This is a genomic window from Methylobacterium soli (genome assembly GCF_008806385.1).
GTDB lineage: Bacteria > Pseudomonadota > Alphaproteobacteria > Rhizobiales > Beijerinckiaceae > Methylobacterium > Methylobacterium soli.
This window is the reverse complement of sequence record NZ_VZZK01000021.1, coordinates 40,275-96,439: the sequence shown is the minus strand read 5'-3', so window position 1 is coordinate 96,439 and position 56,165 is coordinate 40,275. Positions and strand designations below refer to the sequence as shown.

Sequence of the window (56,165 nt, the reverse complement as noted above, 5' to 3'; positions counted from 1 at the left end):
GAGAGTGGGTCTATCAGGCGGTCCGCGAGTTGGATGAGCTCGCATCCGAGCGCACCGTGGTGCCACGTTTCATTACGGGTTCGAAAATACCCTACCGCGGTCGCATGGCCTCTTTGACAGTCCTGCGAACAGACGCTTCTCGCATCGAGATTGGCTATCAGAATGGCTTTTCGATCAGGCTCCCGGCTTGGGTCAGCGAAACAAACGCCGATGCTCTCGTAGCCAATGAGCTGAAGCTTTGGCTCAAGCGACGCGTGCGGCGTGATGTGCACGAGATCGTAGCGACCTATCGGAAGAAGTTCGAATTGACGCCCTGTTCTATCCGGGTCGGCGACATGTCAGCAGGTTGGGGCTCCTGCAGTAGCCGAGGCGGCCTCAGCATTAACTGGCTCTTGGTGCTCGCTCCGAAGGCGGTGCTCCGATATGTCGTCGTCCACGAGCTCGCGCATCTCAAGCTCCGGTCACACGGACTTGAGTTCTGGCGCTACCTAGCATCGCTGCTCAGCGACTACGAGCGTGCGAAGGGCTGGCTCGATAGGCATCAGCATAAGCTCGACGACGGGTTCTTGCAGGTGCGTTCAGCCCCTGCCCTGCTTCGCGCCGCTCCCTAGGCCGTCACTCGGCCAACTCACGCGCGAGTTCAACCGCATCGAGCTCAGCTTCCGCTTCCTGATCGAGCGGCGCCTCCAGCACGGCGAGTGGGACGCCGGGCGCCCGATCTTGAACTCGATGCCGATGAGCATCTGGCGTCAGTTGAAAAGTGAAATTCCGGGCGTTTCAGATGGGAATGCGCTTGAGGTCCATTTGACTGGATCCAATCGTCGTATTGCCTTCCACCCTGACGCCCATTGACCGGCGGCATTGACGTCATCGCTCTCGTCGTGGACGTGCTGCAGGATCGCATACGAGGCGCACCAGCTGGATCTGCGAGTAGCGGCGCGGGTTTATGGCTCGCCGTGCTGGCAGCCACCCTGCGCCTTCTGAGAGGCTTGCCACCAGACCCAAGGCAAAGAACGCGGCGGCGCCGAGGAGAAAGCGATCCGGCCGCCGGTGTCGGTATTTCGTAAATTCGCGATCGATCTGTGAGAGCCGGTCCGGCGCGGCAGAGCGCTGCCGCATTCAGCTCCAGGATATAGCGATCTGTCGAATCAGCCACGCCCGAAAGGTCCTATGCCCCTCCTGTTCAACTCGCTTTTGCACCAGGCCGAGATCGCGCCCGAGGACGTGCGGCTGCTCCGCCATCAGGACAATCGGGCGACCAAAGGCCGAACTCCCTATGCGCTATGGCGGAATGATCGATCGGCGTTCGATCTCTACCAATCCATCCACTCGCCCGGGAACCGGCAGGTCCTGAGCTCCCGGCCACTCTGGGCGTCGTTCGTCGGCACACCGGCTCGCGAGACCCTGTTCGTCGGCCTCTATCAGATCCGTAGCGTCGGACCGATGCAGGTCGACACGCCCGAACCGATAAACGACAGGATCCTCAAAGCCGAGGAGCATGACCTCTATGAGCTCGAGCCCGACGAGCGACTATCCGATCTCGTCGGCAAGGTCGTCATCGAGTGGGGCCGGGGCGCACGGTCATGGGCGCAACGTGCTGATCGGCAGAACAAGGACGTCCTCGAGGTGCGCACGGACTTCAAGGAGCCCGCGTTCCCGGGGCATCTGGCCTTCGTGAAGCAGCTCTCGGAGATCGACGTGCTGCCGGAGAGCTGGAAGGTGGCCTTGGGCGCTGCGAAGGGCGTCTACCTGCTGACCTGCCCGAAGACGCACGAGGTCTATGTGGGCTCGGCGACGGGGGCTGGCGGCTTCCTCAACCGGTGGCAGGAGTATGCCCGAACCGGACATGGCGGGAACGTTCGCCCGAAAGCGCGAGACCCCGCGGACTACCAGGTCTGCATCCTTCAGGTGGCGGCTCCGATGCAAGCGACGACGAGATCATCGGTATGGAGACCCAGTGGAAGCTCAAGCTCCAGAGCCGAGAGATGGGCCTCAACGCGAACTAGCGATCTCGCGAAATCGCCTATGCCTGGCTGAGCTCGGACGGGTCCAAGGACGTGATCCAGATCGTGCTCGACCCAGGGTCCGAGGTCCTCCAGGAGCACGTGGTCCTCTGGGACTTCGTGTTCCTGTGGGCTCACGTAGCGAAAAAACGAAATCGCCCTCGCACTCATGAATCATCAGGCGTTGGCATCGTTCATCTGGTCGGTCGCCGATCTGCCGAGGGGCGCCTACAGGCAGCGCGGGTCAGCAGCGTGAACTTCATCAGCTTCTCGCAGACATCAACAACGCGGTCGTCGAGCAGCCTCGGCTTCATCCGGCCGGCCTCGTCTACTCGGGCAGACCCGCTTTGCGAAGGCCTTCCACAATCCGCTGATACTCGCGCAGGAAGACGGGATCGTCAGACCATCCCTCTCGTCGCCAATGACCAACCGTGTAGCCTGGCTTGAGCTTGAGAAGGCCCTCAACGGCAGATCGCGCCTCTTCCTGACGCCCAAGCCAAGCGTAGGACGAACTGAGATCGACATAGTTCAACCAGTAGGGTGTCGCCGAGGCCGCGACCGATTTCAGGCACCATTCGATCGCTTCTTCATCCCGCGTGAGGTGGGCGTAGGCGTGCCCTTTGACGTAGAGCCAGAACCCGAGCTGCGGGTCGCGCGGGCTTAGGCGGACTGCGCGGTCAATCTGCGGTATCGCATCGGCGGAACGGCCAGCCCGCAACAGGGCGCTGGCCATTGCGCCGTAGGCCGGGGCGAAGTTGCGGTTGAGGGCAATAGCCGTCTCGTAGGCTGCGATCGCGCTGGTGAACTGCTTGCGCCCTCTCAAGATGTCGGCCTTCACGAAGTGCGCCATGGCGTCGCCCGGGTGCGAAGCAAGCACCTCGTTGTTCAGGGCTTCGGCACGGGCTAAGTCCGCCTCCTGGGAGGTTGACCAGCGCACGTTGACCTTAGCAGCTAGGGTCCGGGCCAGTCCGATCTGCGCATGGGCAAGGCGCGGATCGAGGCGCAGGGATTGCTCGAAGAGATCCTGAGCCTCAGCCAGCTGCTGCTGTGTGATCGGACGGTTGAGCACCGACCAGCCGCGCATTGCGATGTCGCTCGCATCGAAGTTGTCGGATCGCTCCTTCTGAGCGCGTCGGCTCTCCGCTTCCGTCAGTTCGAGATCGAGCGTGCGAGCGAGACGCGCGATGAGCTCGTCCTGCAGGTCCGGGAAGGTGCTGCGGTCGCCCTCGAAGCGATCGGACCAGATCTGCACACCGCTCGTCGCATCGGCCAGCTGCGCGTTGACGCGGATGCGTTCGCCTGCCCGGCGGACGCTGCCGGTTAGGACGTAGCGCACGCCGAGATCGCGTCCAGCCTGCCGCAGATCCGTCGTCCGGCCCTTGTAGGACAGCGCCGTGCCGCTCGCGATGACGAAGCTCTCGCGGATGCGGGATAAGTCAGTGGTGAGGTCCGCAGTGATGCTCTCGGCGATGTAATCCTGGCCTGGTTCGTCGCTCAGGTTGACGAAGGGCAGCACCACGATCGAGAGCCGTGGTGCGGTCGGGCCAGGCAATGCTATCGGCGCAGATGCGTTCTGCTCAGGCGCCGTGACTGGCAGCGATGGCGAGACTGGGTGGGTGGCCGACCGTAGCGCGAACCAGAGGCCGGCCACGAGGAGACTGGTCGCGCTAACCGCGAAGAGGGTGACAGTGATCGGCAGGTGGGCGCGCCGGACCTGCACCGGATCGTTTGCGGCCGGCAGGCTGGCGATCACTTCGGGCGTGACCGCGAAAACGCGCACGGGGCGGGCGATGTTCTTGAGCGAGCGCTCGCCCCAGTCCTCGAAAGGGAGCGTGATCCGATCGCGGACTTGGTCGCGGACGGCGCGCGAGAAACACAAGCCGCCGCACGGTGAGAGCGTTTCGAGCCGTTTGGCGAGGTTGACGCTGTCGCCGAAGACGTCCCCATCCTTCTCAGCCATCAGCTCGCCGACATTGATGCCGATGCGGAAGCAGATCCTCTCCGGCTCGGGGAGAGCGGCATTGCGGTCAATCATCGATCGCTGCACGTCGAGCGCGCAGCGGACCGCGCTCACGGCGCTGGGAAACTCGACCAAAACCTCATCGCCCGTCCACTTCACGATGCGGCCTTCGTGCTGCCTGACCGTCTGGTGGATCAATCCGGAGCGCAGAGCCTTGAGGCGTCGTAGCGTTCCTTCCTCGTTGACGCCCATGAGACGGCTGTAGCCGACGATGTCGGCGATCAGGATCGCTGCGAGATGACGCTCTGTGGCTATCCTGTTCATCTCTCGGCCCTTGTTGTCGGTGCCGATGGTCGCGCAATTGGGTGAGGCGATAATACTACCTCATGTGAAAGGAGCCCACGCCCGCCAAGGACCGGTGCCAAGACCTCGTGGGCGCAGAAGGCATCCCCTACAAGGAGCTCGATTTTTTCTAGGACTTCGCGTCCGGCAGGGTCGTTCAGCTCCACATGGCTCGGTTTGGGTTCCGGAGGTTCTCCATTGTCTCCTGCTCGCGGTCGAGCTCAACGACATGTTCGAGAAGGCGCCGCACGTTGCCGGCGTTCTAATCCTAACCACGAGTTGCTCACACGCTCCGCGGGTTCAGGTTCTCAGCATCGCTCTCTCGGTTGGGCACCCAGCAGCACACAGCCCCCAGATGATCAGCGCTAACTCATGCACCCGGCACTAGGTCTCGATCGCTGCGAGGCGTGATCCTAGGCGGTGCGACTGTTCGTGCCAGGTCCGTGCAGGGGACGCTCCTCCAAAAGGCTGAGGCATCCGACGGCCAAGATGAGACCGAGGGAGGCGGCGAGGAACACGAGACGGAAGGTGAGCCCGAGCTGCCCAGCGTCGGCGCCCTGAATCAGCGCCGCCATATCGTGGGCGATGCCCGCACCGTCGTTCCTGCCCGCGCCTCCGAGCACGAGGGTGCCGAAGATCGCCACGATGAGCGCGCCGCCCAGCGAGCGGAAGAAGTTCATCGACGCCGTCGCGATGCCGAGCTGGTGCGGCGCGACGGCGTTCTGGACCACGATCGTCGACAGCGGAAGCACGGTGCCGATCCCCAAGGAGAGCAGCACGAACAGGATTTCAAGAAGCCAGAGCGGCAGTTCCCGGCTTTCAAAGGCGAGCAGACCACAAACCGCAACGCTGAGCGTTAGCGCCGCGAGCGGGATGCGCTTGTAGTGCTGGAAATACAGCATCGACCGGCTCGAGAGCGTGGCGCCCGCGACCGTCCCGACCATCAGCGGCACCATGGCCGCACCCGACTGGCTGGCGCTCAGGCCGACAACGCCTTCGAGGAAGATCGGGACATAGATGCTCAGCCCAATCAGAGTGCCCATAGCAAAACAGGCGGCCAGGGTTGCAGAGTAGACGACCCGGTCCCGCAGCACGCTCGTCGGGATCAGCGGTTCAGGTGCGGTCACTAGCCTGGCCACGAAGCCGACGCCGACGAGGAGGCCAAAGGCGGCGAGCGCAAGCACAGGGACCGATCCCCAGTGATAGCGCACGCCGCCCCAGCTCAGAGCCAGCATAAGGCTCGTTGAGCTGAGGATCAGCAGACCCGCTCCCGGATAGTCCACGCTGTGGTGCCGCTCGTTGCGGGGCAGGAGCCTGAGTTTGTCGTTCGTCAGTGCGAAGGCGAGGAGCCCGATTGGTAGATTGATCCAGAAGATCGCCGACCAGTGCAGATGCTGGGCAAAGAAGCCGCCGAGCAGGGGGCCTGCCACCGAGGCCAGGGCGAAGACCCCCGCGATGTAGACCTGGTAGCGGGCCCGCTCCTTAGGAGAGAGGATGTCCGCGAGGATCGTCTGCGCCAGCGCGATCAGGCCGCCCCCGCCAATGCCCTGAAGTCCGCGCGCCAGCGCGAGCGCCACCATCGTCGGCGCCAGCGCGCAGAGCAAGGATCCGAGGCTGAAGATCGCAATGGCGACCAGCAGCACGATCCGACGGCCGTGGATGTCGGAGAGCTTGCCGTAGAGCGGCGTCACGGCCGTGGACGCGAGGAGGTAAGCCGTGACAATCCAGGGCAAGTTCTCGGCATTACCGAGTTCGAGCCCGATCGTTGGCATGGCGGTCGCCACGATGGTCTGATCAAGGGCGGCGAGCAGCATCGCGGCGACGAGGCCGATGATGATCGAGCGGATCTCGGCCGGGTTGAGGCGCGTCGGCACGTCAGCGCGATGGGGTGCGTTCAAAACGGATTTGCCTTGGATGAGGAAGAGGCGCGTCGTCGTAGCCCGTATCGGTCCTGGCTGAGGGCCCGCGGGGCGGATTGAGGCCAGGGCCGTCCAATTTCTATTGGGCCACACAGAGCTTGATTGGGGCGGGAGGGAGGCGCACGGACGGATTGTCCTGTCACGCCGCCGGCCCCAGGCAGAATTCGCGGGAGATGCATCTTGAGCGGCGAGAGCGCCACCAACGAGGCCCTGTTCGCGCCCGCCGCGGCCCGCAACGGGGCAGTGATTCTCGGCGTCCTGCGGGATGTCCTACCGCGCGGCGGCCATGTTCTGGAGGTGGCTAGCGGGTCGGGCGAGCACGCGGTGCGCTTCGCCACTGCCTTGCCGGACCTGCAATGGCAGCCGAGCGATCCAGACCGAAGAGCACTTGGGAGCATTGCTGCACATGCCCGCGCCGCGGGTCTGCCGAACCTCCTCGCGGCAGTCGAACTCGATGCTCGAGCGCAGGATTGGCCTATGACGCAAGCGGACGCGATCGTCTGCATCAACATGATCCACATCGCGCCCTGGGCAGCAACCGAGGGCCTCATCGCAGGCGCCGGCCGCCTGCTCCGGGATCGCAGCCCGCTCTATCTCTATGGCCCCTTCCGGATTCACGGCGCGCACACGGCCGCGAGCAACGCGGACTTTGACGAAGATCTGCGTGCCCGCGATCCGAACTGGGGCGTGCGCGACCTCGAAGACGTCCTTGCTGTTGCGGCCGAGCACGGCCTGCGCCTCGCCGACCGGATCTCCATGCCAGCAAACAACCTCAGCGTGGTCCTGAGGAAAGCTGGTGCGTGAATCGCCATTGCAAGCATCGGGTCTGATCCTCGGATGTGCCGATTAAAGGACACCGATGCTGGGCCGCAAAAACTTTCCCTACCAGGACGCCCCTTGATCCAAGGGCATGATGCAGTTGGTGGCGAGCCCAGAGTGCAAGGCCCTCGTGAAGAGCGTCGCAGTCTGGGACTTCGTCTCCTGTGGAAGCCACTTGCGCCTCGTATTGAATGCCCCCTGACAAGGCCAGCGTCAGAACACGACAAGCCTTGTCAGGGGGCGTTCACCAATCAGCGCGGCTAGTTGGGTTCTGTCGTGCAGCTTGCCGTGGGGTCGACCTCCTACTCCTACTACGTGCACCCAAATCGACGACTCACTCCGGAGCGCTATGCAGCTGAGGCAGAAGGCCCGTTCGGGAAGTCGAGGTCGGCCCCGATGCAGGTGCCCAGCACAGATAGCTCTTGGTCGAGTGCGACCAGATTGGCGCGATAGCCGGGTGCAAGCCGTCCGATCTGGTTATCAAGACCGAGGAAGCGGGCCGGCGTCAGCGCGGCCATTGCTAGTGCCTCCTCGATGGGTGCACCTCCACGTGTCGTCATATGGCGGACAGCTCCCGCCATCGTCAGCGCCGAACCTGCGAGCGTGCCATCTGAGCCCGTGAGACGGTCACCATCGCGGCGAATCGTGCGCCCAAACAGCGTGAAGGTCGCGAGCGTCTCCGGATCTCCGACCGGCGGCATTGCGTCGGTCACAAGCATCAGGCGCCCTGCTCCCTTCATGCGCCGCGCAACGGCTAGTGCCGTATCGCCAACGTGATGCCCGTCCGCGATGATTCCCGTGAAGGCACGGTCGTCGGTGAGCGCGATGCCGACGGCACCTGCCTCACGAGACGCGAGCTGCGACATCGCGTTGAAGAGGTGCGTCACGCCAGTGAGGCCTTCCTCGAGCGCGGCTCGGATCGCGGCTCCGTCATCCGCTGTGTGTCCCGCGCTTACGAGCGCGCCTCGGGCGACGAGGGCCGCAACAGTGCCAGGCGGCACGACCTCGGGCGCGAGAGTGATGAGCGTAATACCTTGATCGCCCAATTGGGTGAGGAGCTCGAGATCGCTTGGCAGAAATGCTGCGAAGCGCGCAGGATCATGGATGCCCGGGCGGTGTGGACTTAGGAACGGTCCCTCCAAGTGAATGCCCAAAATGCCTGGCACGCCGGCCGCGATGGCCGCAGCTACGCCCTCGATCGCTGCTTGGATCACCGGCCGCGTATCGCTGATCAGCGTCGGCAGGAGAGCAGTCGTTCCGCCGAGGCGGCGGTGGGCTGCCGCAATGCACCCGATGCCAACTGGGCTTGGGTCATCGTTGAGGAGGACGCCGCCGCCTCCGTTCACCTGCACATCGACGAAGCCTGGTGCCAGGAGCGCACCTGGCGGCAAGCGGATGAGGTGAGCTGCAGGCGCTGGATTGGATGTCACGTCCGCAATGCGCCCGTCGCGCACGACAACGAAGCGGTCGCGATAAAGCACCTCGCCATCGAAGACGCGCTCGGCTGCGATCACAAGATCAGGCAGCGACAAGGCATGGGAGACCTTCACAGCGTCTCCGTGACTTTGGTCAATCCAGTGGGTGCATCAGGATCAAGGCCACGGCGGCGCGCCTCGCGCTCGATCGCCCGGTAGGCGGGCAGGAGCATCACAATTGGATCGCAGGCGGGATGACTATCGGACAACCAAGGCAGAGTGCCAGCGGGGCCGCCGCAGGTATGCAACCGGGCGCCGGCCTGCCGGAGATCTTGCACGAGATCGTCGATGCCCTCGGCGACCGAGTCAGCCTGACGCAATGCCAGCACCGGAGTTACGTTCGAGATCGAGGCGCGCGGTCCGTGCCGGAGCTCCGCGGCACTGTAGCCGAGCGCAGGTAGTCGTAAGGTTTCCGAGAGCTTTAGCGCGATCTCACGCACTGTGCCGAGCCCGTGCCCGCGTCCGGTTAAAAAGGCGGCAGGCGCCTGCGAAAGGTCTGAAGTCCATGCGGACCAGTCGAGCGCGAGTGCCCCAGCGAGGCGCGTGGGAAGGGCGGCGAGACTGTCCGCGAGAGCACGGTCTTCCGCCCAACGCGCGACGAGGGCCGCGCTTGCAACGAAGGAGTTCACCACCGTCTTTGTCGCCGCAACCGCATGCTCTGGGCCCGCACAGATGGGTAGCACAAGCTCGGCTGCGCACGCTGCGGGTGAGGCATCGTCATTGACGATCGCGAGCGTCAGCGCACCACCCGCCCTGGCAGCTTGGGTGGCCGCAACAAGGTCGGGAGAGCGGCCGGACTGCGAGATGACGATGAACAGTGCTCCCGCGACCTGTGGCACGCGATCGTAGCTCGTGACAACGGAAGGCGCCGATGCAGACACGGCGAGGCCAAGCCGAGTCTCGATGAGGTAGCGCAGGTAGACACCTGCATGCCCGGAGCTGCCCCGGCCACACACAACAACGAATGGAAAGGTGCGCCGCGACAGCTCGGCGGAGACACGCTCCACCTCGCCTACACCCCTGCATAAGCGCCCCGCTACGTGGGGCACTTCCATGATCTCACGTGCCATGAAGCTCGCTGGCGGGACAGTATCTGGCTCTGCCGGCATCACGCGTTGCGCCCCATTCTACTGAACGCAGCATCGTCTCTGTCCGTCGCCGCGATCGCGCGGCGCAGATCCCCATCGTGATGCGCGAGGAGGTGCTCGGCTTGATCTCGGGCAGCACCTGTCGCGATCAGCACGGCTAGCTTGATGTCACCATCAGCTTCCGCGATTGCGCGGGTTGCGACGTCGCTGCCGCACTCCGCAAGCTGGGCCACCATGGCGACACTTCGGGCGCGCAATTTCTGGTTCGTGGCTCGCATCGCGACCATGCGACCGCGATAGACCCGGCCAAGCCGGATCATGATCAGCGTCGAGAGCAGATTGAGAACAACCTTCTGCGACGTTCCTGCCTTCATCCGCGTGGAGCCGGCGATCACCTCCTGACCCGTGGCCACGAGGATTGGGTAGGCGCAGTCTTGCAGGATCGGCGTGTCGGGATTGTTCGCGACACCCACAGTGATGGCACCGCGCGCGCGGGCGCCCTTCAAAGCAGAGAGCGTGAAAGGTGTGGTCCCGCTGGCGGACAGACCGACGACGATATCGTTCGGTCCGATTTCTGCCGCTGCGATCCATGCCGTTGCGTCCGCTGCCGAGTCTTCAGCGCCTTCCACAGCCTGTAGTATGGCCGTGTCGCCGCCAGCGATGGCAAAGCCGATTCGCTCCTCAGGCCAGTCAAAGGTAGGGGGCAATTCCGCCCCGTCTTGGATGCCGATCCGGCCCGAGGTGCCGGCGCCGACGTAAAACAGGCGCCCCTCGCGGCGAAGACCTGCCTCAGCGGCGTCCGCGGCGGCAGCAATCGCACGGAGTGCTGGGCCAACCGCGGCTACAGCCGCAAGCTGTCCCTCCCAGAGGGTGTGGAGCACATCGAGGCTTCCCCAGGCGTCAAGGTCAACGTAACGGGCACTGGCGTCCTCAGTGTGCATCTGTCCAAATCCTTGCGGCAGCGCGCAGTTCGAAGGCGCGCGCTGGTGCCGTCTTCAACGGCGGCATGACGCGCTGGGTTCGGTAAACGCGGGCGGATGGACAAAGGCTGCTGACGCGGGAGGCTGAAGATTGGCAGCGAGCTTTCTCTCTGGCCTGACCACACCAATCAAGCGTTTGGACTTGTTACAAGGAGAAACCCGCATCTTGTCCGCAGCTATTCGGGTTGACAGGAGAGCGATCAGAGGGACTATCTTAGGGCATCGGGAAGCGATCTCCCGACGAGGCTCCGGCCGAAGAATCGCGTCCACTCTGCATTCGATGCAAGGACGCGTCATGGCTACGCCCAACTCCATCTCCGTAGACAAGCTCGCACGCCTCGTCGGCACGCTCGGCTGCCCAGTCGTCATCGACGTCAGGCCGGACGATGCGTTTAGCGATGATCCCCGCCTGATCCCTGCCAGCGTCCGCCGCTCCCTCACCGACATCGCCGACTGGTCCCGGGACCTCATCGGCCGAAGCGTTGTCGCCGCCTGCCGGCACGGACGGGATCTCAGCCACGGCACCGCCGCCTATCTCCGCCATGTCGGCGTCGATGCCGAGACCCTGGAAGGCGGGGTCGAGGCTTGGGCTGCGGCCAGCCTGCCGATGGTCCCCGAGGCCAAGCTGCCGCATCGCGACTTGAACGGCCGCACGGTCTGGGTGACGCGCTCCCGGCCCAAGGTCGATCGGATCGCCTGCCCCTGGCTGATCCGCCGCTTCATCGATCCCGAAGCGATCATTCTGTTCGTTCCGCCCTTTGAGGTCGGCCGGGTCGCCGAGCGCTTTGGGGGGGCAGCTTTCGACATCGATGATCCTGGTGTGTTCTGGAGCCATCGGGGCGAGCTCTGCACCTTCGACGTCATGGTCGAAGAGCTCGGGCTTTCAACGCCGCCGCTCCTGCACCTCGCCACCCTCGTTCGGGGAGCCGACACCGCACGGCCCGACCTCGCACCCGAGGCCGCTGGGCTCCTCGCGGCCTCGCTCGGCCTATCGCGGATCTACGCCGACGACCTGGAGCAGCTCGAGGCCGGCATGACCCTCTACGACGCCTTCTATCGCTGGTGCCGCGACGCCACCGACGAGACCCACAACTGGCCGACCAACAAGCCCAAGCCGAGGTCCTGATATGGCCGGTGCCGCTCTCAGCAACTCCGTTCCGAGGCAGGAGACGACCCCCCATGCCGCCCCGCAAGCTGTGACGATCGCCCAGGCTCTGCCGATCTGGGCCCGGATCGCGGCGCTCTCGTTCGGCGGCCCCGCCGGGCAGATCGCCGTCATGCACCGCATCCTCGTCGAGGAGCGGCGCTGGATCTCCGAAAACCGCTTCCTGCACGCCCTCAATTTCTGCACGCTCCTGCCAGGGCCAGAGGCGCAGCAGCTCGCCACCTACGTGGGTTGGCTCATGCACGGCACCCGCGGCGGACTTCTGGCTGGGGGCCTGTTCGTGCTGCCGGGCGTCGTCGCCATCATGGCCCTGAGCTGGATCTACGCGCTCTACGGCAATGTCGGTCTCGTCGCCGGCCTGTTCTTCGGCCTCAAAGCCGCGGTGCTGGCGATCGTTGCGCAAGCCGTGCTGCGCATCGGCCGGAAGGCACTCAAAAGCCGGGTCCTGGTCGCGCTCGCGGCCGCGTCCTTCGTGGCGATCTTCTTCCTCGACGTGCCTTTCCCGCTGATCGTTCTAACGGCAGGAGTGATCGGCTACTTCGGTGGCCGGGCCGGGCTGCCGCAGTTCCGGGCGGGCGGCGGGCACGGCACCTCCGGTAAGGACGATGGTGGCCCCTATCTTCTCGGCGACGACGAGCTCCCGCAGGAGCGCCCCTCGCACGGGCACGCCCTGCGCGTCCTGAGCATCTGGGGCGCGATCTGGCTGGTGCCGGTGGCGCTCATCCTCGTCCTGCTCGGGCCCGGCAATGTGTTCGCGCAGGTCGCGCTGTTCTTCTCGCAGATGGCGATGGTGACCTTCGGGGGCGCCTACGCGGTGCTGGCCTACGTCGCCCAGCAGGCGGTGGACCATTACGGCTGGCTCCAGCCAGGTGAGATGCTGGACGGGCTCGGCATGGCCGAGACGACGCCAGGGCCGCTGATCATGGTGACCCAGTTCGTCGGCTTCCTGGCAGCCTATCGGGCACCCGGCGCGCTGCCGCCGCTCGTGGCCGGGACGCTCGGCGGCCTGCTCACCACCTGGGTGACCTTCGCGCCGTGCTTCCTCTGGATTTCCCTCGGCGCGCCCTACGTCGAGCGGCTGCGTGGCAACCGAGCACTGGCAGGGGCACTGGCAGCCATCACAGCGGCAGTCGTTGGCGTCATCCTGAACCTCGCGGTCTGGTTCGCGCTCCACACGATCTTTGCCGAGGTGCGCCCCTTCGCGGCTGGCCCGATCCGGGTTGATCTGCCGGTGCTCGCGAGCCTCAACCCCTACGCCCTGCTGCTCGCGGTGGCAGCGCTCGTTGCCGTGTTCCGCTTCAAGGTCGGCATGATCCTGACCCTCGCAGCATGCTCCGCGACCGGCATGGCCCTGCACCTGACAGGACTGGTCTGACGCGATCCAGGAGACCTACAGCGACAACAACGGAGATGACCATGCGTCTGTCGACCGGCACCATCGCACTCCTCGGCCTCGTGGCCTGCGTGAACGCGGCACCGGCGGCCGAGGAGTGGCAGCAGGCCATCGCCACGGGCCTCGGCAAGCCCGGGACCGCGATGCCGGGCAACGTCTACCGGGTTGGGCTACCTCGCACCGACCTCAAGGTCACGCTCGACGGCGTGCAGCTGAAGCCCGCGTTCGCCTTGGGCTCATGGCTCGCCTTCCAGAAGACGGGTGACAGCGACGTCATGGTCATGGGCGACCTCGTGCTCACGGAGGACGAGGTCAATCCGGTGATGAGGCGCCTGGTCGAGAACGGCGTGGAGATCACGGCCGTGCACAACCACCTCCTGCGCGCCTCGCCGAGCACCCTCTACATGCACGTCTCGGGACACGGGACCCCGAGCAAGCTCTCCGAGACGCTGCGCGAGGCTCTGGGCGCGAGCAGAACTCCCTTCGGCGGTGCGACTGCCGGCGGGACGCCACCGTCGGGCAAAGCTGGCCCAGCCTCGGCAGGAGAAGGGCCTGTGCCAGTGCAGGCTACGGTCCCGGATCAAGCGCTCGACCTCGACACGGGGACCATCGAACGGACCATCGGGCGCAAGGGTAAGGTGAACGGTGGCGTCTATGCCGTTAGCGTGCCCCGGGCAGAGACGCCGAAGGACCACGGCATGGTGGTGCCGGAGGCGATGGGCTCGGCCATCGCCATCAATTTCCAGCCGACCGGCGGCGGCAAGGCCGCCATCATCGGTGACTTCGTGCTCACGGCCGACGAGGTCAACCCGGTGATCAAAGCGCTGCGGGCCAACGACATAGAGGTCACGGCCTTGCACAACCACATGCTCGACGACGAGCCGCGGCTGTTCTTCATGCACTTCTGGGCCAACGACGATGCGGCCAAGCTCGCGAAAGGGCTGCGCGACGCCCTCGACCAAGTGAAAATCGCCAAAACCTGATGCGGCGACTGCGATCCGCAGATGCTCGAGTTGGCGCCGGCGGCGCGAGTGAGCCGCCGGGTGCTAAGGTGCGACATGCCTGATCATACCCACTCTCACATGTGGCCCGGCGTGCCGCTGGCGCTCGCCTCGGCTATCCTGTTCGGGGCTTCGGCACCTTTCGCCAAGCTGCTGCTCGACAGCACGGATCCGCAGCTCCTCGCTGGCTTGCTCTACCTGGGCGCAGGTGTCGGTCTCTCCGCTGTCCACGCCGGACGCGCGGTGCTCGGCATCGTGGCGCCGGAGGCACCCTTACGGCGTTCTGACCTGCCATGGCTGGCAGTCGTGGTGCTGTTCGGCGGCGTCGCCGGTCCGCTGTTCCTGATGCTCGGCCTGTCCCAGACGTCCGCCTCTTCGGGCTCGTTGCTGCTCAACCTCGAAGGGCTGGCGACCATGGGGATCGCCTGGCTGGTGTTCCGCGAGAACGTCGACCAGCGGCTGCTGCTCGGGGCTGCGGCCATCCTCGCAGGAGCCGTCGTGCTGTCCTGGCAGGGACAGGGAGTCCGCTTCGATCGTGGCGCCCTGCTGATCGCAGCGGCTTGCCTTGCTTGGGGGATCGACAACAACCTGACCCGCAAGCTGTCCTCGGCCGACCCGGTGCTGATCTCCCTCATCAAGGGCCTCGCAGCCGGGAGCGTGAACCTCGCGCTGGGCCTGGCGCGAGGCGCAGACCTCCCGTCGATCGGCACGATCAGCGCGGCGGCCATCGTAGGGTTCCTGGGTGTTGGCGTCAGCCTCGTGCTGTTCGTCCTGGCCTTACGTCATCTCGGTGCAGCGCGGACTGGGGCGTATTTCTCTCTCGCGCCCTTCATCGGCGCGGTAGTGGCCTTGGTGCTCTTGCATGAGCCAGTGACGGCGCAACTCGTTGTCGCTGGGCTACTCATGGGCATTGGTCTCTGGTTTCACCTGGCCGAGCGACACGATCATGAACATGAGCATGAGGCGATGGAGCACGAGCACAGCCACGTGCATGACGAGCACCACCAGCACGTTGACGACGGACCAGCGACGGAGCCGCATTCACACTGGCACCGGCACGAGCCGATGCGGCACAAGCACGTCCATTACCCGGATTTGCACCATCGGCACGGGCACCGGCATAGCTAAACGCTTCGAGCGCTTCACGAACGTGATATTGGCCACAACCTCCGATCAGCCAGCACCCTCTCGATCTAGCGTTAGTTGAAAAGTAAAAATCGGGGCGTTCCAGGTGGGAATACGCTTGAGGTCCATTTGACTGGATCCGATTGTCGTATCGCCCTCAGCCCTGACGCCCGTTGACTAACAGCAAGGATGTCCTCGCTCTCGTAAGAATGCGCTGCAGGATCGCCTACCAGGCGCACTGGCTGGATTCGCGAGCATCGATGCGGGTTTAAATGGCTCGCCCTGCCAAAAGCCGCTCTGTGCCTCCTGAGAGGCTTGGTCGCGAGACCCAAGGCAAAGAACGCGGCGGCGTCGAGCAGAGAGCGATGCGGCCGCCGGTGTGGGTTTTTCTCGAAGTCCCACCCGACTCTCAGGGCATTCCGCATCGGCCGGAAATCGTAAGGACGTCCTCCGGAACCCTGGTTGTTGGGAACTCGTGATGGACGTCACAGTGACAGCAGGACAGCGATGGCATTGTCGAGTCCTAGCAATCGAGGTCGGTTGTTCGGCACTTCGATTTGCGCCGCAAGGATGCACTCGATGACTGCCCGCACCGTTGCTTCAAACGCAAAGCCGACATTCGCGGTCTGGCACATCTGCTCACGGCTGGCCTGGTTCGGCTTTCTGGTCATCTATGCCGGCTGGCTGACGTCGGCCCGCGCCGAGACCATTGGCTACCGACTGGAACTGCGCGCCTGTCTGAACGACGAATGCCGGCCGCTTCGCACGTCCCCGGCAACCCATCCCTGGAACGGTCTCTACGCGTGCCAGAGCCGTGCTGCGACGCTGGAACAGCTCGCTGCGGGGCAACCGGTGAAGTGGGCCGGCCTTCCCAGTGGCAAGTGGACTTTCCGGGCGCGCTGCGCACCAATCGTTGGTCTCGCCAGCGCGTGATCGTGCTAGTCGTCATCAGCTCGCACCGGATGCGAGTTGGCTGCGTCAGTGCGCCGTGAGCACCGGCAGGTTCGCGTGATGCAGAATGTGGCTTGTCGCACCACCGAAGAAAAACTGGCGCAAGCGACTCTGCGTGTAAGCACCCTTGATCAAGAGATCGCAGCCGAGCGCTCGAGCTTCCAACAAGAAGACCTCACCTGAGCTGAATTCACTCGCCGGAATGGTGCGACCTCGCGCCGGAATTCCTTCCTCCTTTAGGACACTTGCAAAATCCTGTGCGGAGGGACCGGGAACATTACTGCCTTCGACCTGCAAAACGACCACGTGCTTCGCTTGTCGAAGGAATGGCATGGCAAGCGCAACCGCACGGGCCGCCTCTGTCGAACTGTTCCAGGCGATCAAGATGTTCTCGCCCAGTGATGTAGGAGGAGTAGGCGGACTGATCAGAACCGGGCGACCGCCCTCGAAGAGAAGCGCCTCGAAACTATCCGTGCTGAAACTGGGTTTGGCGTAGGCAGGACGCTTGACCACCGTCACGCTGAACAAGCGCGAATACTGGCTCATGGCGTGATCACCAGCCAGCGGACCGGCATGCCAGCGATAGCACGGACCAGAACCGGGTGTGCCGGCCTCGCGGATCGCCCGCCGCGTCAAGGCTGCTGCGAATGCCTCGTGGAAGGCGAGTTCTTCCGCTTGTAAGCGATCAGCCCACTGTGTTCGGTCGCCACGTGACCACGGCAGTTCGTCAGCGAACTCCAGGTAGTCTGCGAGGGCGGGCAGGATGCAGGACCCTTCGATAACACCAGCGAAGCGCTCGGCGGCAAGGGCAGCCGTTGCGACGACGGTATCGAGTCCATCATGCTCGGTGATTGGGACAAAGAACGTCTTCACCTCGCCCTCCTACACCCTGCAAACGCTGCCCTCGGGCATGAGGGACTTCGGATGGAAACGTCCAACACTCAGGAGCGTGCGTGACGATTGCTGAGCCGACGTCGAAGTTTGCGCTGCAGCACAACATCGACGAAAAGGGCCAGAGGTTGAGGAACGGACGCCGGTCTCGCTCATGGCACCGTTTCTCTGATTGAGCGTAGCATCAACGGACCGAGTCGTGCCCGGTCGGCATCTGTCGGCCTGAGAGCTCTCTGGTGGGCGAGTCGGAAGTCGAACACGGCCGGCTTCGGTGGCTCGGCATGCGCGACCGTTGCGGCGAGGAGCATCAGGCCGATTCCTCCAGGCAGCCCAGGGTTGCCACGAATACGCTTCTCCTTCCCAGATCGTCATTGAGCTTAAAACGCCTGAGTAGCCGATCGGTGGCGCCTAATGGCTCACCGTGCTGGCAGCCGCCCTGGGCCTTCTAGAGGCTTGGCGGCACCGAAGCGCTGCCTGGCGAGGCAGGCGGTGTCGACGATCGCCTTCAGACCATCACGACCCAGGACAGGGACCAGCAGCGTCTTCATCGCAGAAGCCTATTTCTTGGAGTTGCGTTCTGAAATAAAGAGATTTTCGCTACAAAGCTCCGCGGGGATCATCTGGCGTCGAAGAAGGCTGCGAATACACCATCCCCATACGCCATCAAGATAATTCGCTAAGTTTATCCTTCAAACCAGAGGTAAAATCTAACATAGATTCCATTTTAAATCTCTGGCACCCTTTTCAGCTACTGCGCCCAAAGGGCGCAATCTTTGATTAGCTCAGCCTAGATGCGCCCGCAAATTAGAATTCTTCGCTTATGACTTGTGATCAGACAGCGCATTACGACAGGGCTCTGACAGATCTTTCGCATGCGTCCTGAAACACTGAAGGATACGACCACCACCAGGTTGAATACCCGAACAAAGACGCTTGTAGTCGCTATCACAGGCCTGCCGAAGGGCGGGTGTTATCTCTTCTGTTCCTGGTGAACCGCCTGGCTGGGCACTCGCCGCGCTTATTGGAACCAGAGCCAAAGCTATAACAAGAGACAAATATCGCATGGAAGAATCCTCCTTTTTAGAGCTTTCCGTCCGGAATTTGACAAATTTATAAAATCTAAGACTAGTTTTCGAATAGCAACTACGATAGCAAGATCTTGGTCGCACCACTCGCGTCGAAACATAAAAATAGCCATATTGGCATGATAACGCAACTTCCCAAGTAGATACCACCCTATGTGCGGCTGCGCTCATTAAGCCGATTTTTTGTTTTGGGATCCGTGCTCTAGCTTAAGTGGATTGGCTCCAAGGCGCACTCACGTGGAGATGTCGCTGTCCGCGTTGGCCGATAAGCGCAAGCGAACCAACCTGAAAACGGCGACCCTCGTGCTCGCGTTGCGCTCAAGGCATCCTGAGTGTTGCCTACTCCGCCTGGATGGACAACAATCGCAAGCAGGTCGAGCGGCACTGGGCCCACTTGAAAGATTGGCGTGCTACCGCAACGCGCTACGAGCAGACCACCTCAGGCGCCATGGGCGTTCTCTCCCTCGCAGCGGCTCTCGACTGGCTCAAGACCTAATAGACCGTAAGCGGTGCGAGGTGCTATGGACCGGTTTCAATCGGACGGGCGGCTGATCGCGGGCGTTTCCTTCGATATTCCAGGCATGGGCTACAAGAGCCCGCAGACCGGCACCATCACGGGATTCGAGGCGGATCTTGCGAGAGCTGTGGGCGAGAAGATCTTCGGCTCGGCGGACCATGTCGACTTCTTCCAGGTCACGGACGCGGAACGAATCCAGGATCTGCAGAAGGGTCGCGTCGATTTCGTCGTGTCCCAGTTGACGATCACGCCCGATCGCGCCGAGCAGGTGGATTTCTCCGCGCCCTATTGCGTGACGCGGGAGGGGCTTCTCGTTCCGAAGGAGAGCTCCATCACTCGTTTCGAGGACCTGAAGGGCAAGCGCATCGCGGTGACTGACGGCTCGGTTTCGCTGCGCAGGATGCGCGCGGCGCTTCCCTCTCTTCTGGACGCCACGCTCGTCATCACCCCCCTCAGTGCTGGAAACCTCGATGCGATCGACAAGGGTGAAGCCGACGCGGCCTCGAATGACATGATCAACCTGACCATGTTGCGGGCTGGCTCGGCCCATCCAGAGCGCTATTCGATCATCGACATCGGGGACAGGTTCGACCCAAAGCCCTTCGGCATGGCTGTCAAGAAGGGTGATCGCACCCTCCTCTGCTTCCTCGACCAGGCGATCGAGAGCCTCAAGGTCTACGGTAAAATCGACCGCATGCTCGACAACGCTCTCGCAAGCCTCGCTCGCCGCTAAGCGTCGCAAGGCCGCCGCTCGAAGTGGCGTTGACAAGTCTTTTTCAATCAGCCCGTGACCGGGACGGCTCGATCATCCGGCCCATGATGTGAGATACATTGAGCGGCCAGCATGCCTCGCCGGCACTTCGCCAAAATCGCCCATGTCGGTGCTGTCGGGCAGTATCCCAGGGTGTGTTCCGGATCCAAGTGGGCCCAGGGTCCATGCCCTTCACCCACTGTGCGGTTCTCTGGGACTTCGTTGTGCGAGCCGAACTGTGCGTCGAGCGCGATTGTCGGCCGGTGACGCGTCGAACGGTAGAGCATAACGGCTGCCCCCTCTGTCGAGAGGACGCCATGTTGGGATCAGTATTCCGCTGCGGCTCCTGCGCCTAACACCGAGTCTCGTTGCGCTAACCCGTCATTGGCGCATCCCTGCGCCTGCTCTTTAAGATTACCGATAAAGATCCAGGATGCGTCGGCTCAGCAGTAGGCAAACCTGTGCCATTATCTCCCTGGAAACATGGTAGGGACGATATGGGCGTCGACTGGTTCGGACGAGACGGTGCGCAGCCGGTGTTGGAACCGCCAGATGAGCCTCTCGTCCAGTCGAGCTAGAGATCTCTCCGGCTCGGCCTCGCTCTTGGTTCGAGAGCGGCGCGAGGCTGGGCGCATATTGGCGTCCTCCAAGCGCTGCTGGATGCCGGGATTATGCCCGACATCATCGCCGGCTGCTCCGTTGGCGCGGTCGTCGGGGGCTGCCACGCGGCTGGGAAGCTCGACGCGGTCGAGGACTGTGAGGTCTACCGCTTCGCGAACCCGATGTCGGCGGCAACCGCTTTGAGCCGCTGGGGCTCGCGCTCCTTGCGCTCGCTGTAGCGGTCGACGAGGTAGTCGGCCCGCTCGCGCGTCAGCAGCGTGAACTTCATCAGCTCCTCGCACACGTCGACCACGCGGTCGTAGAGCGGCCCCGGCTTCATTCGGCCGGCCTCGTCGAACTCCTTATAGGCCATCGGCACCGAGGATTGGTTCGGGATGGTGATCATCCTCATCCAGCGCCCGAGCACGCGCAGGCTGTTCACGGCGTTGAAGGACTGCGAGCCACCCGAGACCTGCATCACGGCCAGCGTGCGCCCCTGGGTCGGCCGCACCGACCCCTCGCTCAGCGGGAGCCAGTCGATCTGGCTTTTCATCACGCCCGTCAGGTTGCCGTGGCGCTCGGGCGAAACCCAGACCTGACCCTCGGACCAGATTGAGAGGGCGCGCAGCTCCTGCACCTTGGGGTGGTCGGCGGTGGCATCGTCCGGCAGTGGAAGGCCCTGGGCGTCGTAGATGCGCACCTCTCCGCCCATGGCCTCCAGCAACCGCGCGGCCTCGTAGGCCAGGAACCGGCTGAACGAGCGCTCCCGCAGCGAGCCGTAGAGGATCAGGAGACGTGGGGCGTGAGTGAACGGCGTGGCGGTATGAACGCGATCGTGCGTCGGCACCTCGAAGTGTGCCTCGCTCACGTTGGGCATCCCGTCGGAGAACGACTGCTCGGGCTTGTCCAAGACGATGTGTTCCTCTACGCTTCAACAATAGTTGATATATAGGCCTATCGATGGACGAACGACAAGCCCTCGCCGCCTTCGCAGCCCTCGGTCAGGAGCACCGTCTTCGAGTCGTGCGTGCCCTCGTCACAGCTGGCCCCGACGGGCTCGCGGCCGGCGTGCTCGCCGACACGGTCGGCATCGCGAGCACGAACCTATCCTTTCATCTCAAGGAGCTCTCCCATGCCGGGCTGATTACGTCCCGGCGCGAGGGCAAGTCGGTCATCTACAGCGCCGCCTACGCCGGCCTGTCGGACCTCGTCCAGTTCCTCATGCGCGACTGCTGCCAGGGCCATCCGGAGGTCTGCAACCCGGCTGTCGCCGCGCTCGCCGCCTGCAACTGCCCCACCGGAGACACCCTCCATGCCTGAGCGCGTCTACAACGTCCTGTTCCTCTGCACCGGCAACTCGGCCCGCTCGATCCTGGCCGAAGCCATGCTGAACAAGGAGGGCGGCGGTCGCTTCCGCGCGTTCTCGGCCGGTAGCCAGCCGAAGCCAGACGTGAACCCGCTCGCTCTGCAGGTGCTGCGAGAGACCGACTACTCGACCGAGGGGCTGCACTCGAAGAGCTGGGACGAGTTCGCCCGGTCCGACGCGCCGGTCATGGATTCCGTCTTCACGGTCTGTGACGACGCCGCCGGCGAGACCTGCCCCTACTGGCAGGGCCAGCCGGTGACAGCGCACTGGGGCATCGAGGATCCCGCCGCAGCCGAGGGCGCGGACATCGAGCGCAAGACCGCCTTCGTGACGGCCCAGCGCTACCTCAAGAACCGCATCACGACCTTCGTTGCCCTGCCGATCGCCAGCCTCGACCAAGTTGCGCTCACGTCGTGGGTTCGCGAGATCGGCCAGCAGGCGGGCGCCACCTCGCCCCGTCCGGAGGTCGCGTGATGGACGTGGTGATCTACCACAACCCCGCCTGTGGCACGTCCCGCAACACCCTGGCGATGATCCGCAACGCCGGCATCGAGCCGCACGTCATTGAGTATCTGAAAACCCCACCGACCCGGACGCTCCTGCGACAGCTGGTCGACCGAGCCGGGATCTCTGTGCGGGATCTCCTTCGTGAGAAGGGCACGCCCTATGCCGAGCTGAAGCTGGCCAATCCGTCGCTGACCGATGACCAGCTCCTCGACGCCATGATGGAGCATCCAATCCTGATCAACCGGCCGCTTGTGGTGAGCCCGAGGGGCGTGCGCCTGTGCCGCCCGTCCGAGGCAGTGCTGGGGCTCCTACCGCAGCAGCAGGGCGAGTTCGTGAAGGAGGACGGCGAGCGCGTCGTCGACGAGCACGGCCGCCACGTCGCCACCGCCTGAGAAACGACATGAGCACCTTCGAGCGCTACCTGACCATCTGGGTCGCCCTGTGCATCGTGGTCGGCATCGCCCTCGGCCACGTCATGCCGGGCGTCTTCCACGTCATCGGGGACGCCGAGATCGCGAAGGTGAACCTGCCCGTCGCGGTGCTGATCTGGCTCATGGTCATCCCCATGCTGCTCAAGATCGACTTCGCCTCGCTACGCCACGTCGGTCGACACTGGCGCGGCATCGGCGTGACCCTCTTCATCAACTGGGCGGTGAAGCCGTTCTCGATGGCCGCGCTCGGCTGGCTCTTCATCGGCTACTTGTTCCGGCCCTACCTGCCAGCTGACCAGATCGACGGCTACATCGCCGGCCTGATCATCCTGGCGGCTGCGCCTTGCACCGCGATGGTGTTCGTGTGGTCGAACCTGACGCGCGGCGAGCCGCACTTCACGCTGAGCCAAGTCGCGCTCAACGACACCATCATGGTCGTCGCCTTCGCACCGATCGTCGGCCTGCTGCTCGGGCTCTCGGCCATTACGGTGCCATGGGGCACGCTGGTCCTCTCGGTGGTGCTCTACATCGTTGTCCCGGTGATCATCGCTCAGGTGGTCCGCCGCAGCCTGCTCGCCTCAGGTGGCCAGTCTGCCCTAGACCGAGTGCTCGGGACGATGGGGCCGGTGTCGCTGGTGGCGCTCCTCGCCACCTTGGTGCTGCTGTTCGGCTTCCAGGGCGAGCAGATCCTGGCCCAGCCAGCCGTGATCGGCCTTCTTGCGGTGCCGATCCTGATCCAGGTCTATCTGAATTCCGGGTTGGCCTACCTCCTGAACCGCGTCGCCGGCGAGCAGCACTGCATCGCCGGCCCCTCGGCCCTGATCGGCGCCTCGAACTTCTTCGAGCTTGCGGTCGCGGCAGCCATCAGCCTGTTCGGCTTCAACTCGGGCGCGGCGCTTGCCACGGTGGTAGGTGTCCTGATCGAGGTGCCGGTGATGCTCTCGGTCGTCTGGATCGTGAATCGGAGCCAGAGCTGGTATGAGCGGGGCGCTATGCGGAAGGCGGCTCTCAAGCCTGCCTCACGTGAGATCTGAGGTCCTCGGCCACCATCGTCTGTTGGTGATCAGCGCCCTCGGCGTGGTGCAGATCCTCGCCTGGGGCTCCTCGTTCTACCTCTTGGCCGTCCTGGCCTCGCCGATCGCCACCGACACCGGCTGGCCGTTGTCCTGGATCATCGGCGGTCTGTCGGCCGGCCTGTTGGTTGCTGGCCTCATCTCGCCGCGCGTAGGAGGGCTGATCGGCCACCATGGGGGCCGCCCGGTCCTGGCGTTCTCGGCGATCGTGTTGGCGCTTGGCCTCGTCGTCCTCGGTCTGGCCCCGTCGCTGCCGGTATTCGTGGCCGGCTGGCTGTTGCTCGGCGTCGGTATGGGAGCCGGCCTCTACGACCCCGCCTTCGCGACGCTCGGCCGCCTCTACGGCGCCGAGGCGCGGCCAGCGATCACGACGTTGACCCTGTGGGGCGGGTTCGCCAGCACCGTGAGCTGGCCACTATCGGCGTTCCTGGTTGAGCATATCGGCTGGCGAGGCACCTGCTTCGCGTATGCCGGGCTGCAGCTCGGGGTCTCACTGCCGCTGGTTCTGGGCTTAATCCCATCACCTCCGAAGCACACAGCGGAACCCGCTGTTGGTCCGGCCTCCAGTAGCCCGCTGGCACCGCGTGAACGGCGTGCGTTCCTGCTGATGGCCGGGGTGCTCACACTCGGCGGCACCGTGATGACGCTGATCTCGGTGCACCTGCTGGCGCTACTCCAGGCGCGGGGAGTGGCCCTCGCATCGGCCGTCACGTTCGGCGCCCTGATCGGCCCGTCCCAGGTCGCGGCCCGCGTGATCGAGATGGCCGGCAAGGGGCGGCATCATCCGCTCTGGACCCTGGCGGCAGCAATGAGCCTCGTGGCGCTCGGCGTCGTGATGCTGGCCTTTGGTCTACCTGCCGTCGCTCTGGCCCTGATCCTCTACGGGGCAGGCAACGGGATCTACTCGATCGCGCGAGGCACGGTGCCCCTCGCCCTGTTCGGACCGGAGCGCTACGCCCCTTTGGTTGGGCGCTTGGCGCGGCCGGGATTGGTGGCTCAGGCTCTGGCCCCTGTCCTCGGCGCGTTCGTCCTCACGCACGGAGGCGCCGATGCGCTGTGGCTTGTTCTGGCGGCGTTGGCGTTGAGCAACGTGGTCCTGGTCGCTGCCTTATGGCGAGCCCGATGACGGGGCGTGAGTAATCAGCGCCGCTTGCTCATGTTCATCGACATCTTCTCGCAGCAGCAGCCGCCCTTGCCCTTCTTCACGCTGCCGTGGCCCATCGCCATGCCGGGCTTACCGCACATCATCCCACCCTTGCCGCCGCCGCAGCAGCTCATGGCCATAGCAGGCGCCGCAGTAAGCAGCATCAGGGTGGCCGTAGTCACGACGAGCTTCTTCATGGGGCGTCCTCCGTCTAGTTGGTCGGCAGCATAGCACTCGGCCGACTGGAGCGAGCCGAGGCGAATTGCTCATCCTGGCGCTGGTCGAAAAGTGAAAATCGGGGCGTGCGCGATGGGAATGCGGTTGATGTCCGTTTGACTGGATCGGATTGTCGTATCGCCCTCAACCCTGACGCCCATTGACCAGCGGTGAGGACCTCCTCGCTCTCGCCGAGGACGTGCCACAAGATCGCCTAAGCGGCGCACTGGCTGGTTTTTCGAGTAGCGGCGCAGCTTTATGGCTCGCCGCGCTGTCAGCCGCCCTGGGCCTTCTAAGAGGCTTGGCCGCGCGACCCAAGGCAAAGAATGCGGCGGCGTCGAGAAGAGAGCGATGCGGCCGCCGGCGTCGGTATTTCGCGAAATCGCGATTGATCTGTGGGTGCTGATCCGGGGTGGTAGAGCGACCCCGTAGCCGGGGGCAGGGTGAAGCGATCCGTCGAATCAGCCACGCCCGAAAGGTCCTATGCCCCTCCTGTTCAACTCGCTTTTGCACCAGGCCGAGATCGCGCCCGAGGACGTGCGGCTGCTCCGCCATCAGGACAATCGGGCGACCAAGGGCCGAACCCCTTATGCGCTGTGGCGGAATGATCGGTCGGCGTTCGAGCTCTACCAGTCCATCCACTCGCTGAGGAACCGGCAGGTCCTGAGTTCCCGACCGCTCTGGGCATCGTTCGTCGGCACCCCGGCTCGCGAGACCCTGTTCGTCGGCCTCTACCGGGTCCGTAGCGTCGGGCCCATGCAGGTCGATACACCGGAACCAATCAATGACAGAATCCTCGCGGCTGAAGAGCACGACCTCTACGAGCTCGAGCCCGACGAGCGGCTGGCCGATCTCGCCGGAAAGGTCGTCATCGAGTGGGGTCGGGGCGCGCGGTCATGGGCGCAGCGGGCCGATCGGCAGAACAAGAGCATCCTCGAGGTGCGTGCAGACTTCAAGGAGCCCGAGTTCCCGGGCTACCTGGCGTTGATAAAGAAGCTGTCGGAGGTCGAGGAGCTTCCCCCGACCTGGAACGTGGCGCTCTCCGCGGCCAGAGGGGTTTACCTCCTGACCTGCCCGAGGACGCGCGAGATTTACGTTGGCTCCGCGACCGGTGCTGGAGGCTTTCTCAGCCGGTGGCAGGAGTATGTTCGAAACGGGCACGGCGGCAACGTGCGCTTGAAGGCACGGGACCCCGCCGACTACCAAGTCTGCATCCTTCAGGTCGCCGGCTCCGAAGCGAGCGATAAGGACGTCATCGCAATGGAGAACCAATGGAAGGAGAAGCTCCAGAGCCGAGAGATGGGCCTCAACGCAAACTAGCGGTTCGCGAAATCGCCATGCGCGCCTGGCTGAGGCGATCCAAGGGCATGATCGGGATCCTGCTCGACCCAGGATCCATGGTCCTCGAGCGACGCGCGGTCATCTGGGACTTCTTGTTCCTGTGGGCCGACGTAGCGAAGGCGCGAAATCGCCCTCGCTCAGGAGGAGCGCCGCGCCTCAGCACATGCGATAGCGGGTCCCGGATCAGCAATTCTGGGTGGCTATGAGCGACGGCATCTTCATCGTCCGGGACGACAACAGCCTCGTGGAGATGCGCTCCAGTGCGTTCGAGAGCGAGGACCTGCTCCAGGAGCTCCTCGCCACCCACCCGAGCCTAATCGCCGGTGATGCCGTCGATCCCACGAACCCGCGTCGCTGGCTGCTGATCGCGCGCGAGCAGGCTGTGCCGGGTGAGGAAGGCGGAGCGGGCCGCTGGTCGCTCGATCATCTCTTCGTCGACCAGGACGGCGTGCCGACCTTGGTCGAGGTCAAGCGCGCCAGCGACACACGAGGGCGGCGTGAGGTCGTGGCCCAGATGCTCGACTATGCCGCAAACGGGGTCGTCTACTGGCCCATGGAGGCCATCAGGCAGCAATTTGAGCGCACGTGCGCTGCGGGTGAGCGCGATGCGGACGAGGCGCTGCGTGAGCACCTGGGACGTCCCGATGCCGATCTCGAGGAGTTCTGGCGTGGCGTCGACGTGAACCTGCGGGCAGGTCGGATCCGCATGGTCTTCGTCGCGGACGTCATCTACCCGGAGCTGAAGCGCATCGTGGAGTTCCTGAACGCCCAGATGAGCCCGGCCGAGGTAATCGCCCTCGAGATCAAGCACTACACCGGGCAGGGACTGCGCACGTTGGTGCCGCGGCTGATCGGGCGCACCGCGGAAGCAGAGCGCCGCAAGGGTGGTAACACCGCGGCGAGCACAGCTGGACCGCAGCTCAAGGTCGACGAGTGGTTCGCTCGTCTCGCAACCGAGCGGAATGCTGCTGAGGCGAATACCGCGCGCATGATCTATGATTGGTGGAGGGCGCAGGGCTGCGAGATCGAGGTCACGCGGGCGCAGAAGCCCTCCTTCCGCGTGAAGCTCGTTCACGAGCGGGGTCACTGCTGGCCAGCAGGTGTGAGGCTTGATGGCAAGGTGGTGACCGCGCTTTGCTACGTGATGAAGGCCGTCCCCTTCGATACAATCGAAGCACGGCGCGAGGTCCTCGAGAACCTCGAGCGCACGTTCAGCCAGCGCTACGGCGAGCGCGTGGCCGATGGCGAGCCAACTGTTCCCCTCGCGCTCTTGCAGGAGGCGGCTGCCAGGGAGAAGTTGTTCACCATCTGGCAGTCGCTCGTCGATCGCATCCGCGCCGGCACTTGAAAATCCTCAGAAGCCAATTGAAGCACTGCGTCGCATTCAGCGGCTGGTAAGGACGCTAAATGCAAGATCCATGCGGTGGGAGAAACGCACATGCCGCTGCCGTCCATGGTCGTGCATTGCGACTGGAGCACGTCTGCCAGTAAGCGCTGGATGTCGGTGGCTGTCCTCAATGAGGGCCGTTACTGGCTCGGCAGGGTCATGCCGATCAGTTCGCCGCAAGCACTTCTGGACGCGGTCATGAATGCGGCTCCTGGTCCGGTGCTCATCGGCTTCGATTTCCCTATCGGATTGCCGTTCCAGTATGGCGAGAAGACGGGCCTCGCCGATTTTCGCGATTGCTTGGCTGCATTAGGCTATGGCGCGTGGTCGAACTGGTTCGACGTCGTCGACGACGTGGGTGATCTCTCGTTGCACCGACCGTTCTATCCGCAGCGACCTGGGGGCCGCTCCCATGCTCAACTCATCACTGCACTCGGCGTCTCCGACATCAACCAGCTTCGGCGAAGCTGCGAGATGCGGACGCCGTCGCGCGCGGCAGCCTGCCCGCTGTTCTGGACGCTTGGTGGAAATCAGGTCGGGAAGGCCGCGCTCGCAGGCTGGCAGGAGTTCCTAATGCCGGCGCTTGAAAAGCCAGGCACCGCGCTCTGGCCGTTCGATGGGCCAGTTGCCAGCCTTCTGGAGCGATCTCGCCTCGTGATCGCCGAAACCTACCCGGCCGATGCCTATGGTCAGGTCGGCGTCGTCTTTAAAGCTGGCATGAGCAAAACACGGCAGACCGATCGGCAGACGTTCGCATCTAAGCTGATTGGCTGGGCACAGAGCCGGAACCACGAACTCGACGGTGGCCTCGAAGCTTCGATCCGCGATGGGTTTGGCGATAGGCCTGTCGGCGAGGACCTCTTCGACGCCTTCCTTGGTCTCTGCGGGATGCTCGAGGTTGTATGTGGCCATCGACCTGAGGGCACGCCCAACCAGCCCAAGGTGGGACAATGGGAAGGCTGGATCTTCGGCCAGGCGTCAGAACCCGTAAGTGAAGCTGAACGCCCTGAAGAAACTGCGCTCCGTTGCGGCCCTTTTGCGCCGGCAGATCACAACCAAACGTCGCCCGCGGCTCGCGGAGCGTCGAACCTATTGTAATCATTGGAGGCACTTAGCGTGCCGGAGAGCCGGGTCCTCCGCCTTCGGAGGGCAACGCTCTATCCAGCTGAGCTACGGGTGCTGACCGTGGCGATTCACTAGCCTATGCGTGCAACGGGTGCAACGGGGCGGCGGACGCGTTTATGCGCCAAGGTCGCGTGATCGCATCGGGTCGGGTGCGCGGCGGGGATGGGCGGGCGGCGCCGGATCGGCGGTCCGGCAGCGTTGGCCGGAGGTCGTTCTTCGGGGCCGACCAGTTCCCGCACCCTTCGGCCGGCGCGCGCCGGTCCGCGCCCCGGCGTCGAGGCACCGGAACCGTGCTCCCCCTCTCGGCGCTGAGTGACCATGATCGTTCGCCCGCGCCCTGGCCTGTTTGCCATCCTGTTCACGCTGCACGGCTCGATCCTGCCGCAGGTGGCGCTCAGGATCCTGCTCATCACGCTGGTCGCCTGCGCGGTCGTCGCGGCGGAGCGGCACTGGCCGGAGCTGTTGTCCCTCAATGCCGGCGTCGCGCCCTTCACGCTCCTGGGGCTCGCCCTGTCGATCTTCCTCAGCTTCCGCAACAATGCCTGCTACGACCGCTGGTGGGAGGCGCGGCGGCAATGGGGGATGCTCCTCGTCGAGATGCGCGGATTCGCGCGCACCACGATCGCGCTCCTGCCCGGGCCGGAACACGAGGCTCTGCGCCGCCGCATCCTGCGGCGCCTCGCCGGCTTCGCGCATGCCCTCCACGCCGCCCTGCGCTCCGAGGATCCGCAGGCCGCCCTCGCGCCGTGGCTGCCCGAGGCGGAGCGCGAAGTCCTGGAGGCCCATCCCAGCCCTGCGGACGCCGCGCTCCACCGCGTTGCCGTGGACCTCGGCGGCGCCCGGGAGGCCGGGACGATCAGCGACGTGCTCTACGCCATCTTCGAGACCAAGCTCGAGGCGCTCTCCCACATCCAGGCGGCCTGCGAGCGGATCAAGGGCACGCCCCTCCCGTTCGCCTACACCCTGCTGATCTACCGCACGTCGTGGCTCTACTGCCTCTTCCTGCCCTTCGGGCTCGCGACCTCCCTGGGTTGGGCGACGCCGCTGGCGACCGCGCTGGTCGCCTACACGTTCTTCGGCCTCGACGCTCTGGGCGACGAACTCGAGGAACCCTTCGGCCTGCAGGCCAACGACCTGCCGCTCGATGCGCTCCTGCGGACCGCCGAAGGCGTCGTCCTCAACGCGCTCGGCGATCCCCTGCCCCCGGCGCTTCAGCCGGACCATTTCGTCCTGCGCTGACGATCCTGCGCGAACCGGGGCCGCGTGTCGGGGCGGCTCCCGTCCGGCGCTCGCGGCTCGGCCGCCGGCCCGTGCCGTCCTGGGCCGATGGGCGCGGGCGGTTGCGAGGAGCGGGAACTCCGGCCTCGATCGCCGTCTTTCCCAGAACAGCGACATCGAGGATTGCCATGAAGCCCCTGACGGCCCTGCCGGCATTCGACGCGGAGGACGATCTCAACGTCGTGATCGAGACGCCGAAGGGCAGTCGCAACAAGTATTCCTACGACCCTGAGGTCGGCGCGTTCCGGTTCAAATCCGTGCTGCCGGAGGGGAGTTCCTTTCCGTATGATTTCGGGTTCATTCCCTCGACGCTCGGGCAGGACGGCGATCCCCTCGATATCCTCGTGCTGCTCGACGCGCCCATCGTGATGGGATGCCTGGTGACGGTGCGCCTCCTCGGCGTGATCGAAGCGGAGCAGCGGGAGACGGACGGCAAGACGGAGCGCAACGACCGCCTCCTCGGAGTCGCGGTTCACGCACGCACGCACGCCCATGTCCGCCACGTCGACGAACTGAGGCCGGGCTTCCTCGACGAGATCGAGGCCTTCTTCACGCATTACAACGCCTTGAGCGGGCGCCGCTTCACGCCGCTGCGGCGCTCCGGGCCCGATCGCGCCCGCACCCTCGTCCAGGACGGCGCGCGCGGCACGGGCAGGCCGGTGAGACCGTGATCGATCCGCGAGGCCGTCGCTCAGGCGGGCCGGCGCGGGACCGGGCAACCCGCCATCCGCAAGGGTCACCACAGGCAGGAGCCGAGACATGAACAAGGGATTTGGCGTGCAGGTCACCGTGCCGGGATCGGGTGATGGGGCCGCCAAGGTCGCGCCCGTGCTCGTCGTCGCGCGGGACGAACAGGATGCCGAGATCGTGGCGGCGCAGGCCGCGGGTGCCGGCGCGCAGGCCGAAGCGCTGCGTGAGCTCACGGACGAAGAGATCACGGAACATGGTCTCGATCTGCAGGCGCATGGCAGCGTGACGGCGCTTCCCGTGCTGAGCCTGTGAGAGGCAGGCGCCGCCCGGTCGTCACAGGCGGGCGTCGCGCGCTCGAACCGGAGCCTCGGCCGCAAACCGCACCGTCACGCTGACGCGCGCGCGATCCGATTGCCGAGGCCCAGGCGGCCAACCATGATGGCCGCGCGCAGGACGGATCGTCGGTCTCGCTCGGGCCCGAGCCGCCCTGCGCGCGGGAGGGGAGGCCCTGCGTCCCATGAGCGATCCGGTGACGCGGCTGAGAGCCGCCTACACGACCTGGGCCGAGACGAAGGGCGGCGATGTCCAATGCTGGATGGATGTCCTCGCCGAGGAGGCGAGCCTCACCTCGCTCGCCGACGGGTCTCCGGCGATGCGGTTCACGGCGGCGCGGCGCAGCCGCCGCGAGATCCTGGGCTATCTCGAAGGGCTCGCCGCCGACTGGGAGATGATCGCCCACGACATGACCGAGTTCGTGGCCCAGGGAGACCAGGTCGTCGTGATCGGGAACGTGGCCTGGCGCAACAGGGCCACCGGAAAGGTCGCGCGCACCCGGAAGGTCGACCTGTGGCGCTTCTCGAACGGCCGCGCCGTCGCCTTCGAGGAACTCTACGACACCGCCCGAACCATCGCGGCGGCAACGCCCGACCCGGCCTGATGCGGGCCGGACGATGAGACGGCGCACCCACGCGGCGGCCCTGGTCGCCATCCTCGGCCTCGGCGGCGCCCCCGCCCGCTCCGAGGATCCGCCGGTGCCCGCCGCGAGCGACCGCGCCTTCGATCAGTTCGTGCGCAAGACGCTGGCGGATTACGCAGTGCCGGGCGCGGTCGTCGCCGTTGTGCGGGCCGACGGCACCGCCTTCGTCCAGGGCTACGGCGTGCGTGAGGCCGGGAAGGCAGCGCCGGTCGACGCAGAAACGCGGTTTCAGATCGCCTCGATGAGCAAGTTCATCGCCGCCACGGCGGTCGGCACCCTGGTCGACCGCGGCGTCGTCGCCTGGGACGTGCCGGTTCGCAGCTTCGCAGCGGACCTCCTGCTCGCGGTGCCCTACGCGAGTGAGAACGCGACCCTGCGGGACTACTTCGCGCACCGCACCGGCCTGCCCGCCTATGCCGGCGACCTGCTGGTGGAGTTCGGCCTCGGGGCGGAGGAGCTCGTTCGCCGCGCCCGCTTCCTCCCATTCGACCACAGCTTCCGGGAGAGGATGGCCTATTCCAATTACGGCATCTTCCTGGGCCAGCAGGCGGCCGCGCGGGCGGCGGGCCTCTCCGCTCCGCAGCTCCTCGCGCAGGCCATCCTGGCGCCGCTCGGCATGGGGCGCAGCGGCCCGGTCCAGGCCGCCTTGTTCGAGGATGAGAACCGCGCGGCCGCGCACGACCTCGACGGGAGCGTGATGGCCTACGAGAACGTCGATGCGTTCAGCGGCGCCGGCGCGATCGTCTCGACGGGCGCCGACATCGCGCGCTGGATGCGCATGGTGCTGGCGGGCGGCACCTTCGAGGGACAGCCGGTGCTCAAGCCGTCCACCCTCGGCGACATCCTGGCCGCCAGCATGGTCGAGGGGCCGGGCGGCCCGTTGCGCGATCCGAATGCGGCGGCGGGCCTCGGCTGCGACAGCTACCGGTTCCTCAACCGGCGGGTCGTCGAGAAGAACGGCGCGCTCAACGGCGTCCGCACGATCGTGACCCTCATCCCCGATCTGAAGGTCGGCATCGCGATCTTCGCCAACAAGCAGCTCACGGTCTTCCCAGAGGCCGTGCGCGCGGCGTTCCTAGAGCGGGAGATCGGCGCCTCCGGGCGCGATCTGCAGGCCGAGATCCGATCGGAGCAGCCCGCCTGGACCAACCTCCTGGCGATCCCGAAGCCGCCCGCCGACGCCCAGCCGATGGCCCATGCCCTGGACGCCTATGCGGGCCATTTCGAGAGCCCGCTCTACGGCACCCTCCGGATCACGAAGGTGGGCGATGCCCTGATGGGGCGGATCGGTCCCAGTGAGGCCAGGCTGACGCCCTGGTCCGGCGACACGTTCCTGCTCAGCTTTCCGAACCCGGATATCGCGCCGGGCCTGCTGACCTTCGCTTTCGCGGACGGGGCCGCGAGTGCCACGAGCATCGGCGGCCGCACGGTCCCCGGCACGCTGAGCGTGAGCTACGGCCGGTTCGCGCGCGTGCCCTGAACGGACGGCGCACGCGATCCGGGGGAGCCGAGCATTCCGGAGGACGTCATGATCACGCTCTATTCCTACCCCGAGCTCTTCGGTGTCGCCGACAACAACGGCTATGGCCTGAAAGTCTTCGCGTTTCTCAAGCTCGCGTATCTGCCCTTCGTGCATCGGCACATCGTCGATGCCTCGGACGCACCGCGCGGACAGCTTCCCTATATCGTCGATGACGGCAGGCCGATCGGTGACAGCGACGCGATCCTGGCGCATCTCACCCGGACTTACGGCCTGACGCTGGATGACGGGCTCGATCCTCGGCAGCGCGACACCAGGCTTCTGGTCACGCGCATGCTCGACGACCTGTACTGGGTGATGTCCTATTCCCGCTGGAAGGATGAGCGGTACTGGCCCGCCTTCCGGGATGCTCTGCTGCGGGCGCATCCGAGCCTCACGGAAACCGGCCTGCGCCAGGCGCAGGCATTCAACGCGCAGCGCTACCATTATCAGGGAATCGGCCGCTTCGAGCCCGACGCCGCCTACGCGCGCGGGCTCGCCGACCTGCAGGTGCTGGCAAACCTCACGCCGGCGGAGGGCTACCTGTTCGGATCGAAGCCCACCAGCGTCGATGCGGGCATCTACGGTTTCATCGCCAACATCGTCTTCTTCCCGATCGAGACCCCGCTCAAGCGCTTCGTCGCGTCGCAGGACAATCTGGTCCGCCATTGTAAAGCCATCCACGCTTCCGTCGCGTCGGGGCCTCGCAGCGCGAACCTCGCGGGCGCGTAGGTCAGGCCTGAACGCCCGCCCGCGCGACGTCTCCGGCGTTCGGCAGCGTCTCGATCCGCCAGCACAGGTCCAGCACCCGGCGGATCTGCGGATCCGGCAGGATGCCCTCGGCGAGGTCGGTGAACTTGCGCGCCAGGGCGGCGTCGCTCATCGGGCGCTCGACGCTGCCGATCGCGTGCGCGATGAACCGGTTCAGGGTGCGGCCGTCCTTGAGGGTGATCGTCAGGTCCACCTGCTCCGGCTTGATCGCGCCATCCACCACCGGCGCCACCCGGCCGCGCAGGGCGGTGATGACGGGATCGCGCACGGCCCGGTCGCTGAACTGCTTCTCGCCGCCCGCCCCCTCCACCAGCGCCACCGCCACCGCGTGGGAGATGCTGAACTTGCCTTCGAGGCCGGTGCGCGGCGCCGTCTTGCCGGTCAATTCGAGGACGAGGGGGTGCACCTTCAGACTCACGCGCTCGATCTCATCCGGGGTGAGGTGGTTCTCGTCGCGCAGCTGCACCGCCGCGTCGATCGCCGGATGCATGACGATGCCGCAGGCGAAGGGCTTGTAGGTGTTGAGAGCCGCCTCGTAGCGCGTACCGAGCCCCTCCGTGATTTCGCGGTAATCCTGCTTGGTCGAGACCGTATTGGCCCAGCCGCGCCTGGCCTCGATCATCCCGTCGGAACTCGTGTAGTTCTTCGAGGCCAGGATCGCCGCGAACAATCCGTTCGCGGCGGCGCGCCCCGGGTTGAAGCTCTTGTTCATGGAGCCGAAGGATTCGCGCAGGCCCACCGGCTGAGAGGCCGCGAGGCCGAGCGCCCAGACCATCTGCTGCTCGTCGAGGCCCATCAGCTTGCCGGACGCGGCGGCGGCCCCGAACACGCCGGCCGTGCCGGTGATGTGCCAGCCGACATCGTAATGGTTCGGATAGACGGCATTGCCGATCCGGCACTCGGTCTCGACGCCGAGCACCAGGGCGTTGAGGAAATCGGCGCCCGAGACCGGGTGCATCTCCGCATAGGCGAGGATCGCGGAGGCGACGGGGCCGGCCGGGTGGATCACGGTCTTCAGGTGGGTGTCGTCGTAGTCGAAGATGTGGCTCGACACCCCGTTGAGGAAGGCGGCGTTCATGATGTCGAAGCGCTCCGGACGCCCGAACAGCCCGGCCTGGGGCGGCCCCGAGAAGGGGGCGAGCGCCGAGACCGCGACGTCCAGGGTCGCGTGATGCGAGCCCCCGATGGCGACGCCGACCCAGTTGAGGAAGGTGCGGGTGCCCTCGCGGCGGACGGCCTCCGGCAGGTCCGCGAAGCGGGCGCCGACGAGGTAGCGCGCGAGCGTCCGGGTCACGTCCGCCGCGGGGGCCGCGGCGGCGGGGCCAGTCCCTCCCGGGCCCTCGGGCGCCGCGCGGGTGCCGGTGGCGGCGAGGGCGAGGCCGGCCGCCCCGAGCAGCGTGCGGCGATCGATTCTGGACATGGCGCTTGCCTCCCTTCGCCCGCGGCGGCCGTGCGGCCGCCCGACGACAACGCCCAACGCATGAGGTCGGCCTCGGGTTATCCGGAATGTGGTCGCGAAGCCCGATTCCCGGCCGCCGGGGCCGGGCGCGGGGCGTGCCAGCGGTGCGAGCGCTGCCGCGAGCCTCGGCGGTCCTTATCCGGCCAGCGCCACGGCCTTGCCGAAGGCGTGCACGAAGCGCGGCTCGACGCGGCCGCTCATCCCGTGCAGGACCCGCAAGGCCTCCGCGGAACTCATGGCCGGCTTGTAGGAGCGGCGCTCCGTCAGGGCCGCGTAGACGTCGCAGATCGTCAGGAAGCGGACGACATCGCTGATGGCGTCGCCGCTCAGGCCGTCGGGGTAGCCGGAGCCGTCGAGCATCTCGTGATGGTGGCGCACGGCGTCCAGGATCGCCGGGTCCATGTCGGGACTGGCGCTGAGGAGCTTGAACCCGAGCAGCGTGTGGGTGCGCATGATTGCGGTCTCACCCGGATCGAGGGCGCCGCGCTTGATCAGGAGCGCGCGCGGAATCCGCGCCTTGCCGATATCGTGCACGAGGGCGGCGCGCACCAGACGCTGCCGTTGGGCCTCGGGAAAGCCGATATGGGAGGCGAATTGCGCGGCCAGGCCCGCGACCACGAGGGAATGCTGGTAGGTGGCGTTGTCGTGGGCCCGGATGGTGTTGAGCCAGCGCGCGAGGCCGCCATCCCGCAAGGCGGAGAGAAGGGGATCGACGCAGCCATCGACCGCCTGCAGGTCGATGAATCGCGAGCCTTCCGCGACACCGAAGAGCGTTTCGAGGGCGGCGGCGGCGCGCTCGGCACATTGGCGGGCGCCGGCATTGAGGCGTCCCTCGGCGGGGTTGATCAGGTTCAGGAGCGCGGTGACGACGACATGCGGCTCCGCATAGACGGGCAGGCAGGCGCTCGCGCCGAGCAGCTGCGCTTGCCGGAGCGCCCGATCGGAACTGCGATGCGAGAGGCACAGGATCGGGAGCCCGTCGCCCCAGGCCTGGCGCCGCAGGGCCAGCAGGCACGCCATGGCATTCGCGCGGGTCAGGTCGAGATCGGTCACGACCGCCGAGACGCCGAGCAGGCTCTCCCACCGGATGTCGGGCGAGACGACCTCGCAGGTGCCGACGAGGCGCAGACCGTCGGCGAGGGCCGCACTCCGCTGCGCGCTGTCGGACACGAGAACGATCAGTCCGGCCAGCACCACCGCGCCCCTGCAGCGTTCCTCAACTTAAGCTGGAAAACACCTCTCCACATTGCATCTTAAAAGAGTAAATACCGCCCGCGGATAAGTTGGACCATCGTTACGCGCCGGTTAAATTCTTGCTCGGACGGACCAGACGATTCCTTCGAGGACGGTCCGCGTTCCAACGCCCATGGGCGCGTCAAAGGGCGTTCGCGTTTCGATGGCCCGTGCCTCCGCCCCACAGGCGACGACGGTGCAACGCTCGGTTCGGCGCGGACCCTAGAGGGTAAAGGCTTGGCGGAAGCGCGCGAGGGCGCGCGCGTCGTCGCCGGCCGGCCAGGCTTCGAGGCCGATCACGCCGCGATAGCCCATCGCGGACAGGGCGCGGGCAATCGCCGGATAGTTGATCTCGCCCGTCCCCGGCTCATGGCGGCCAGGCACGTCGGCGACCTGAATCTCTCCGATCAACGGCAGGGCGCGGCGGCAGAGTTCGATTAGGTTCCCCTCGCCGATCTGCGCATGGTAGAGGTCGAGATTGAGCCGCAGCGAGGGGCGGTTCACGGCCTCCACCAGCGCGATGGTGTCCGCGGCCTTGGCGAAGGGCGTCCTGGGGTGGTCGATGGCCCCGTTCAGGTTCTCCAGGACGAAGACCACGCCTTCCTTCTCCCCGAGATCGGCGATGCGCCGGAGTGTGTCGGCGGCCTTCAACCACATGCGACCCGTGACGATGTCGGCGGCCACGATCGCCTGGCCCTGGGCGTCGAGACCGGTCCCGTGGAGGTTGAGCCGCGGGCAGTTCAGCGCCTTCGCAATCGGGATCGACTGCGCGGCGGTGCGCAGGAGTTCGTCCGCCCCCGCGTCGTCCGCCAGCGTTCCGGTCACGTATCCGGTCATGGACGAGAAACGGGCACCGGAGGCTGCGAGGGCCTTGATGTCGTGGCGCGTCCAGTCCCAGATCTCAACGAGGAAGCCCGCCTCGGTGAGGCGCCGGAGGCGCTCGGTGACCGGGAGGGACGCGTAGACGGTCTCAGCGCAGACCGCGAGGGAGAACGGTTCAGTCATTGACGTCGCCAAGTTGCCGTTCAGCCGGCCGGCTGATGTCGAGGGGGACCAATCCGAGCGTCCGCGGCGCAAAGCCGGCCCGATCGACGCGTTCTGCGTCGCCATCGCACGGGTCAGCCCCGAACGATGGCAGGCTGCGGCCCGTGACAGCGCCTGCGGTTCGAAGGGCCTACACGTGCGCGACCTGCGCCAGGGGCGTGACGGCCTCGCCTGGGCGAGCGGTGGCATTGCCGAGGAGCGCGTCGTCGGCGTGCTGCAGGGCCTTGCCCCCTGCCATGAGATCGTAGAGCGCGTCCATGGCGATCGCGTCCCGCGCGAAGGTGCCGAGGGTCCGGCCGCGGTTCAGGATCGTGAAGCGGTCGCCGACCGCGTAGGCATGGCGGACATTGTGCGTGATGAAGATGACGCCGATGCCGTCTTGGCGCACCCGATCGATGTATTTCAGAACCATCGCGGTCTGCGTCACGCCGAGCGCGGAGGTCGGCTCGTCGAGGATCAGGACCTTGGCACCGAAATAGACGGCGCGGGCGATCGCCACGCATTGTCGCTCGCCGCCCGACAAGGTGCCGACCGCCTGTTGCGGATCGCGCACGTCGATGCCGATGCGCTGCATCTCCTGCCGGGTGACGATGTCGGCCCGCGCCAGGTCAAGCTGCCGGAACACGCCGCGCCCCCGCATGGGCTCCCGGCCCATGAAGAAGTTTCGCGTGACCGACATGAGCGGGATCATCGCGAGGTCCTGATAGACGGTGGCGATGCCCGCCGCCATGGCATCCCGTGGTCCCGAGAAGACACGCGCCTCGCCGCTAACCAGAAAGTCGCCCGAGGTGTGCTGATGGACGCCCGACAGCGTCTTGATCAAGGTCGACTTGCCGGCGCCATTGTCGCCGAGAAGGCATAGTACCTCTCCGGCATGGACGCTCATGGACACGCCATTCAGGGCGATTACGGACCCGAAACGCTTGACGAGGTCTCGGACTTCGATCAACGGAGGCGTTTTTTCGGTCATCAGCGCTCTCCCGTTGCGCGCTTACGGATCATGTTATTGAAAACCACGGCGACAAGCAGCATTCCGCCCAGGAAGACCAGATACCAATCTTGATCAACGCTTGTGTAAGTCAGACCGATCAAGACCATGCCGAAGATGATCGATCCGAAGAAGGCACCGATCGCCGAGCCGTAGCCGCCGGTCAGGAGGCAACCACCGATCACCGCGGCGATGATCGCCTCGAACTCCTTCTGGAAGCCGCGCCGCGCGTCGGTCGAGCCGGCATCGAGCACTGTCAGGATGGCCACCAGCGTCGCGCAGCACGCTGTACCGATGAACAGGATCGTCTTGACCCGCTCGACCGGGACGCCCGAGTTGCGCGCGGCGCGGGCGTCGCCGCCGACCGCGAAGATCCAGTTGCCGAACCGGGTCCGCACCAGGAGCCAGGTCGCCACCAGCGCGAGCCCGGCAAACCAGAGGATCACCACGGGGATGCCCGCGACCTTCGGCAGGCCGCTGGGGAAGCTGTCGATCACGCCTCGGGCAGCGAGCCAACGAAAGACATCCTGGCCGACACTTCCGGAGAAGAGCGCGGCCGCCATGCCGTCGCCCACCACGTCCTTGACGCCGCGCAATTGCGTGGCGCCGCCACTCGCCCATTTGAGGCCGACAAGCGTCAGGCCGCGCAGGATGAACAGGAAGGCGAGCGTCACGATGAAGGAGGGCAGCCCGGTGCGCAGCACGATCTGTGCATTCACGAATCCGATCGCGAGAGCGACCGTGAAAGCCGCCAGGATCGCGACCGGGACCGGGCCAATGCCACACGACCAGGGCGGCGGCGAAGACGAAGCCGGCGAAGGCGACCATCGAGCCGAGCGAGAGGTCGAACTCGCCGCCGATCATCAGAAGCGCCGCGCCAACGGCGAGGATCCCGAGTTGAGCGGCCGGGACCATGAAGTTCATGATGCCCGCAAGCGTGAACATCGCCGGATCAGCGAAGACGACGAAGAAGGCGCTCACGAGGAGGAGGCCCGCGACCGCGCCGAGTTCGGGCCGGCGCAGGAGCATGGTCGTCGCCGACGCTCGCTGGAGGCGCTCGTCGCCGCCGACCGCGTCTTGGGGTTGGGATGCGCTCATCATGCTCGAGCAATCCTGATTGGCGATGCGGAGAGATGGGGTGGCTCGGCGGGTTGAGCGCGCCGAGCCGAGGCCCTTAGGGGGCCGTTCAATGGGCGGCTTTGCCTTCGGCGGCGAGAATTCGCTCGGCGTCGCGTTGCGTCACGAAGCTCGGGCCCGTGGCCACATTGCCCGTCGGGAGGCGGCCGTAGCGGGCCTTGATGGCGAGCAGACTGACCGGCAGGTAGCCTTGCAGGAAGGGTTGCTGATCGATCGCGAACAGGGCCTTGCCCTTGGCGACCTCCTTCAGGAAGGTCGGCGACAGATCGAAGGTCGCCACCTTGACTTTGCCGGAGAGGCCGGCCGCCTCGATGGCCTGCACCGCGGGCTCGCCGGCGAACCCGGTGCTCAGGCCGAGCACGACGTCGATCGCGGGGTTGCGCGTGAGAGCCGCGCTCACCTTCGCGCGCGTCTCCGCCGGGTCGGTCGAGACCGGCAGGACGGTGACGACCCCGCCCTGGAGACCCTCCTGAAGGCCCTGGCAGCGCTGATCGAGGGCGACGTTGCCGACCTCCGGGTTGACGCACAGGGCGTGCTTGAAGCCTTCGCGCTTCAGCCGCGCTCCAATGATGCGCCCAGCCGAGAGCTCGTCCTGGCCGACATGGAGCGCGATCCCAAGGCGAGCGGCGGCGTCCGCACCCGAATTGATCGAGATCACCGGGATGCCGGCAGCGACCGCCTTCCGGATCGAGGGTCCGAGGGCGTCGGGGTCTGGATTGGAGACCACGATCCCGTCCGGGGCCTGGTTGACGGCCGCGTCGATGAGCTGGCTCATGGCGACGACGTCGAAGGTCTCCGGAGAGCGGTAGACCACGTTGACCTTGGCGTCTTTGCCCGCCTGCGTGGCTCCTTCCTTGACCGTGGACCAGAATGGATCGGAAGCCTGGCCGTGGGTGATCACGGCGATTGTCAAGTCCTTGGCAATCGCCTGGCCACCGATCAGCCAGCCGGTCCAGACAATGCCCGCAGCCAGCATAGATTTCAGAACTGATCTCATGATGTCCCTCCCTGGAATTTAATGAGACATGGTTGTCGAAGACGTCCGGTTGGCCCGGATCTATTCCTGAGCGGGGCGCCCGAGGGCGCGTGCCGTCAGTTCATCGTCGGCATGACGAAGTCGGCGCCCGCGCGAATGCCGGCCGGCCAGCGGGTCGTGATGGTCTTGAGCCGGGTGTAGAAGCGCACGCCCTCCGGCCCGTGCATGTGGTGGTCGCCGAACAGCGAGGCCTTCCAGCCGCCGAAGGAGTGGAACGCCATCGGCACCGGGATCGGCACGTTGATCCCGACCATGCCGACCTCGATCGCGTGGGCGAACTCGCGCGCCGTGTCGCCGTCGCGGGTGAAGATGGCGGTGCCGTTGCCGAACGCGTGCGCGTTGATGAGGCGCGCGGCGGTGGCGAAGTCGGGCGCGCGCGTCACGGCGAGGACCGGACCGAAGATCTCCTCCCGGTAGATCCGCATCTCCGGAGTCACCCGGTCGAACAGCGTGCCGCCGAGGAAGTAGCCGTCCTCGTAGCCCTGGAGCTTGAGGCCGCGTCCGTCGACCAGAAGCTCGGCGCCCTCACTCACGCCCTGGTCGATGTAACCCCGGACCTTGTCGAGATGGGCCTTCGTGACGAGAGGGCCCATCTCGGCCTCGGGATCCGTGCCGGGCCCGACCTTCAGGGCGCGGATTCTCGGGATCAGCCGCTCGATCAGCGCGTCGGCGGTGGCCTCGCCCACCGGCACCGCCACCGAGACCGCCATGCAGCGCTCGCCGGCCGAGCCGTAGGCCGCGCCCATCAGCGCATCGGCCGCCTGATCGAGATCGGCGTCGGGCATGACGATCATGTGGTTCTTGGCCCCGCCGAGCGCCTGGGCGCGCTTCCCCGTTCTGGTGGCGGTCGCGTAGATGTAGCGGGCGATCGGGGGCGAGCCGACGAAGCTGACCGCGCTGATGCCGGAGCTGTGCAGCAATGCGTCGACGGCTTCCTTGTCGCCCTGCACCACCTGGAACACGCCGTCGGGCAGGCCGGCCTCCTTCAGCCATTCCGCCATCAGCAGCGCGGCGGTGGGATCGCGCTCGGACGGCTTGAGGATGAAGCAGTTGCCGCAGGCCAGCGCCACGGGGAACATCCACATCGGCACCATGGCGGGGAAGTTGAACGGCGTGATGCCGGCGACCACCCCGAGGGGCTGGCGCAGGGAATGGGAATCGACGCGGGTCCCGACATTCTCGGTGACCTCGCCCTTGAGGAGGTGCGGGATGCCGGTGGCGAATTCGACCACCTCGGCGCCGCGCTGGATCTCACCCCTGGCATCGGAGAGCACCTTGCCGTGCTCGGCCGTGATGACGGCCGCGAGTTCGTCGATGCGCTCTTCGAGCAGGCGCAGGAAGCGGTTGAGGATGCGCGCACGGCGCAGGGGCGGCGTCACGGCCCAGGCCGGGAACGCCGCCTTGGCGGCCGCCACCGCCGCCTCGACCTCCTCGCGGCTCGCCAGCGCCACCGCGCCGGTCTGCGCGCCCGTCGCCGGGTTGTAGAGTGGCGCGGTGCGGGCGCCGTAGCCCGGCAGGGACCTTCCGGCGATAAAGTGCCCAACGGTGGCGTTCATGGATCGTTTCCTGGAAGAGGCAGCGGCGGTGTTCACGTGTCAGGCGGTGCGGGCCGGCCTGCGGAGGGCGTGACCGGCGAGGCTTTCTGCGGAGGGTTCGAACTGGAAGCCGGCTTCCTTCGCGGCCGCCGCGAGATGGCGGTATCCGAGCCTGGCGTAGGTCAGGGGATGCGCCTTGGCGGGATCCTGCTCGGCCTCGACCACGAGCCAGCCCCGATAACCGACCTCGGCCAGCGGATTCAGGGCTTCGATGAAGTCGACGCAGCCGTCCCCCGGCACCGTGTAGACGCCCTCGACCACGGATCTGAGGAAACTCCAGCGCTCCGCCCGTGCGCGCGACAGCACGTGCGGACGCACATCCTTGGCATGGACATGATTGACCCGATGCGCCCAGCGCCGCGCGATCGCCGCCGGATCCTCTCCCGCGAAGGTGAGATGGCCGGTGTCGAGCAGCAAACCGACCTCCGGCCCGGTGCCCTCCATGAGGCGGTCGATCTCGGCGCCCGCCTCGATCACCGTGCCCATGTGATGGTGGAAGGCGATCCGGACGCCCTCGTCCGCCATCCGCTGGCCGAGCTCGTTGATCCGATCGAGGAAGATCGGCCAATCCGCCTCGGCCATGACCGGCCGGTCGGCGACCGGGACGTCCATGAGACCCTGGACGGTGCCCGAGGTCTCCGCGAAGACCATGACCTCGCAATGGCAGGCCTTGAGCAGGTCGAGATGCGGGCGCATCGCCGCCAACTCGGCCTTCGCATCCCGGCGACGCAGCTCGGCGCCGTACCAGCCCGAGATGAAGTCGAGCCCGAAGGAGCCGAGCAGATCGACCAGCGCCGCCGGATCGGTGGGGAACTTGTTGCCCTTCTCGATACCGGCGAAGCCCGCCTGGCTGGCTTCCGCGAGGCAGGTCTCCAGTGGCGTGTCCCCGCCGAGTTCGGGCAGGTCGTCATTCGACCATGCGATGGGGTTCGTGCCGAAGCGGATCGCCATTGTCCTGCCTTCTGATCGAAATTGCCGTATCGGGGGGCGGATGCGCAGCGGTTCAGCGGCGCTCGCGCAGCGCCGTCTCATAGGCCGCGCGGGCCTCCTGGACTTCGGTGCGAGCCGAGACGGCCGGTACCGCCACATCCCACCAGGCGCCGCCCGCGGGGCAGCTACACGGTCGGCGGCTGGTATCAGACTTCGGGCGGGCCCGACCTCTACCTCAACAATGGCGGCCTTCCGCTCAGCGTGGCCGGCGGCACCCCCCTTTCGCATCAGGAGCGCAGCGGCGTCTATGGCGTGGCGGTGCAGGAGCTCTACCGGCCCCTTCCCGACAATCCAGCCCGCAACGTCTCCGGCTTCCTGCGCGCCAGCTTCGCCAATTCGCGCACCTCGTCCATCGACGAGCAGATCACGATCGGTGCGGTCTATAAGGGCTTCTGGGATGCGCGCCCCCTCGACTGGATCGGCGCCGGCTTCGGCGTCTCGCACGCGAGTTCGGCGATCGCCCGCGGCCTGGAGGCTGCGAATGCCTTCGACGGCGGAAACCGTCCCATCCCGGGCTACGAGCGCGTCATCGAGGTTTTCTACAGCTTCGCCGCCAGCCCGGACGTTGTCATCCGCCCCAACATCCAGTTCATCAATCGGCCGGGCGGCGTCGCAGGACGACAGGACGTCCTCGTCTTCGGGGTCAAGAGCGGCGTCACGTTCTAGACGTCACGACGGAGGCTTTCCTCCGTGATCTCGCCGCGCCGAACCGGCCTCCTTGGAGGCGGGTCGGCGTTCAGAGAGGGGCTGCCGATGCCCAGGTTTCGCCGGCAGCCCGTTTTCCAGGCTTAGCGGGAATGGCATCGGGTTCGACCTCCGGCCCCGGGTGCCTGGATTTAGAGCGGATTTTCTCGGCCCCGCTCCACCGAGCCGGCCACTTCCTGTAAGTTGCGCGCAGGGCGGCTAGACCCGCATAGGACTGCGTTGCGCATCATGTCAGATTCGAGTTCCGCCTCATCCAGCGACGCGGCGCCGGCCAGCCTCGATGAGTTGCGGGAACGGCTGGCTGCAGGGGAGCTGAAGCTGCCGAAGCGGCTCGCGCAGACGGCCGCGTTCCTGGTGGCGCATCCAGAGGAGGTTGCCTTCGGGACGGTGGCGAGCCTCTCCAGTCGCGCCGGCGTCCAGCCATCGGCCTTGATACGGATGGCGCAATCCGTCGGCTTCTCCGGATTCTCGGATCTCCAGGCCCTTTTCCGCGAGCGCCTTCGAGAGAAGACAATGCGCTACGACGAGCGTCTCACGTCGACGCGGGCGCGCAAGGGATCGATCCCGGCCGGGCTGCTCAGCGATTTTGGTCAGATCGGCATCCGCTCGATCGGCAATCTCATGGAGACGCTGGAGGCGGCACAACTGGAAGCGGCCGTCGCCACGCTTGCGCAGGCCGAGACGATCTACCTGATCGGGCAGCGCCGGTCCTTTCCGGTCATCGCCTACATGAGTTACCTGTTCAGCACGCTCGGCATCCGGAATACCTTGCTCGGCTCCCCCCTCGGCACCGATGCCGAGGCGATTGCCCTCGCCACCCCGCGGGACGCCGCGCTGGCCGTCACGTTCACCCCCTACGCGCCCGCGACGGTGGCGCACGCCCATCAGGCGGCGGAGAACGGCTGTCCCCTCGTCCTCCTGACCGACAGTCCGCTGAGCCCGCTCGTCCCGCGGAGCCGCCACTGGCTCGAGGTCATGGAACCCAATCTCGACGGCTTCCGGACGATGACCGCCACCTTCACCCTGGCCGCCACCCTCGCGGTCGCGGTGGGCGGATCCAGGGAGAAAATTGGAACGTAATTTCTAGTTTGTAGATTTTTGGAATTTATGTTTTATGTCTCCCCATGACCCGTGGGGAGGACCCGGCGCGATGACGAAGAGGCTCGATGTGGTGACGATCGGCCGGTGTTCGGTCGATCTCTACGCTCAGCAGATCGGGACGCGTCTCGAGGACGCCGCCTCCTTCGCGAAATCGGTCGGAGGATGTCCGGCCAACATCGCCATCGGCACGGCGCGCCTCGGCCTGCGGTCGGCGCTGATCACGCGCGTGGGCGCGGAACAGATGGGCGACTTCGTCCGCGAGCAGATGGTCCGCGAAGGCGTCGAGACGGCCGGTATCGCGGTCGATCCCACCCGGCTCACGGCCCTGGTCCTTCTGGCCGTCGAGAACGCGGACAGCTCGCCGATGATCTTCTACCGGGACAATTGCGCCGACATGGCCCTGGAGGAGGCGGATGTCGACCCGGATCTCGTGGCCTCGGCCCGGGCGGTTCTGGTGACCGGGACGCACTTCTCGCGCCCGGCCGCCGCGGCAGCCCAGCGCAAGGCGATGCGCATCGCCCGGGAATCGGGCGGCAAGATCGTCTTCGACATCGATTATCGGCCCAACCTCTGGGGGCTCGGCGGCCACGAGGCTGGATTTTCCCGCTACGTGAAGTCGGACACCGTCTCGCGGATCATGCGGGAGATCCTGCCGGAAGCCGACCTGATCGTCGGTACGGAGGAGGAAATCAGGATCGCGGCCGGCGAGGAGGATGTCCTCGCCGCCCTGCGGACGATCCGCGCCTGGACAACGGCGCCGCTGGTGCTCAAGCGCGGGGCGCGGGGCTGCGTGATCTTCGCGGGAGCGATCGGGAGCCTGGACGACGGAATCCAGGGGGCGGGCTTTCCGGTCGAGGTGCTCAACGTCCTCGGCGCGGGCGACGCCTTCATGTCGGGATTGCTGTCCGGCTGGATCCGGGGCGAGCCGCTCACCACCTGCGCGACCCTGGCCAATGCCTGCGGGGCCTTCGCGGTGGCGCGCCTGCTCTGCTCTCCGGAATACCCGACCCAGCCCGAGCTTGCCGCCTTCTTGGCCGAGACGCCGCTCCGACGCCGGCCACGCACGGATCCGGTCCTGAACCACCTGCACTGGGTCACCACCCGGCGCGCCCAGCCGGAGAGCCTGATGGCGTTCGCCATCGATCATCGGAGCCAGCTCGAGGCGGTTGCGGACGCTCTCGGGGTGTCCCGCGGCCGGCTCAGCGATTTCAAGGCTCTCGCCGTCGCGGCCACCGCCCGCGTCGCGCGCGGGCGCCCAGGCTTCGGGATGTTGCTCGACTCGACCTACGGACAGAAGGCATTTCCGCTCGCAGCGCGCCACGGCTTCTGGATCGGTCGTCCGGTTGAGAAGCCGGGCTCGCGCCCCCTCGATTTCGATCAGCTTCCCGACCTCGGAAGCCATCTGCAGGCATGGCCGGTCCATCACACGATCAAGTGCCTCTGCTTCTGGCATCCCGACGACCCGGCTGAACTGAAGCGACAGCAGGAGCGAGAATTGCTGCGGGTCTACGACGCGGCCCGCACTCTGGGGCGCGAGCTTCTGGTCGAGATCATTGCCGGCAAGCACGGCACGCTCGACGAGGAGACCGTCGCCTCGATCGTTGAACATATCTACGGTCTCGGCATCAAGCCGGATTGGTGGAAGTTGGAGCCGCAGCATGACCCGGCGGCCTGGCACCGGATCGCGGCGATCATCGAGCGCGACGATCCGTTCTGCCGGGGGATCGTGCTCCTCGGTCTCGACGCGCCCGAGGACGTGCTGGTTGCCGCCTTCCGTGCCGCCGCCGGATGCTCCCGGGTGAAGGGCTTTGCGGTGGGACGAACCCTGTTCGCCGAGCCAGCCCGCCGCTGGCTTGCCGGCGAGATCGACGACGAAGCCGCGATCTCGGAGATGGCGCGTCGCTTCGACGGGCTGGTCGCAGCCTGGGAGGGCGCGCTCCAATTGCGGGCCGCCTGAAGGCGCGGATGTACCGGGCGCCGTGGGCAACGGCCTCCGCTTCGGCGTGGCGCGCCCTCCGGTGCCGAGCGAGAGAGGACGATCGGGATGTCCAGACTATTGGTGAAGCCGCGTCCGGGCCCCGGTCGCGTCATCGATGTCACGCCGGCGAGCGCGGGGTGGGGCCATGTCGGCTTCGCGGTTCATGAACTGGCACCGGGCGACCGGGCCGACGGACACGACCCGGATCGGGAGACCTGCCTGGTCCTGGTCGCGGGAACCGGATCTGTCGCGGTCGACGGGCAGGCCCTGTCGCGGATCGGCGAGCGACAATCTCCCTTCGAGGGCTCGCCGGACTCGGTCTATGTTCCGGCCGGGCTCAGTTGGACCTTCGTCGCCGACGACACGGTGACCTTGGCGGTCTGCACGGCCCCGGGGCGCACCGGTTCCCGCCCGGCCCGACGCATTCGGCCGGGCGACGTGGCGCAGGAGTCCCGCGGCACGGGCAGCAACCTGCGCTACGTGCGCAACATCCTGCCCGAGGAGGCCGAGGCCGATAGCCTGCTCGTGGTCGAAGTGATCACGCCAGCGGGCCACAGCTCGAGCTACCCGCCGCACAAACATGACCGGGACGCCCTGCCCAACGAGTCCCTGCTCGAGGAAACCTACTATTTTCGGCTCAATCCGAAGCAGGGCTTCGCCTTCCAGCGAATTTACACCGACGACCGCTCACTCGACACCGCAATGGCGGTCGAGGATGGCGACGTCACTCTGGTGCCGCGAGGCTACCACCCATGTGCGGCCATTCACGGCTACGATCTCTATTACCTGAATGTCATGGCCGGCCCCAGGCGAACATGGAAATTCCACAATGCGCCCGAGCATACCTGGCTGCTCCACGGCTGAATAATTATGTCTTACTTTGAATGCCCTAACCGCCTGATCGGAATATCGAGTCGACACATGATCACGACCAAGCGGAGACGGATTTTTGCGGTGTCATGGCGTTTCAGAATAATTGCGTCACCAGGACTCATTCGGGCGCAGCAAATTGTCTGAGTCCGCAGATTAGAATTGATTTTACTCAAAATGAATTCCGTCAGTCGCGAAAAAATTGCCACACATGCCATTATTGAAATACTTCTATATTATACATTTGCAGGCCTCGATTTTTTGATTATTGTCGCCAGGCACCTTGATGGTGCTGTTTCCCAAGATCGACTGCCGCCCCTCGGGGCGGCTTTTTCGGGACGACGAAGCCGGTTATCGAGCCTGTCGTCTTTGGTCACCCTGCAGCGGTTCAGGGCCGGAACCAGGGCGCCAACATCCGCCGGAGCCAGCGATCCGCCATCTCGGGATCCGCCCGCCGGCCCGCGATGCGGCCGCGCCGGTCAGGCCGGCTCGGGTCATGCGGGCCGCGCGCGCTCGGGGTCCGGAGAGGATCGGCACGAAGGCGGCGCTGCCGCGTTGGTCGCGGACGAACCCGCGCAAGAGTCCCATGCCCCTCCGCATCCCGAATGACCGTCCGCCCAAGCGCGATCCCGCGCCGCCCTGGCCCGCGCCGCCCTGCCCCGCCCCGCCGGGCGCGAGGATGCGGGCGTCGCCATCCTCCCGCGGCGCCGGGCGCCCGCGATGAGATCCGCGGATCCCGCCTTGGCCATCGTGATCACGGGCGTGTCGAGCGGCATTGGCCGCGAGACGGCACGGCACGCGATCGCCCGGGGTGCCCAGGTCTTCGGCACCGTCAGGACGCAGGGCGATGCGGCGGCCCTGTCCACCGAACTCGGCGAGCGTTTCACGCCCCTGCTGGTCGAGATCCGCGACGAAGCGACCGTGCTTGCCGGCGCGGAGCGCGTGCGCGCCGCGCTGGCGGGCCGCCGGCTCTCGGGGCTCGTCAACAACGCGGCCGTCGCGATCCCGGGGCCCGTCCTGTTCCAGCCCCTCTCCGAGATCCGCGAGCAGATCGAGACGGACCTGATCGGCACCATCGTGGTGACCCGGGCCTTCGCGCCCCTTCTCGGCGCCGACCGGACGCTCTCCGGGCCGCCCGGCCGGATCGTGATGGTCTCGTCGATCGGCGGGCGGATCGGGCAGCCCTTCCTGTCCGGCTACATCGCCGCCAAGCACGGCATCGAGGGTTTCTCCGAGACGCTCCGGCGCGAATTGCAGCTCTTCGGCATCGACGTGGTCATCGTCGGCCCCGCCCCCGTCGACACGCCGATCTGGGACAAGGGCGCGGCCCAGCTCGGGCGCTATGCCGGCACGCCCTACGGCGAGGCCTTCGACCGCGGCGTCAGCATCATGGTCGAGCAGGGGCACCGGCACAGCCTCGCCCCGGCGCGGGTCGCCGAAACGATCTGGACCGCGCTGACCGCGCGCCGCCCGAAGGCCCGCTACGCGCCAGCCAAGCATCTGGTGATCGAGCAGGGCCTCGCCCGTCTCCTGCCGCGGCGCTGGCTCGACCGGCTGTTCGGCCGCGTCCTCCGCCTGCGTCCCCGCAGGCGGTGACCGGCGCCGATCGCGCGTCGTGGAAGCCCCGGGACGCGTCTAGTTCAGCGCAACCGGGTCGACCTCGTTCAGGAAGGCCGCCACCTCGCGGAAGAACTGCATGCGGTTCTTCTCCATGATCACCGTGTGGGTGCCCTCGCCAAGCTCGATGAAGCGCTTGTAGGGCGCGTTCGTGAGCTTGGTGAAGTATTCCTGGGCCTGATAGCTCGGCAGGTCGGCGTCCCACTCCGCGTGGATGATCAGGGTCGGCACCCGGATCAGGCCCGGGTCGTAGAGCGGCTTGCCGGCCTGCCAGTATTCCTGCGAATCCGCGATGATGCCGTTGGGTGCCCGTAGCACGGGCGGGCTCTGCGCCGCGCCGACCGGGTCGGTCGCCCAGGTCTGATCCGCCCATTGCTCGAACCAGCCCGCCGGGATCAGGTCGGCCTTCTTGTCCTCCGGCACGCCCTTGAGCCAGCGATCCTTCGCGCTCTCCCGCGAGACGCTGCGATAGGCGCCGAGCGGGCCGGTATTGCCGAGATTCGGGGGTGCCTTGGCGAGCCATTGCGGTGCGTAGAGCACCAGCCGGTTCACCTTGTCGTTGTTTTCGGTCGTGTAGAGCCCCATCGTCGAGGTTCCCCACGACCAGCCCATCAGGTTGAGCTTGTCGGCGTTGCGGCGCTTGAGGATGAAGTCGACCGCGGTCCCGACGGCACGCGCCGCGTCGGGGGTGCGCATGAACGGCGCGTTGTCCTGCGCGGGCGCGCTCATCTGCGGCGGCCGGTCGGAGAAGCCGTAGCCCGGCAGGTCGACGAGATAGACGTCGTAGCCCTGGCCCGCGAGGTAATCCATCATCGAGTGCCCGTTGAGGGGCAAGTCGAAGGAGGTCGAGGCCGGATAGGTCGCTCCGTGGACGTAGAGCAGGATCTTCTCGGCCGGAAATGCGCCCATGCCGGCCGCGCGCTTGTTGCGGACGTAGAGCGCGATGCCGGGATCCTGCGTCGGGACGCGGAAACTCTCGGTCTCGATGGGCCTCCCCGTGGGCTTGGATGGGGCAGGTTCGGCCGCCCGAGCGGTCATGAGCGGCAGGCCCGGCAGGGTGGAGGCGGCCGTGGCGGCAGCAAGGCTGAACAGGACTTGGCGTTTCGTCGATGTTCTCTGCATCGTCGTCTCCCGACCGCCGGCAGGGCGGACGATGGTTTGAAGCACCTCGTCCTGCGCGCCGCAATGCACGGCACCCAATCCGCGGCTCAAACACATCACAATGCTGGCCCGGCGTCAGAAACGTCGATCAGAGCGGACGTATTCACCTCTGAGATGCAGCGAAATCGACGCTCTCGCGAGGGTTCGACCGGAAAGACGCTTCGGACGTTCGAGACAGGCGGGCCGACCGGGCCACCTCGTCCAGGGCGGCCATCACCGGCCGTGGCGCCGTGTGGTGGACCATGTGGCCGCAATGCTCCACGAGGCGCAGGCTGCTCTGTCGGATCTCGCCGTGGAGACGACCCGATTGGGCAGCGGGATCGACCATCCTGTCGCCGGCCCCCGCGATGATGGCCACGGGCATCCCGAGTTCGGCATAGTGTCTCCGGAGGATCATGGCGCCCGGGATCATCAGGCCGGATTCGTCCGCGCTCGCGCGAAGCTGCGACGGGCGCAGGGCCATGGATGTGGGAAACCGCGCGAATGACGGGGCGATGCCCGCGGGACTGAACAGCCTGCGGAGCATCGCGGGCCAGAGCAGGCGCGCGAGAATCGGGGCGGCGGTGTGGCGCAGAGCGTCGCCGAGAACCGGGAGGGCCAGCCCGGAGAAGAGCACGGCATCGGCGCGGGGACAGGGGTAGTAGTAGCCCCCTTCGAGGATGAGCCCGCGAACGGCGTCCGGGTGGCGCAGGGCAGCCGCGATCGCCACCAACGCGCCCCAGGAATGACCGAGAACGAGCGAGCGCGTCACCCCGATCCGTTCGAGCGCGCCGATCAGGAGGTCGGCCTGCGCGGCGGGCGTCCAGACCCTGCGACGCGGGCGCGTGCTGTGGCCGTAACCCGGTCGGTCGAAGACGATGACGCGGAACCGCTCGGCGGCCAGCGCGACGAAGCCGCTGAGGATGACCTCCTCGGCCAGGCACCCATTGCCGTGGAAGACGACGAGGGGCTCCCCGCGACCGCGCGCGACGTAATGGAGCCGCACCCCGTCGATCGCGACGAAGCGGCCCCTGGGCGGATTGGCCCTCTCGGCCCGCCTCGCCCAGGCGCGGACGACGAGAGCGGTCGCGGACAAACCCAGGATTCCGGCGACCGCCGTGGAGTGCAGGGAGGGCCTCGGCGGCAGGACATTGCCGGATCCTGCGCGGTGGGCGGGCTCCGAGGCAAGGGGACGGCCGGCGCGCTGGCTGGCCGGCAATGTGTCGCGGCCGATGCCCTCGGCAGAACGAAGGCTCCGCCCCCGGGTTGATCGAGGGTGCGCCGGCCTCAGCCGACAGCGCGACCGGAACCGGAACGCGGGAGCATGGGTGAGCGGCACGCCTCCCACGAGGCGAGCGCTGCGACCGGCCCGGTCTTCGGCGCCGTCGGCGGCCGCAATGGTCCTCAAGCCGGTCGCGGGCGATCCCGGACGGGCAGCGCAGAACAAGGGGAGGCGGATGATGACGCGCTTCGACGACAAGATCGTGATCGTGACGGGCTCGGGCTCCGGCATCGGAGCCGCGACGGCGCGGCGTTTCGCGCGCGAGGGCGCCCGCGTGGTGCTGAACGGCCGCACGCGCGAGAAGCTCGACCGCATCGCGGCCGATCTCGATCCGCAGCGCACCCTGGTTCTGCCGGGCGATGTCTCGGATCAGGCGAGCGCCGAGGCGCTGATCTCGGCCGCCATCCAGCGCTTCGGCAGGCTCGACGTGCTCGTCAACAATGCGGGCGTCGCCCCGACGGGTCCCTTCCTGGACGCCTCGGTCGCGGATTGGCGCAAGGTGATGGCCGTCGATGTCGACGGCGTCTTCTTCTGCACCCGTGCCGCCCTGCCGCATCTCATCGAGGCCCGGGGCGCGATCGTCAACGTCTCGTCGGTCTCAGGGCTCGGGGGTGACTGGAACATGAGCTTCTACAACGCCGCCAAGGGGGCGGTCACGAACCTGACCCGTTCGCTGGCGCTGGAGCTCGGCCAGAAGGGCGTGCGGGTCAACGCGGTCAACCCGAGCCTCACCTTCACGGACCTGACGGAGGACATGAAGGACGATGCGGAGCTCATGCAGAAATTCGCCGACCGGATCCCCCTCGGGCGCGGCGCCGAGCCCGAGGAGGTGGCCGACGTCATCGCGTTCCTCGCCAGCCACGATGCGCGCTTCGTCACCGGGGTGAACCTGCCGGTCGATGGCGGCCTCACGGCGTCGAACGGCCAGCCCAAACAGGCCTGACGGGCTCGCGCCGCCCGCACGCGCATTCGGTTCCACCTACCGGCCCTGCATCGCCGCGCGAGGTCTTCATGAAAGCCGAGATCCTGAGCCTGCGCTTCATCCACGAGGGCTGGAGCAAGTTCGGTTTGGCCAAGGTCCGGCTCGCCGACGGCTCGGAAGCCGAGCGCGAGATCGAGGACCACGGCAACTCCGTCGGAATCCTGCCCTACGATCCGGAGCGGCGGGTCGCCACGCTGGTGCGGGAGCTGCGGGTGCCGGCGCTCTACGTCGCCGGCGCGCAGACCCAGATGGAAGCTCCCGCCGGCCTGATCGACGACGGCAGCCCGGAGGAGAATGCACGCCGCGAGGTGCTGGAAGAGGCCGGCATCCGGCTTCGCGACCTGGAGCCTGTCGGCACGACTTACTCCTGCGCCGGCATCTCGACCGAGCAGATCCACCTGTTCCTGGCACCCTACCGGGCGGCCGACCGCGAGACGAAGGGCGGCGGAGCCGAGGGCGAGCACGAGAACATCAAGGTGCTGGAACTGCCGCTCTCCGCCTTGGCCGAGATGGCCGATCAGGGGAGACTGACTGACCTGAAGACCCTGACCCTCGTGCTGGCCCTGCGCGCAAGGCACCCCGACCTGTTCGCAGGGTGACCCGCGCTGAGGCGGCGCCGCGCGAGCCGGAACAGCCTGCGGCGCGCCCCGGTTGGTCTCGAGAATCCACGGGAGATGCGCGATGGCCGGTGAAAAGCCTCACGGCGACAAGACCCACGATCAGCAGGTGCGCATCATCGAGCACAAGGAAGGCCCCAACGTGCCGGCCGGCGGCGGGGCCAAGATCCGCACGAACCCGCCCCGCGAGCCCCGGAGCACGTCGCAGCAGGAGAGCCGCGACCACCACAAGCACAACAATCCGGGTCAGGACGGGCACAAGCCCCAGAAGCACAGCCCGGCCGAGGAGAAGCACTGAGACCCCAGACCACCGCGATCGTGCTTGCGGCAGTAGGAACAGGTGCGGCGGCGTGCCGTCCGCATCGTGAGCCGCACGCGACAACGGACGGCGCCGCCATGACAGGCTCCCCGTGCTTCAGCCCCGTCGCGGTTCATGGGTGTCACGCCCCCGGCTCATGCCGGGATCATGGGATGCGCGCCGAAGAGCCGGAACCTCTCCGCCATCGCCACGCCAAGCGGCGCGCCACCCCGGCGGATCACGGAGCGCCGGCCGCGCGGCGCGGGATCACGCCCAGCGCAGGTTCTTGTTCGCCAGGTCCATGATGTCGTCGACGGCCCGGACGATCCGGCCTTTGGCGGCGTAGTGGATCATGTGGCCGAGGCCGGGCAGCACCGTCAGGCTGCTTCCGGCGATCTCCTCGTGCAGGCGGCAGGATTGCGCCGCCGGCTCGACGATCGCGTCCGCATCGCCGGTCAGGATCGCGGTGGGGAGCCGGAGCTTCGCGTAATGCGGCTGGAGATGGGCTGCGGCCGCGTTCATGCTCGCGGTGTCCTCCGCGCTCGCCCGCGCCTGCGTCGGGTGGATCGAGAGCCCGACCGGGAATCGGGCCTTGAAGCGAGCCGGGATCGGCTGCGGCTTGAACACGTGCCGGAAGACCTGCGGGGCGAGGAGGTGCCCGAGGGCGGCCGGCATCAGGGAGCGGGCCGCGTCGCCGACGCCCGGAACCGCGAGGGGCGCGATCATCGCCACGTCGGCGCGCCGGGAGCGGTAATAATAGCCGGAGAGGAGCACCAGGCCCCGCAATTCCCGCCCGGGCTGGACCGCGAGGGCGAGGGACACGATGGTGCCCCAGGAATGGCCCACGATGACGGGCCGCTCGACGTTGAGGCATTCCAGCGTCCGGTGGACGAGGCGGGCCTGGGCGGCGGCGGTCCAGAGGCGGTGGCGCGGCCGGTCCGTGTGCCCGAAGCCCGGACGGTCGATGGCGATCACCCGGTAGCGCTTGGCCAGCTGATCGACGAGGCCGCAGATGACGAAATCCTCCGCCATCGTGCCGTTGCCGTGGATCAGGACGACCGGGCGGCCCCGGCCCCGCGCGATGTAGTGGACCTGCAGCCCGTCCACGTCGACGAACTGGCCCGAGGGCCGGCTCACCGGCTCCTCCGCGGGGGCGCGCCCGCCGGTCCGGGCCTGGCGCATGACGGTGCCGCCCGTGCGCGCCGCGGTCTCGCTGAGCTTGGCGGCGGATTTCAGGAGCTTGGTGACGCCCGAGGAGACCTGCCGGACGGCCCGGCGCGAGAGCCGCCGGTTGAGACGTGGGAACAAGGCGATCTCTCCGCGCTGCGGCTCTGCCTCAGGCGACTGGACCGGAGGCCGGGGCGAGATGAACCGGATGGCGGGGCCATCCGCACGCGCTGGGGCGACGCTTCCGAGCGCGCGACTCGACACAGCCAGACCTTTGAGCCTGAACTGGGGCGCGGGCCGGGCGGGCGCGAGCCCGCCCCGGGATTCGAAGATTCCGGCGGGTCGGGCCCGGCCCGCCCGAGACGGCCTCAGGCGGCTTTCTTCTGGTGGAAGCTGCCCGGAAGCTCGATATCGAGATCGAGGGTCGAGACTTCCTGCCCCTGCTCGACCCGGATCTGCACCTTGTCGCGGTCGATCGCGATGTGCTTGGCGATGACCGCCAGGATCTCCTCGCGCAGGAGATCGACCAGCTGCGAGCGACCGACCTCCGCGCGCTCGTGGGCGATGATCAGTTGCAGGCGTTCGCGGGCCTGCGGCGCGGTCTGGCGAACCTTGAGGAAGCTGAGGAGATTCATGCGGCCCTCCGGGTGAAGAACTTGTCGAGGAAGGACCGGCGGTCGGTCGGCACGCTCATCGGCACCGCCTCGCCCTGCAGGCGGCGCACGGCGTCCGCGTAGGCCCGGGCCGGCGCCGAGAGCGGGCTGTTCAGGGTCACCGGGCAGCCGACATTCGAGGCGCGCAGCACGTCCTGGCTGTCCGGGATGATCGCCAGCAGCGGCAGCGACAGGATCTCGAGCACGTCCTCGACCTTGAGCATGTCGCCGCGCGCGGCGCGCGCCGTGTCGTAGCGGGTGAGGATGAGGTGCTTCTCGAGGGTCTCGCCCTTCTCGGCCTTGATGGTCTTGGAATCGAGCAGCCCGATGATGCGGTCGGAATCGCGCACCGAGGAGACTTCCGGGTTCGTCACCACCACGGCC

51 protein-coding genes and 4 pseudogenes (1 of these 55 only partly in view) are annotated in these 56,165 nt (G+C 66.6%); 32 read left to right on the top strand and 23 right to left on the bottom strand.

Annotation, left to right across the window (positions count from 1 at the left end; genetic code table 11):
* A protein-coding gene (locus F6X53_RS19200) for a M48 family metallopeptidase (RefSeq protein ID WP_151001801.1) crosses the window boundary here: on the top strand, positions 1 to 611 show its 3' portion. 160 nt of this gene lie to the left of the window's left edge; only the last 611 of its 771 coding nucleotides appear in the window; its start codon lies beyond the left edge, outside the window; it ends in the stop codon at positions 609 to 611.
* Between the two features lie 559 nt (positions 612 to 1,170).
* Complete coding sequence (locus F6X53_RS19195) at positions 1,171 to 2,037, top strand: GIY-YIG nuclease family protein (protein ID WP_210386394.1); 867 nt, start codon at positions 1,171 to 1,173, stop codon at positions 2,035 to 2,037.
* Between the two features lie 160 nt (positions 2,038 to 2,197).
* Here F6X53_RS19195 and F6X53_RS19190 read toward each other — a convergent pair.
* The 3 genes and pseudogenes from F6X53_RS19190 to F6X53_RS19180 form a co-directional block, all read right to left on the bottom strand.
* Positions 2,198 to 2,332 (bottom strand): annotated as a pseudogene (locus tag F6X53_RS19190) (arsenical resistance protein ArsH); the annotation flags it as partial.
* On the bottom strand, positions 2,332 to 4,287 hold the full coding sequence (locus tag F6X53_RS19185) for an adenylate/guanylate cyclase domain-containing protein (protein ID WP_151001800.1): 1,956 nt from the start codon (positions 4,285 to 4,287) through the stop codon (positions 2,332 to 2,334). The pseudogene F6X53_RS19190 and the gene F6X53_RS19185, both read right to left, overlap by 1 nt.
* A gap of 431 nt (positions 4,288 to 4,718) precedes the next feature.
* A complete protein-coding gene (locus F6X53_RS19180) occupies positions 4,719 to 6,203 on the bottom strand; it encodes an MDR family MFS transporter (protein WP_151001799.1) in 1,485 nt (494 codons plus the stop codon).
* A 201-nt stretch (positions 6,204 to 6,404) separates the two neighbouring features.
* On the opposite strand from F6X53_RS19180, the gene F6X53_RS19175 reads away from it, so the two are divergent.
* Positions 6,405 to 7,028 carry a DUF938 domain-containing protein gene (locus F6X53_RS19175; RefSeq protein ID WP_373875938.1) on the top strand — a complete coding sequence of 208 codons (624 nt, stop codon included), beginning with the start codon at positions 6,405 to 6,407 and terminating at the stop codon, positions 7,026 to 7,028.
* 362 nt (positions 7,029 to 7,390) lie between these two features.
* Here F6X53_RS19175 and nagA read toward each other — a convergent pair whose 3' ends face one another.
* Genes nagA through F6X53_RS19160 form a run of 3 tightly spaced genes read right to left on the bottom strand, consistent with a single transcriptional unit; the run spans position 7,391 to position 10,547 of the window.
* On the bottom strand, positions 7,391 to 8,575 hold the full coding sequence (gene nagA, locus F6X53_RS19170) for an N-acetylglucosamine-6-phosphate deacetylase (protein WP_151001811.1): 1,185 nt from the start codon (positions 8,573 to 8,575) through the stop codon (positions 7,391 to 7,393).
* A 14-nt stretch (positions 8,576 to 8,589) separates the two neighbouring features.
* Positions 8,590 to 9,588: an SIS domain-containing protein gene (locus F6X53_RS19165; protein ID WP_151001798.1), complete on the bottom strand. Its 999-nt coding sequence runs from the start codon at positions 9,586 to 9,588 to the stop codon at positions 8,590 to 8,592.
* A gap of 38 nt (positions 9,589 to 9,626) precedes the next feature.
* A complete protein-coding gene (locus F6X53_RS19160) occupies positions 9,627 to 10,547 on the bottom strand; it encodes an N-acetylmuramic acid 6-phosphate etherase (RefSeq protein ID WP_151001797.1) in 921 nt (306 codons plus the stop codon).
* 334 nt (positions 10,548 to 10,881) lie between these two features.
* On the opposite strand from F6X53_RS19160, the gene F6X53_RS19155 reads away from it, so the two are divergent.
* The 5 genes from F6X53_RS19155 (at position 10,882) to F6X53_RS19135 (ending at position 16,203) form a co-directional block, all read left to right on the top strand.
* Positions 10,882 to 11,712 carry a chromate resistance protein ChrB domain-containing protein gene (locus F6X53_RS19155; protein WP_151001796.1) on the top strand — a complete coding sequence of 277 codons (831 nt, stop codon included), beginning with the start codon at positions 10,882 to 10,884 and terminating at the stop codon, positions 11,710 to 11,712.
* 1 nt (position 11,713) lies between these two features.
* Positions 11,714 to 13,126 (top strand): chromate efflux transporter, encoded by a 1,413-nt coding sequence (chrA, locus tag F6X53_RS19150; RefSeq protein ID WP_151001795.1) that lies wholly within the window; start codon positions 11,714 to 11,716, stop codon positions 13,124 to 13,126.
* Between the two features lie 41 nt (positions 13,127 to 13,167).
* Entirely contained in the window at positions 13,168 to 14,127 is a 960-nt protein-coding gene (locus tag F6X53_RS19145) for a DUF1259 domain-containing protein (protein WP_151001794.1), read from the top strand.
* Positions 14,128 to 14,202: 75 nt separating this feature from the next.
* Positions 14,203 to 15,273, top strand: a complete 1,071-nt coding sequence (locus F6X53_RS19140; RefSeq protein WP_151001793.1) for a DMT family transporter — start codon at positions 14,203 to 14,205, stop codon at positions 15,271 to 15,273.
* 576 nt (positions 15,274 to 15,849) lie between these two features.
* Entirely contained in the window at positions 15,850 to 16,203 is a 354-nt protein-coding gene (locus F6X53_RS19135) for a hypothetical protein (protein ID WP_151001792.1), read from the top strand.
* A 45-nt stretch (positions 16,204 to 16,248) separates the two neighbouring features.
* Here F6X53_RS19135 and F6X53_RS19130 read toward each other — a convergent pair whose 3' ends face one another.
* A complete protein-coding gene (locus F6X53_RS19130) occupies positions 16,249 to 17,094 on the bottom strand; it encodes a universal stress protein (RefSeq protein WP_151001791.1) in 846 nt (281 codons plus the stop codon).
* 836 nt (positions 17,095 to 17,930) lie between these two features.
* Positions 17,931 to 18,176, bottom strand: a complete 246-nt coding sequence (locus F6X53_RS34020) for a cysteine rich repeat-containing protein (RefSeq protein ID WP_191970899.1) — start codon at positions 18,174 to 18,176, stop codon at positions 17,931 to 17,933.
* Between the two features lie 542 nt (positions 18,177 to 18,718).
* Between F6X53_RS34020 and F6X53_RS19115 the strand changes: the two genes are divergently transcribed.
* Together F6X53_RS19115 and F6X53_RS33230 are read left to right on the top strand one after the other, a co-directional pair.
* A complete protein-coding gene (locus F6X53_RS19115; protein ID WP_151001788.1) occupies positions 18,719 to 19,447 on the top strand; it encodes a transporter substrate-binding domain-containing protein in 729 nt (242 codons plus the stop codon).
* Between the two features lie 605 nt (positions 19,448 to 20,052).
* A pseudogene (locus F6X53_RS33230) lies at positions 20,053 to 20,217 on the top strand (patatin-like phospholipase family protein); the annotation flags it as partial.
* Between the two features lie 11 nt (positions 20,218 to 20,228).
* Here the strand turns inward: F6X53_RS33230 and arsH are convergent.
* Complete coding sequence (arsH, locus tag F6X53_RS19105) at positions 20,229 to 20,975, bottom strand: arsenical resistance protein ArsH (RefSeq protein ID WP_151001787.1); 747 nt, start codon at positions 20,973 to 20,975, stop codon at positions 20,229 to 20,231.
* Between the two features lie 50 nt (positions 20,976 to 21,025).
* Between arsH and F6X53_RS19100 the strand changes: the two genes are divergently transcribed.
* From F6X53_RS19100 to F6X53_RS19080, 5 genes are read left to right on the top strand one after another with little or no spacing between them, the layout of a single operon-like run.
* On the top strand, positions 21,026 to 21,385 hold the full coding sequence (locus F6X53_RS19100; protein ID WP_151001786.1) for an ArsR/SmtB family transcription factor: 360 nt from the start codon (positions 21,026 to 21,028) through the stop codon (positions 21,383 to 21,385).
* Complete coding sequence (locus F6X53_RS19095) at positions 21,378 to 21,905, top strand: arsenate reductase ArsC (protein ID WP_151001785.1); 528 nt, start codon at positions 21,378 to 21,380, stop codon at positions 21,903 to 21,905. The genes F6X53_RS19100 and F6X53_RS19095 overlap by 8 nt, the downstream gene beginning before the upstream one ends.
* Complete coding sequence (arsC, locus tag F6X53_RS19090) at positions 21,905 to 22,330, top strand: arsenate reductase (glutaredoxin) (RefSeq protein ID WP_151001784.1); 426 nt, start codon at positions 21,905 to 21,907, stop codon at positions 22,328 to 22,330. The genes F6X53_RS19095 and arsC overlap by 1 nt, the downstream gene beginning before the upstream one ends.
* Positions 22,331 to 22,338: 8 nt before the next feature.
* The gene (gene arsB, locus F6X53_RS19085; RefSeq protein WP_151001783.1) at positions 22,339 to 23,403 is read left to right on the top strand and encodes an ACR3 family arsenite efflux transporter; all 1,065 of its coding nucleotides are present in this window, start codon (positions 22,339 to 22,341) and stop codon (positions 23,401 to 23,403) included.
* Positions 23,393 to 24,568: an MFS transporter gene (locus F6X53_RS19080; RefSeq protein ID WP_191970904.1), complete on the top strand. Its 1,176-nt coding sequence runs from the start codon at positions 23,393 to 23,395 to the stop codon at positions 24,566 to 24,568. Before arsB ends, F6X53_RS19080 begins: the two co-directional genes overlap by 11 nt.
* Positions 24,569 to 24,582: 14 nt before the next feature.
* On the opposite strand, the gene F6X53_RS19075 is transcribed toward F6X53_RS19080, so the two are convergent.
* Entirely contained in the window at positions 24,583 to 24,783 is a 201-nt protein-coding gene (locus F6X53_RS19075; protein WP_151001781.1) for a hypothetical protein, read from the bottom strand.
* Between the two features lie 502 nt (positions 24,784 to 25,285).
* Here F6X53_RS19075 and F6X53_RS19070 point away from each other — a divergent pair.
* The 9 genes from F6X53_RS19070 to F6X53_RS19030 all read left to right on the top strand — a co-directional run bounded on the left by F6X53_RS19070 (position 25,286) and on the right by F6X53_RS19030 (position 33,850).
* On the top strand, positions 25,286 to 26,122 hold the full coding sequence (locus F6X53_RS19070; protein ID WP_151001780.1) for a GIY-YIG nuclease family protein: 837 nt from the start codon (positions 25,286 to 25,288) through the stop codon (positions 26,120 to 26,122).
* Positions 26,123 to 26,345: 223 nt separating this feature from the next.
* On the top strand, positions 26,346 to 27,491 hold the full coding sequence (locus F6X53_RS19065; protein WP_151001779.1) for a PDDEXK family nuclease: 1,146 nt from the start codon (positions 26,346 to 26,348) through the stop codon (positions 27,489 to 27,491).
* Positions 27,492 to 27,581: 90 nt separating this feature from the next.
* The gene (locus F6X53_RS19060; protein WP_191970898.1) at positions 27,582 to 28,628 is read left to right on the top strand and encodes a DUF429 domain-containing protein; all 1,047 of its coding nucleotides are present in this window, start codon (positions 27,582 to 27,584) and stop codon (positions 28,626 to 28,628) included.
* 345 nt (positions 28,629 to 28,973) lie between these two features.
* Positions 28,974 to 29,894, top strand: coding sequence for a bestrophin family protein (locus F6X53_RS19055; RefSeq protein WP_151001778.1), 921 nt, complete (start codon positions 28,974 to 28,976; stop codon positions 29,892 to 29,894).
* Between the two features lie 167 nt (positions 29,895 to 30,061).
* Positions 30,062 to 30,604 carry an inorganic diphosphatase gene (locus F6X53_RS19050; protein ID WP_151001777.1) on the top strand — a complete coding sequence of 181 codons (543 nt, stop codon included), beginning with the start codon at positions 30,062 to 30,064 and terminating at the stop codon, positions 30,602 to 30,604.
* Positions 30,605 to 30,692: 88 nt separating this feature from the next.
* Positions 30,693 to 30,935 carry a hypothetical protein gene (locus tag F6X53_RS19045; RefSeq protein WP_151001776.1) on the top strand — a complete coding sequence of 81 codons (243 nt, stop codon included), beginning with the start codon at positions 30,693 to 30,695 and terminating at the stop codon, positions 30,933 to 30,935.
* Between the two features lie 205 nt (positions 30,936 to 31,140).
* On the top strand, positions 31,141 to 31,560 hold the full coding sequence (locus F6X53_RS19040) for a nuclear transport factor 2 family protein (RefSeq protein ID WP_151001775.1): 420 nt from the start codon (positions 31,141 to 31,143) through the stop codon (positions 31,558 to 31,560).
* Between the two features lie 13 nt (positions 31,561 to 31,573).
* The gene (locus F6X53_RS19035; RefSeq protein WP_151001774.1) at positions 31,574 to 33,079 is read left to right on the top strand and encodes a serine hydrolase; all 1,506 of its coding nucleotides are present in this window, start codon (positions 31,574 to 31,576) and stop codon (positions 33,077 to 33,079) included.
* A gap of 48 nt (positions 33,080 to 33,127) precedes the next feature.
* Positions 33,128 to 33,850, top strand: a complete 723-nt coding sequence (locus F6X53_RS19030; RefSeq protein ID WP_151001773.1) for a glutathione S-transferase C-terminal domain-containing protein — start codon at positions 33,128 to 33,130, stop codon at positions 33,848 to 33,850.
* A gap of 1 nt (position 33,851) precedes the next feature.
* Here the strand turns inward: F6X53_RS19030 and F6X53_RS19025 are convergent, their stop codons facing one another.
* The 8 genes and pseudogenes from F6X53_RS19025 to iolE form a co-directional block, all read right to left on the bottom strand.
* On the bottom strand, positions 33,852 to 35,309 hold the full coding sequence (locus tag F6X53_RS19025; RefSeq protein WP_151001772.1) for an MmgE/PrpD family protein: 1,458 nt from the start codon (positions 35,307 to 35,309) through the stop codon (positions 33,852 to 33,854).
* Positions 35,310 to 35,483: 174 nt separating this feature from the next.
* The gene (locus F6X53_RS19020; protein ID WP_244965596.1) at positions 35,484 to 36,518 is read right to left on the bottom strand and encodes an HD-GYP domain-containing protein; all 1,035 of its coding nucleotides are present in this window, start codon (positions 36,516 to 36,518) and stop codon (positions 35,484 to 35,486) included.
* A 285-nt stretch (positions 36,519 to 36,803) separates the two neighbouring features.
* The gene (locus tag F6X53_RS19015) at positions 36,804 to 37,586 is read right to left on the bottom strand and encodes a TIM barrel protein (protein ID WP_191970897.1); all 783 of its coding nucleotides are present in this window, start codon (positions 37,584 to 37,586) and stop codon (positions 36,804 to 36,806) included.
* Positions 37,587 to 37,755: 169 nt separating this feature from the next.
* A complete protein-coding gene (locus F6X53_RS19010; protein WP_151001769.1) occupies positions 37,756 to 38,595 on the bottom strand; it encodes an ATP-binding cassette domain-containing protein in 840 nt (279 codons plus the stop codon).
* Positions 38,595 to 39,714: pseudogene (locus F6X53_RS19005) on the bottom strand (ABC transporter permease). The gene F6X53_RS19010 and the pseudogene F6X53_RS19005 overlap by 1 nt, the downstream one beginning before the upstream one ends.
* An 85-nt stretch (positions 39,715 to 39,799) precedes the next feature.
* Positions 39,800 to 40,747, bottom strand: a complete 948-nt coding sequence (locus F6X53_RS19000) for a sugar ABC transporter substrate-binding protein (RefSeq protein WP_151001768.1) — start codon at positions 40,745 to 40,747, stop codon at positions 39,800 to 39,802.
* Between the two features lie 95 nt (positions 40,748 to 40,842).
* Positions 40,843 to 42,342, bottom strand: a complete 1,500-nt coding sequence (locus tag F6X53_RS18995; RefSeq protein ID WP_151001767.1) for a CoA-acylating methylmalonate-semialdehyde dehydrogenase — start codon at positions 42,340 to 42,342, stop codon at positions 40,843 to 40,845.
* A gap of 39 nt (positions 42,343 to 42,381) precedes the next feature.
* Positions 42,382 to 43,332 (bottom strand): myo-inosose-2 dehydratase, encoded by a 951-nt coding sequence (gene iolE, locus F6X53_RS18990; RefSeq protein WP_151001766.1) that lies wholly within the window; start codon positions 43,330 to 43,332, stop codon positions 42,382 to 42,384.
* 21 nt (positions 43,333 to 43,353) lie between these two features.
* Between iolE and F6X53_RS18985 the strand changes: the two genes are divergently transcribed.
* The 5 genes from F6X53_RS18985 (at position 43,354) to F6X53_RS18965 (ending at position 49,621) form a co-directional block, all read left to right on the top strand.
* Complete coding sequence (locus F6X53_RS18985) at positions 43,354 to 44,037, top strand: carbohydrate porin (protein WP_151001765.1); 684 nt, start codon at positions 43,354 to 43,356, stop codon at positions 44,035 to 44,037.
* A 267-nt stretch (positions 44,038 to 44,304) separates the two neighbouring features.
* Positions 44,305 to 45,156 (top strand): MurR/RpiR family transcriptional regulator, encoded by an 852-nt coding sequence (locus tag F6X53_RS18980; protein ID WP_151001764.1) that lies wholly within the window; start codon positions 44,305 to 44,307, stop codon positions 45,154 to 45,156.
* Between the two features lie 70 nt (positions 45,157 to 45,226).
* Entirely contained in the window at positions 45,227 to 47,134 is a 1,908-nt protein-coding gene (locus tag F6X53_RS18975) for a bifunctional 5-dehydro-2-deoxygluconokinase/5-dehydro-2-deoxyphosphogluconate aldolase (RefSeq protein ID WP_151001763.1), read from the top strand.
* An 87-nt stretch (positions 47,135 to 47,221) separates the two neighbouring features.
* Entirely contained in the window at positions 47,222 to 48,019 is a 798-nt protein-coding gene (iolB, locus tag F6X53_RS18970; protein ID WP_151001762.1) for a 5-deoxy-glucuronate isomerase, read from the top strand.
* Positions 48,020 to 48,775: 756 nt separating this feature from the next.
* On the top strand, positions 48,776 to 49,621 hold the full coding sequence (locus tag F6X53_RS18965) for an SDR family NAD(P)-dependent oxidoreductase (RefSeq protein ID WP_238297313.1): 846 nt from the start codon (positions 48,776 to 48,778) through the stop codon (positions 49,619 to 49,621).
* A gap of 39 nt (positions 49,622 to 49,660) precedes the next feature.
* On the opposite strand, the gene F6X53_RS18960 is transcribed toward F6X53_RS18965, so the two are convergent.
* Entirely contained in the window at positions 49,661 to 50,764 is a 1,104-nt protein-coding gene (locus F6X53_RS18960; protein ID WP_151001760.1) for an alpha/beta hydrolase, read from the bottom strand.
* Positions 50,765 to 50,906: 142 nt separating this feature from the next.
* The gene (locus F6X53_RS18955; protein WP_238297307.1) at positions 50,907 to 51,878 is read right to left on the bottom strand and encodes an alpha/beta fold hydrolase; all 972 of its coding nucleotides are present in this window, start codon (positions 51,876 to 51,878) and stop codon (positions 50,907 to 50,909) included.
* Between the two features lie 364 nt (positions 51,879 to 52,242).
* Here F6X53_RS18955 and budC point away from each other — a divergent pair, with 364 nt between their 5' ends.
* From budC to F6X53_RS18940, 3 genes are all read left to right on the top strand, one after another.
* The gene (gene budC, locus F6X53_RS18950) at positions 52,243 to 53,007 is read left to right on the top strand and encodes a meso-2,3-butanediol dehydrogenase (protein WP_151001758.1); all 765 of its coding nucleotides are present in this window, start codon (positions 52,243 to 52,245) and stop codon (positions 53,005 to 53,007) included.
* Positions 53,008 to 53,075: 68 nt separating this feature from the next.
* Positions 53,076 to 53,645, top strand: a complete 570-nt coding sequence (locus F6X53_RS18945; RefSeq protein WP_151001757.1) for an NUDIX domain-containing protein — start codon at positions 53,076 to 53,078, stop codon at positions 53,643 to 53,645.
* Between the two features lie 82 nt (positions 53,646 to 53,727).
* Entirely contained in the window at positions 53,728 to 53,961 is a 234-nt protein-coding gene (locus tag F6X53_RS18940; RefSeq protein WP_151001756.1) for a hypothetical protein, read from the top strand.
* Positions 53,962 to 54,228: 267 nt separating this feature from the next.
* On the opposite strand, the gene F6X53_RS18930 is transcribed toward F6X53_RS18940, so the two are convergent.
* From F6X53_RS18930 to F6X53_RS33225, 3 genes and pseudogenes are all read right to left on the bottom strand, one after another.
* The gene (locus tag F6X53_RS18930) at positions 54,229 to 55,269 is read right to left on the bottom strand and encodes an alpha/beta fold hydrolase (RefSeq protein ID WP_151001755.1); all 1,041 of its coding nucleotides are present in this window, start codon (positions 55,267 to 55,269) and stop codon (positions 54,229 to 54,231) included.
* A 227-nt stretch (positions 55,270 to 55,496) separates the two neighbouring features.
* Positions 55,497 to 55,763, bottom strand: a complete 267-nt coding sequence (gene minE / locus F6X53_RS18925; RefSeq protein WP_151001754.1) for a cell division topological specificity factor MinE — start codon at positions 55,761 to 55,763, stop codon at positions 55,497 to 55,499.
* Positions 55,760 to 56,165: pseudogene (locus F6X53_RS33225) on the bottom strand (septum site-determining protein MinD); the annotation flags it as partial. The gene minE and the pseudogene F6X53_RS33225, both read right to left, overlap by 4 nt.

What these genes read in the sequence shown, in the direction of transcription:
- arsB (WP_151001783.1), top strand. Translation starts at nt 22,339, where the DNA reads ATGAGCACCTTCGAGCGCTACCTGACCATCTGGGTCGCCCTGTGCATC.
- F6X53_RS19055 (WP_151001778.1), top strand. Translation starts at nt 28,974, where the DNA reads ATGATCGTTCGCCCGCGCCCTGGCCTGTTTGCCATCCTGTTCACGCTG.
- F6X53_RS19155 (WP_151001796.1), top strand. Translation starts at nt 10,882, where the DNA reads ATGGCTACGCCCAACTCCATCTCCGTAGACAAGCTCGCACGCCTCGTC.
- F6X53_RS19030 (WP_151001773.1), top strand. Translation starts at nt 33,128, where the DNA reads ATGATCACGCTCTATTCCTACCCCGAGCTCTTCGGTGTCGCCGACAAC.
- F6X53_RS19195 (WP_210386394.1), top strand. Translation starts at nt 1,171, where the DNA reads ATGCCCCTCCTGTTCAACTCGCTTTTGCACCAGGCCGAGATCGCGCCC.
- F6X53_RS19010 (WP_151001769.1), bottom strand. Translation starts at nt 38,595, where the DNA reads ATGACCGAAAAAACGCCTCCGTTGATCGAAGTCCGAGACCTCGTCAAG.
- F6X53_RS19100 (WP_151001786.1), top strand. Translation starts at nt 21,026, where the DNA reads ATGGACGAACGACAAGCCCTCGCCGCCTTCGCAGCCCTCGGTCAGGAG.
- F6X53_RS19115 (WP_151001788.1), top strand. Translation starts at nt 18,719, where the DNA reads ATGGACCGGTTTCAATCGGACGGGCGGCTGATCGCGGGCGTTTCCTTC.
- chrA (WP_151001795.1), top strand. Translation starts at nt 11,714, where the DNA reads ATGGCCGGTGCCGCTCTCAGCAACTCCGTTCCGAGGCAGGAGACGACC.
- F6X53_RS19000 (WP_151001768.1), bottom strand. Translation starts at nt 40,747, where the DNA reads ATGAGATCAGTTCTGAAATCTATGCTGGCTGCGGGCATTGTCTGGACC.
- budC (WP_151001758.1), top strand. Translation starts at nt 52,243, where the DNA reads ATGACGCGCTTCGACGACAAGATCGTGATCGTGACGGGCTCGGGCTCC.
- F6X53_RS34020 (WP_191970899.1), bottom strand. Translation starts at nt 18,176, where the DNA reads ATGCGATATTTGTCTCTTGTTATAGCTTTGGCTCTGGTTCCAATAAGC.
- minE (WP_151001754.1), bottom strand. Translation starts at nt 55,763, where the DNA reads ATGAATCTCCTCAGCTTCCTCAAGGTTCGCCAGACCGCGCCGCAGGCC.
- F6X53_RS18940 (WP_151001756.1), top strand. Translation starts at nt 53,728, where the DNA reads ATGGCCGGTGAAAAGCCTCACGGCGACAAGACCCACGATCAGCAGGTG.
- F6X53_RS19035 (WP_151001774.1), top strand. Translation starts at nt 31,574, where the DNA reads ATGAGACGGCGCACCCACGCGGCGGCCCTGGTCGCCATCCTCGGCCTC.
- F6X53_RS18995 (WP_151001767.1), bottom strand. Translation starts at nt 42,342, where the DNA reads ATGAACGCCACCGTTGGGCACTTTATCGCCGGAAGGTCCCTGCCGGGC.
- F6X53_RS19160 (WP_151001797.1), bottom strand. Translation starts at nt 10,547, where the DNA reads ATGCACACTGAGGACGCCAGTGCCCGTTACGTTGACCTTGACGCCTGG.
- arsC (WP_151001784.1), top strand. Translation starts at nt 21,905, where the DNA reads ATGGACGTGGTGATCTACCACAACCCCGCCTGTGGCACGTCCCGCAAC.
- F6X53_RS19145 (WP_151001794.1), top strand. Translation starts at nt 13,168, where the DNA reads ATGCGTCTGTCGACCGGCACCATCGCACTCCTCGGCCTCGTGGCCTGC.
- F6X53_RS19165 (WP_151001798.1), bottom strand. Translation starts at nt 9,588, where the DNA reads ATGGCACGTGAGATCATGGAAGTGCCCCACGTAGCGGGGCGCTTATGC.
- F6X53_RS18975 (WP_151001763.1), top strand. Translation starts at nt 45,227, where the DNA reads ATGACGAAGAGGCTCGATGTGGTGACGATCGGCCGGTGTTCGGTCGAT.
- F6X53_RS18945 (WP_151001757.1), top strand. Translation starts at nt 53,076, where the DNA reads ATGAAAGCCGAGATCCTGAGCCTGCGCTTCATCCACGAGGGCTGGAGC.
- F6X53_RS19050 (WP_151001777.1), top strand. Translation starts at nt 30,062, where the DNA reads ATGAAGCCCCTGACGGCCCTGCCGGCATTCGACGCGGAGGACGATCTC.
- F6X53_RS18980 (WP_151001764.1), top strand. Translation starts at nt 44,305, where the DNA reads ATGTCAGATTCGAGTTCCGCCTCATCCAGCGACGCGGCGCCGGCCAGC.
- F6X53_RS18960 (WP_151001760.1), bottom strand. Translation starts at nt 50,764, where the DNA reads ATGCAGAGAACATCGACGAAACGCCAAGTCCTGTTCAGCCTTGCTGCC.
- F6X53_RS19040 (WP_151001775.1), top strand. Translation starts at nt 31,141, where the DNA reads ATGAGCGATCCGGTGACGCGGCTGAGAGCCGCCTACACGACCTGGGCC.
- F6X53_RS19065 (WP_151001779.1), top strand. Translation starts at nt 26,346, where the DNA reads ATGAGCGACGGCATCTTCATCGTCCGGGACGACAACAGCCTCGTGGAG.
- iolE (WP_151001766.1), bottom strand. Translation starts at nt 43,332, where the DNA reads ATGGCGATCCGCTTCGGCACGAACCCCATCGCATGGTCGAATGACGAC.
- F6X53_RS19025 (WP_151001772.1), bottom strand. Translation starts at nt 35,309, where the DNA reads ATGTCCAGAATCGATCGCCGCACGCTGCTCGGGGCGGCCGGCCTCGCC.
- F6X53_RS19140 (WP_151001793.1), top strand. Translation starts at nt 14,203, where the DNA reads ATGCCTGATCATACCCACTCTCACATGTGGCCCGGCGTGCCGCTGGCG.
- F6X53_RS19045 (WP_151001776.1), top strand. Translation starts at nt 30,693, where the DNA reads ATGAACAAGGGATTTGGCGTGCAGGTCACCGTGCCGGGATCGGGTGAT.
- F6X53_RS19135 (WP_151001792.1), top strand. Translation starts at nt 15,850, where the DNA reads ATGACTGCCCGCACCGTTGCTTCAAACGCAAAGCCGACATTCGCGGTC.
- iolB (WP_151001762.1), top strand. Translation starts at nt 47,222, where the DNA reads ATGTCCAGACTATTGGTGAAGCCGCGTCCGGGCCCCGGTCGCGTCATC.
- F6X53_RS19060 (WP_191970898.1), top strand. Translation starts at nt 27,582, where the DNA reads ATGCCGCTGCCGTCCATGGTCGTGCATTGCGACTGGAGCACGTCTGCC.
- F6X53_RS19095 (WP_151001785.1), top strand. Translation starts at nt 21,378, where the DNA reads ATGCCTGAGCGCGTCTACAACGTCCTGTTCCTCTGCACCGGCAACTCG.
- F6X53_RS19070 (WP_151001780.1), top strand. Translation starts at nt 25,286, where the DNA reads ATGCCCCTCCTGTTCAACTCGCTTTTGCACCAGGCCGAGATCGCGCCC.
- F6X53_RS19075 (WP_151001781.1), bottom strand. Translation starts at nt 24,783, where the DNA reads ATGAAGAAGCTCGTCGTGACTACGGCCACCCTGATGCTGCTTACTGCG.
- F6X53_RS19015 (WP_191970897.1), bottom strand. Translation starts at nt 37,586, where the DNA reads ATGACTGAACCGTTCTCCCTCGCGGTCTGCGCTGAGACCGTCTACGCG.
- F6X53_RS19185 (WP_151001800.1), bottom strand. Translation starts at nt 4,287, where the DNA reads ATGAACAGGATAGCCACAGAGCGTCATCTCGCAGCGATCCTGATCGCC.